Raw genomic sequence first — 56616 nt, 5'->3', positions numbered from 1 at the left:
TTCTCGCCCTCGGCGGAGAAGAACTTGATGCCGTTGTCGTAGTGCGGGTTGTGCGAGGCGCTGATGACGATGCCGGCGTCGGCACCCAGGGTGCGGGTCAGGAACGCCACCGCCGGGGTCGGCATCGGCCCCATCAACTGCACGTCGGCGCCGGCCGCGACCAGCCCGGCCTCCAGCGCGGCCTCGAACATGTAGCCGGAGATGCGCGTGTCCTTGCCGATCACCACGATCGGGCGGCGGCCGGTGCGTTCGCCCAGCACGCGGCCCAGGGCGTTGCCCAGGCGCAGCACGAAATCCGCCGAGATCGGACCCTCGCCGACGCGGCCACGGATGCCGTCGGTGCCGAAGTACTTGCGGCTCATGCGGCATCCACCAGTGCGCTGTCTTCCGGCTTGGGCTGGCGCATCATCAGCGCCAGCAGGTCGGCCAGGCGGTCGCGCAGTTCGCGGCGGTCGCAGATCTGGTCGATGGCGCCGTGGGCCAACAGGAATTCGGAGCGCTGGAAGCCTTCCGGCAGCGTTTCGCGCACGGTCTGCTCGATCACGCGCGGGCCGGCGAAGCCGATCAGCGCCTCCGGCTCGGCGATGTTGATGTCGCCCAGCATCGCGAACGAGGCCGACACGCCGCCGGTGGTGGGATGGGTCAGCACCGAGATGTAGGGCAGGCCGGCCTCGCGCAGCTTGCCCAGCGCCGCCGAGGTCTTGGCCATCTGCATCAGCGAGAACAGGCTTTCCTGCATGCGCGCGCCGCCGCTGGCGGAGAAGCACACGAACGGCGAACCGATCTCCAGCGCCTTCTCGGCGCCCAGCGAGAAGCGCTCGCCGACCACCGAGCCCATCGAGCCGCCCATGTAGGCGAAGTCGAAGGCGCTGGCGACCAGGTCGCGGCCCTTCAGCTTGCCCTGCAGGGTGACCAGCGCGTCGCGCTCGCCGGTACTCTTCTGCGCGGCCTTGATGCGGTCGGAATACTTCTTCTGGTCCTTGAACTTCAGCACGTCGGTCGGGCCGAGGGCGGCGCCGATTTCCTGGGTGGTGCCGGAGTCGAACAGGGCCGCCATCCGCGCGCGCGCGCGGATCGGCATGTGGAAACTGCACTTGGGGCAGACTTCCAGGTTTTCCTCCAGCTCGGGCCGGTACAGGACGGCGCCGCAACGGTCGCACTTCTCCCAGAGCCCTTCGGGGACGCTGCGCTTGTTCCTGCCGCCGCCGCCCTCGGTGCGGATGCCGGACGGCATTAGTTTGCTGAGCCAGCTCATGCTTGGTCTTGCTTCCTGCCCCGGGCGGGGCCGAATGGATTAGCGCGGCAGTTTAGCTCAGTCGCCCCAATGTGAGTTCCCGGGGCGCTCAGGCGCCCAAGGCCTGCCGCAACGGGGCCAGGAATGCTGCGGCGCGCAATTCCGGGGCCTGCCCGCCCGGTTCGGCCAGGGCCGCCACCAGCGCGCTGCCCACCACCACCCCGTCGGCGTCCGGCGCCATGGCGGCGGCGCTGGCGGCGTCCTTGATGCCGAAACCGGCCACCACCGGCACCCGCGAGGCCGCGCGCAGCTGCTTGAGGCGCTCGCCCGCCGCCACGGTGTCCAGCCGGTCCGAAGCGCCGGTCACCCCGGCGAAGCTGACGTAGTACAGGTAGCCCTGCGCGGTCTCGCACAGCATCCGCAGGCGTTCGGGCGAGGTGGTGGGCGAGGCAAGCGCGATCAGGGACAGTCCGTGCCGGTCGAACACGGCGCGGGTTTCCCCGGCCTCTTCCGGCGGCAGGTCCACCAGCAGCACGCCGTCCACGCCCGCAGCGACGGCTTCCCGGGCGAAACGTTCGGTGCCGTGGATCTCGACCGGGTTCAGGTAGCCCATCAGCACGATGGGGGTGCCGTCGTCCTGCTGGCGGAACACCTCCACCGCCTCCAGCACGTAGCGCAGCCCGGCCCCACGCGCCAGCGCGCGCTCGGAGCTGCGCTGGATCACCGGGCCGTCGGCCATCGGGTCGGAGAACGGCACGCCCAGTTCGATCACGTCGGCACCCGCCCGCACCAGCGCATGCATCACCGGCACTGTGGCTTCCAGCGACGGATCGCCGGCGGTGATGAAAGGCACCAGCGCCTTGCGGCCGGCGGCCTTGAGTTCGGCGAACTTGGTTTCGAAGCGGGTCATGGCGGTCCGGATGGCTCGGTTGATCGGCTGTTGTAGGAGGGGCTTCAGCCCCGACCGTGGGTTCGGAAAAGCGGTCGGGGCTGAAGCCCCTCCTACAGGGGTTACAGGGTGATGCCCTCGCGCGCGGCGATGGTGTGCACGTCCTTGTCGCCGCGACCGGACAGGTTGCACAGCACCAGCGCGTCCTTAGGCAGTTCGCGGGCCAGCTTCATCGCCTGCGCCACGGCGTGGCTGGATTCCAGCGCGGGCAGGATGCCTTCGGTGCGGGCCAGCGTGTGAAAAGCGTGCAGCGCTTCCTCGTCGGTGACGCCGACGTATTCGGCGCGGCCCGTGTCCTTCAGGAACGCGTGCTCCGGCCCCACGCCGGGATAGTCCAGGCCGGCGGAGATCGAATGCGTCTCGGTGATCTGCCCGTCGTCGTCGCAGATCACGTAGGTGCGGTTGCCGTGCAGCACGCCGGGGCGGCCCGCCGCCAGCGAAGAGGCATGGCGCCCCGTTTCGATGCCGTCGCCCGCCGCTTCCGCGCCGACGATGCGCACGCCGGCATCGTTGAGGAAGGCATGGAACAGGCCGATGGCGTTGCTGCCGCCGCCGACGCAGGCGGTGATGGCGTCCGGCAGGCGGCCGTACTGCGCCAGCATCTGCGCGCGCGCTTCGCGGCCGACGATGGCGTTGAAGTCGCGCACCATGCGCGGATACGGGTCCGGGCCGGCCACGGTGCCGATGATGTAGAAGGTGTCGTGCACGTTGGTCACCCAGTCGCGCATGGCCTCGTTCAGCGCGTCCTTCAGCGTCGCCGAACCACTGGTGACCGGCACCACCGTGGCGCCCAGCAGCTTCATCCGGTAGACGTTGATCTTCTGCCGCTCGATGTCGGTGGCGCCCATGTAGACCACGCATTCCAGCCCCAGCCGCGCGGCCACGGTGGCGCTGGCCACGCCGTGCTGGCCGGCGCCGGTCTCGGCGATGATCCGGGTCTTGCCCATGCGGCTGGCCAGCAGCGCCTGGCCGATGGTGTTGTTGATCTTGTGCGCGCCGGTGTGGTTCAGGTCCTCGCGCTTGAGCAGGATGCGCGCACCGCCCGCTTCGCGGCTCAGGCGCTCGGCCTCGTAGATCGGACTGGGCCGGCCCACGTAATGCGCGAGATCCTTGTCGAACTCGGCGATGAAGGCCGGATCGGCGCGCGCGGCATCGTAGGCCGCGGCCAGTTCCTGCAGCGGGCCGATCAGGGTCTCGGCCACGAAGCGGCCGCCGTAGCGGCCGAAATGGCCATTGGCGTCGGGGTAGGCGTGGTAGTCGGCGGGGGCTTGCATAGCGGGGGCTGCGGTCGTGGATGGCATGGCATCACTCTAACGCACAGGTACCTTCCCAAAAACCGATAATATGGGTCACATTCGTCAGGAAAACTCACGGATATGGCCCGCCCCCTGCCCCCGCTGAACGCCCTGCGCGCCTTCGAGGCCGCCGCCCGGCTGGGCAGCGTCAGCCGCGCCGCCGGGGAATTGCACGTCACCCACGGGGCGGTCAGCCGCCACATCCGGGCACTGGAGGACGAGCTGGGCCGGCCGCTGTTCGTCCGCGAAGGCCGCGGCCTGGCGCTGACGGCCGAGGGCGTGCGGTTGCGCGACGCCGCCGGCGAAGCGTTCGCCCCCTTGCGCGCCACCTGGGCCGCGCTGCGCCGGGATTCCCGGCCGGCCGCGCTGGTGCTGGGCTGCCCGGGCAGCCTGCTGGCGCGCTGGGTCATCCCGCGGCTGGAACGGCTGGCGCGGGAACTGCCCGAGGTGAAGCTGCACCTGTCCGCGCAGGAAGGCGGCTTCGACGCCGCGCTGACCGGGCTGGATGCGGCGCTGCTGCTGGGCGAAGCGCCATGGCCGGCGGACTGGCAGGCGCATTCGCTGGCGCCGGAGCGGATCGGTCCCGTCCTCAGCCCGCGCCATGTCCGCTTCGACGCGCTGCGCGTCGCGCCTGCCGGCACCCTGCGCGACGAACCGTTGCTGCACACGGCCTCCCGCCCGCAGGCCTGGCCGCGCTGGTTCGACGCGCAACAGCTGGACCCCGCGCCATTGCGGCTGGGCACCGGGTTCGACCACCTGACCTACCTGCTGGAAGCGGCCGCCGCCGGCCTGGGCGTGGCGATCGCGCCACAGGAACTGGTGCAGGCCGACCTGGACAGCGGACGGCTGGTCGCGCCGTGGGGGTTCGTCGAAACCGGCGGCGAATGGGCGCTGTGCGGCGTGCGCGGCAACCGCGACCCGCGCCTGCCGGCGCTGGCCGACTGGCTGCGCCGCGAACTGGCGTAGGGTGCGCCCGCGCCCCGATGGCCACTCCACCTGCGCAATGGCGAGCGCGCCGCAGCGCGCCCGGATGACGACGGGCAGGCTTTCACGGCGTGTGATCGCGCACCCTACAGCTTCGCGTCGGCATGCCGCACCGCTTCCACGAAGCGCCGCATCTTGTCGGCGTCCTTGATCCCGGGCGCGCTTTCGATGCCGCTGGACACGTCCACGCCCCAGGGCCGCGCGGTGCGCAGGGCCACGCCGATATTCTCCGGCGAGAGCCCGCCGGCCAGCAGGAACGGTTTGTCGGTCGTCGCGGGCATCTGCCGCCAGTCGAAGCGCTGGCCGCTGCCGCCCTGCTCGCCCGCCGCATGGCCATCGAACAGGAAACCGGCGGCAGACGGGTAGCGGGCAAGGCTGGAGAATGCACTCTCGGCCTGCCCGCCCATCGCCACGGCCTTCCAGAACGGCACACCGAACGCGGCACAGAACGCATCTTCCTCCGCGCCGTGGAACTGCAGCAGGTCCGGCTGCAGTGCTTCCACCAGCTTCTCCACCTCGCCGGGCGGATTGTCCATCAGCAACGCGACGACGGCGATCTCTTCCGGCACCAGGTCGCGCAGCATGCGCGCCTGGCCCAGCAGCAGGCGGCGCGGGCTCTGCGGCGCGAACACCAGGCCTATGTAGTCCACGCCCAGTTCCACCGCCAGGCGGACATCCTCGGCGCGGGTCAGGCCGCAGAACTTGATGCGGGTGTGGGGCATCGGTGGGAGGTGGGAGGGAGGAGGCGGAAGGGAGCGTAACCGCTTTCCGTCTTTCCCGTGGGAGCGACGTGAGTCGCGACCGGACACCTCTAAGGCCGCGACTCACGTCGCTCCCGCAGTTCGAACCTGGCGGCGCGCCGCCGAGCAAAGCATCGCGCCCATGGGGCGCTCCTACAGGCACGAGGACAGCAGCTCTCCCGTAGGAGCGGGCCATGCCCGCGATGCTTTTGCGTGATGTGGCCGAAGAGCATCGCGGGCATGGCCCGCTCCTACGGCGGGTTGTGGTGAGCGTTCCATTCCGGCGGCAGGGTCACCTCGTCCGGCAATCCCCACTCCGCCGGATACAGTGGGCTGACGAAGACCAGCCCGTCCGGTGGTGCCGTCGGTCCGGCCACGGTGCGGTCCCGGCCGGCCAGCAGTCCGGCGATCCAGTCCTCCGGTCGCTCGCCGCGGCCGACCACCAGCAGCGAGCCGACGATGTTGCGCACCATGTGGTGCAGGAACGCATTGGCCTGGACCTCGACGACGACGCGTTCGCCGTGCCGCGCCACCGAGATCGCATGCAGGTTGCGCATCGCGTGCGGCGACTGGCAGTGCACGGTGCGGAACGCGCTGAAGTCGTTCTCGCCCAGCAGCGCCTGGGCGGCGCGATGCATCGCGCCGGCATCCAGCGGCATGCGTTCCCAGCCCAGGTACTGGCGTTCCAGTGCCGGCCGCGCGAGCCGGTTGACCAGCGAGTAGCGATAGCGCCTTGCTCGCGCGGAAAAGCGCGCGTGGAAATCCTGCGGCATCGGCTGGCACCAGCGCACGCACACGCCCGGCGGCAGCCGCGAGGTGGCGCCCAGCACCCAGCTGCGCGGGTCGCGCGCCGCGTCGCTGTCGAAGTGCACCACCTGGCATTGCGCGTGCACGCCGGCATCGGTGCGGCCGGCGCAGACCGTGTCGACCTGCGCGTTGGCGACGGACGACAGCGCGTTCTCCAGCGCCGCCTGCACGGTGGTCCCGTCCGGGGTGCCGGACCGGGTCAAGCGCTGCCAGCCCAGGAATCCGCCGCCGTCGTATTCGACGCCCAGCGCGTAACGCGTCATCCGTTCAACCGATTTCGCGCAGCAGCTGCATGGCTTCGTCGCGTGCGCCGGCATCGTTGCCGGCCACGACTTCGTTCAACAGGTCGCGCGCGGTCGCCACATCGCCTAGGTCCAGGTAGGCCACCGCCAGTTCCAGCCGGTCGCGGCCGGCGGAAGCGGCATTGAGGGGGGGCACCGACGCGGCGGCGTCGCCGGAATGCCAGGTCGGACCCGACGGAGCCCCGGAAGCCACCGCCGGACGCGGGGCGGCCTGCGGCGGCGCCGGGATCGGGGCCTGTACCGGGAGAGGCACGATGACCGGTTCCAGCGGCGCGACGGGTTCGGCACCCTGCCCGGCCGGCGCGGCCGGTATCGGCACGACGGCCGCCAGTTCGGCGGCACGACTGCCGCCGGGGCCGCCGGACAACACGCTGCCGCGCGGCACGGGCGCCGGCGCCAGGCGCTTGCGGCGCTGGGCGAAACCCCACGCCAGCGAGCCGGCGAACAGCAGGCCGAAGCCCGCCCACGCCCACACCGGGACACCGCCATCGCTGCCCTGCGACTGCGCCAGGCGCTGCTGCGCGGCGGCCAGGTCGCTGTCCTTCATCGCCAGCAACTGCTCCTGCTGCTGCCTGAGCTTTTCCAGATCGGCCACCTGCGAGCGCAGTTCCTGCACTTCGGCTTCGCGCGCGGCCAGGTCTTCCTTGCTCTGCTGCAATTGTTCGTTCGCCAACATCTCACCCTCACCGCCGGCGCTGACGCCGGACTGCGTTCCAGAACCCGTCGCGCTCGTCGCCGCGGGTGCGATTTCCAGGCGCGCATCGGCCACGCGCGACGGCGGCGCCGCGGCGGATGCGGATGCCGGGGTGCCGGCCGGTTCGACCACCGCGGCCGGCTGCGGAATCGGCGCGCGCGCGCGGCGCCATTCGGCGATCTGGCTGCGCACCAGCGCCGCCGCCTCGCTTTCCAGGATGCCCTGCGCCTGCGCGGCGTCGGGCACGCGCAGCACCGCGCCCTGCTTGAGCAGGTTGATGTTGCCGTTGATGAAGGCTTCGGGGTTGGCGCGCAGCAGCGCCACCATGGCCTGGTCCAGCGTATATCCCTGCGACCGCGCCAGCGGTTGCGCGATCTGCGACAGCGTCTGGCCACGGCGGACCGGCGCCAGCGTGTCGCCCGGCACGATGTCGGCCGCCGGCTGCGGCACCGGCGCGGGCGATGGTGGCGCGGGCGTGGCGGCGACCGGTTGCGGTGCCGGCGCGGGCGCGGGCGCGGGAGCGGGTGGCTCCGGTTCCGGCTCGGCGACGGCGACCGCGGGTTCGGGCAGGCGTTCGATCACGTCGCTGGGCGCGGCCAGCGGCACGTCGATCACCGGCTGCTCGGCGACGGCCAGCGTGCCCGGCGCGCTGACCAGCGCGGAGTATTCGCGCACTAGCCGGCCCTGCCCCCAATCGACTTCGATCAGGAAGTTGACCGCTGGCACGTCCACCGGGGTGCGGCTGGTGACGCGTACCACCGGGCGGCCGGATTCGTCCAGCGCCACGGTGAAATCCAGTTCGTTGACCAGGCCCTGCGGGCGCGGCAGGCCGACACGCTCGAACGTCACCGGCGAAGCCAGCCGCGCACGCAGCTGTTCCAGTTCGCCCGGTTCGCTGGAAATGATCGGGATCTCGGCCAGCAATGGCTGTCCGGGTTGCGAACGCACCCGGATTTCGCCCAGCCCCAGCGCCAGGGCGGCGTTGCTCAGCAACGCTAGACCCAGCCCGATCATGCCGGCCAGCCGATGTCTTGCCGTCCGATGTCTTTGCGTCGGTTTCACGGCGCTTCCCCCAGTTTCCCGGCCACGAATATAGCGGTTCAGCCGTTTTTCGCCACCAGTTCCGCCAATTGGACGGCATTCAGGGCCGCGCCCTTGCGGATGTTGTCGGAGACGATCCACAGGTTCAGGCCGCGCGGATGGGAGAAGTCGTCGCGGATGCGGCCCACGTACACCGGGTCGGTGCCGGAGGCGTGCGTGACCGGCGTCGGGTAGCCGCCCGGCTTGCGGTCGTCCACCACTTCCACGCCCGGCGCGGCTTCCAGCAGGGCGCGCGCCTCTTCCGGAGTGATCTTGGTCTTGGTCTCGATGTTGACGGCTTCGGAATGGCCGTAGAACACCGGCACGCGCACCGCGGTGGGGTTCACCTGGATGCTGTCGTCGCCCAGGATCTTGCGGGTTTCCCAGACCAGCTTCATCTCTTCCTTGGTGAAGCCGTTGTCCAGGAAGTCGTCGATGTGCGGGATCAGGTTGAACGCGATCTGCACCGGGAAGCGCTGCGGGTCGATCTCCTGGAAGTTGAGCAACTGGCCGGTCTGCTTGCCCAGTTCCTCCAGCGCCGAGCGTCCGCCGCCGGACACCGACTGGTAGGTGGCCACGTTGATGCGCTCGATGCCGACCTTGCGGTGGATCGGCGCCAGCGCCACCAGCATCTGCATGGTGGAGCAATTCGGGTTGGCGATGATGCCGCGCGGACGGTTCTGCACCTGCTCGGGGTTCACCTCGCTGACCACCAGCGGCACGTCGTCGTCGTAGCGGAAGGCGGAGGAGTTGTCGATCACCACCGCGCCGGCGGCGGCGAACTTGGGCGCGTACTCCTTCGACACGCCGCCGCCGGCGGAGAACAGCGCGATATCGACGCCGGCCGGGTCGAAGGTGGCCAGGTCCTGCACGGCGATCTTCTCGCCGTTGTACTCGATGGTGCCGCCGGCGGAGCGCTCGGAGGCCAGCGCGACGAGTTTGCCGACCGGGAAGTCGCGTTCGGCCAGGATGGACAGCATGGTTTCGCCGACGGCGCCGGTGGCGCCCACGACGGCGACGGTGAAGGTACGGTTCTGGTTGCTCATGGAAGATGGATTCGTAGGGGGTAGAAAAATGAAGACAGCGGAATGGGGCTGTGTCCGGGGAACCTGCGGGCGTGCCTCAGGCTCCCTGTCGTTTGGTCGCGATGATGTTGCCGGCGTGGGCGGCGCCCAGCGCCTCGGGATTGACCGGCGTGGGCGGATGGCCGGCGGCGTCGCCCTCGCCCAGCGCGGCGATCAGGTTGTCCACGGCCAGCGACACCATCGCCCGGCGCGTGGCCAGGCTGCCGCTGGCGATGTGCGGGGTGAGCACCACGTTGCGCAGTGCCAGCAGTTCCGGCCGCACCACCGGTTCGCCTTCGTAGACATCCAGCCCGGCGGCGGCCAGCCGGCCGTTCGCCAGGGCGTCGACCAGCGCCAGTTCGTCGACGATGCCGCCGCGGGCGATGTTCACCAGCGTGGCGGTGGGCTTCATCTTCGCCAGCGCGGCGGCGTCGATCAGGTGGTGCGCCTGCGGGGAATACGGCAGCACCAGCACCAGGTGATCGGACTGCGACAGCAGGTCGTCGAAGCCGGCATAGGTGGCGCGGGTTTCGCGCTCGATGCCTTCGGGCAGGCGGCTGCGGTTGTGGTACAGCACACGCATGTCGAAACCGCTGGCGCGGCGCGCGATGCCCTGCCCGATCCGCCCCATGCCCAGGATGCCCAGCGTGCTGCCGTGCAGGTCGGCGCCCAGCAGGGTGCCGAACGACCACTGCCGCCACTGGCCTTCGCGCAGCCAGCGCTCGGCCTCGGTGATGCGGCGCGCGGTGGCCATCAGCAGCGCGAAACCGAAATCGGCGGTGGTCTCGGTCAATACGTCCGGCGTGTTGGTGGCGACGATGCCGGCCGCCGTCAGCGCACCGATATCGAGGTTGTTGTAGCCCACGCCGACATTGGCGATGGCGCGCAGCCGCGCGGCGCCGGCGATTTCGTCGGCGCCGATGCGCTCGTTGAGGGTAACCAGCGCGCCGTCGGCGTCCCGCAGCGCGTCCGCGACCTGCGCCGGCGTGTATTCGGTCACATCCTCCGTCGCGCGCACGTCGAAATGCGCTTTCAGCCGTCCGACGATGTCGTCGAACAGCGGCTGCGACACCCAGACGCGCGGTCGCGGCTCAGTCATCGGCGTTTCCGGAAGACGCGGCGCCCGGGATGCGCGGCAACACCTCGCCGACATCGCCGCACTGCGCCCGATGGCGCAACGCCTGGTCCATCAGCACCAGTGCCACCATCGCCTCGGCGATGGGCGTGGCGCGGATACCGACGCACGGATCATGGCGGCCGGTGGTGACGACTTCGACCGGTTCACCGGCCACGTCCACGGTCTGCCCCGGCAGGCGCAGGCTGGAGGTGGGCTTCAGCACGATGGACGCGGTGACCGGCTGGCCGGTGGCGATGCCGCCGAGGATGCCGCCCGCATGGTTGGACAAAAAGCCCTGCGGCGTCATCAGGTCGCGGTGCTCGGTGCCCTTCTGGGTAACGGCGGCGAAACCGTCGCCGATCTCCACGCCCTTCACCGCGTTGATGCTCATCAGCGCGGCGGCCAGTTCGCCGTCCAGCTTGCCGTAGATGGGTTCGCCCCAGCCCGGCGGCACGCCGTCGGCAATCACTTGCACGCGCGCGCCGATGGAATCGCCCGACTTGCGCAGCGCATCCATGTAGGTTTCCAGTTCCGGCACCTGTCCGGCGCATGGCCAGAAGAACGGGTTGTCCTCGACCGCGCTCCAATCGGGCGCGCCGTCGAACGGCGGCCGCGGCGTGATCCCGCCCAGTTGCGCCAGGTAGCCGCGCACGGTCACGCCATGGCGCTGCGCCAGCCACTTCTTGGCGATGACGCCCGCCGCCACGCGCATCGTCGTCTCGCGCGCGGACGAGCGCCCGCCGCCGCGCGGGTCGCGGATGCCGTACTTCTGCCAGTAGCTGTAGTCGGCATGGCCCGGGCGGAACTGCTGGGCGATGTTGGCGTAGTCCTTGCTGCGCTGGTCGGTGTTGCGGATCAGCAGGGCGATGGGCGTACCGGTGGTCTTCCCTTCGTACACACCACTGAGAATCTCGACCTCGTCCGCCTCGCGGCGCGCGGAGGTGTGCCGCGACCTGCCGGTGGCGCGGCGCTCCAGGTCGTGGCGGAACTCCTCCGGCGCGATCTGCAGCCCCGGCGGGCAGCCGTCGATCACGCAGCCGATGGCCGGCCCGTGCGATTCGCCGAACGTGGTGACGCGCAAGATGTGGCCAAAGGTGTTCAATCCGATACCCTGAATTCGCTCGTCATTCCCGCGCAGGCGGGAATCCATGCCCATATCCTATCCGACGATGTCGACCCACAAGTCCCGCCATCGTGGATTGACTTCCTGAATCAGCCGCAGCTTCCATGCGCGATTCCACTTTTTAATCTGTTTTCCCGTGCAATCGCGGTATCCATCGTGGCATGCAGTTCGTACCAGACGAGCAGGGTGACGTTGTATCGATGGGTAAAGCCGTCACCCATGTGCTCGCGATGCTGCCAGGTCCGTGCCAACAGGTTGCCGGTGACTCCAATGTAAAGCGTGCCATTCCTTCCACTCGCCAGGATATAGACGGCTGGCTGCTTCATGACGGGTCACTGGCATGGATTCCCGCCTGCGCGGGAATGACGAGCAAAAAACAACCTGCTCCGCCGCATCAGGCCCGCGCGTCGGCCAGTTCGCGGATGCGGGCGTTGTGGCGGATCAGCTCCGCGCATTCCACCGCGAAGACGCCCATCTGCCCCACCTTGAACTCGATCCAGGCGAACTCGACGTCCGGCAGCAGCCTGACCAGCGCGCGCTCGGATTCGCCCACCTCGCAGATCAGCAGGCCGTCCTGGCTCAGGTGCAGCGGCGCATCGCGCAGGATCTTCAGCACCAGGTCCAGGCCGTCGTCGCCGGCGCGCAGGCCGAGTTCCGGTTCGAAGGAATACTCCTGCGGCAGCGCGTCGGTCTCGTCGTCCGTCACGTACGGCGGATTGGTGACGATCAGGTCGTAATGCCTGCCGGCCAAGCCGCCGAACAGGTCCGACTTGATGAACCGCACGTTGTCGGCGTGCAGGCGGGCCTTGTTCTCGGCCGACAGCGCCAGCGCGTCGTCGCTGATGTCCACGCCGTCCACCTGCCAGTCCGGGCGGTAGTGGCCCATCGCGATGGCGATGCAGCCCGAACCCGTGCACAGGTCCAGCGCGTGGTTCACCTCGCGCCCGCCCAGCCACGGTTCGAAGCCGGATTCGATCAGTTCAGCGATCGGCGAACGCGGCACCAGCGCGCGCGCGTCGCTCTTGAAGCTGAGGCCGGCGAACCAGGCTTCGCCGGTCAGGTAGGCCACCGGGATGCGTTCGTCCACACGGCGCTGGAACAGCGCCAGGACCTGCGCCCTCTCCGGCGTGGTCACGCGCGCCTGTCCGTAGGCCGGGCCGAGGTCCGGCGGCAGGTGCAGCGTATGCAGGACCAGGTGCGTGGCCTCGTCCAGGGCGTTGTCGTAACTGTGGCCGAAGGCCAGCCCGGCGGCATTGAAACGGCTGGCGCCGTAACGGATCAGGTCGATGATCGTGTGCAGTTCTGCGGCTGCTTCGGCAGTCATGGCAAGGCTTGTGGGGAGCGCCCGTTCGGTTCGGCTCCCGATTATAGGGGCTGCGCCGGTATCATGGCGGGATTGTCGGCGCGCCCGGCGGACGCAGGTCCGGCCGGGCTTCCGTGGCCATCGCGCGCCGCGGGCGGGCCGCCCCCACTGACCTGCCGGACTCCCTGCCCCCATGTTCAACAAGAAAATCGGCTTCATATTGGTATTGGCGCTGGCCGCGGGCCTGGGCCTGCTGGCCGCGCAGAAATACTTCGGCCCAGCCGCGCCCGCCACGCCATGGCCGGCCACGCAGGCGGTGACGATGTTCCCGCAGGCGCGTCCGCTGCCGCCGTTCTCCCTGCGCCAGTCGGACGGCACGCAACTGGCCTCGGGCGAACTGAACGGCCATTGGACGCTGGTGTTCCTGGGCTTCACCTTCTGCCCGGACGTCTGCCCGACCACGCTGGCCGAACTGGCGCAGGCCCAGGCGCAGTGGAAGGACCTGCCGGATTCCATCCGCCCGCGCGTGCTGTTCGTGTCGGTGGACCCGGAGCGAGACACGCCCACCCGCATCGGCGAATACGCCCACGCCTTCCATGCCGACACGCTGGCCGCCACCGCCGATGTGCCCACGCTGGAGAATTTCGCCAAGTCGCTGGGCTTCGTCTTCATGAAGGTGCCGGGCAAGGGCTACGACGAGAATCCCAACGACTACAGCATGGACCACTCGTCCGCGATCGGCGTGCTGGACCCGCAGGGCCGGCTGGCCGGGCTGATCCGCCCGCCGTTCCAGTCGAGGGCCATCGCGGCCGACATGCGCGCGCTGACCGAGACATCGGCGAAATGAGCCTGCTGACCTCGCTGACCCATGTGCTGCCGCATCGTCTGTTGTCCTCGCTGGCGCGCCGGCTGGCGTATTCCACCTCGCCCCGCGTCAAGCAGTGGCTGATCGACACGGTGGTGCGCAGGTTCGACGTCGACCTGGCCGAAGCGGCCGAACCCGACCCACGCGCCTATCCCAGTTTCAATGCGTTCTTCACCCGCGCGCTGAAACCCGGCGCGCGCATCGCCGACCCGGATCCGCGCGCGCTGCTGATGCCGGCGGATGGCCGCATCAGCCAGTGCGGCGCCATCGAGGACGGCCGTATTTTCCAGGCCAAGGGCCAGTCGTTCACCGCGGCCGAGCTGCTGGGCGACGAGACGGCTGCGGCGCCGTTCCGCTATGGCCTGTTCGCCACCGTCTACCTGTCGCCGCGCGACTACCACCGCGTGCACATGCCGTGGACGGGCACGCTGCGCGAGACCGTGCACGTGCCGGGACGGCTCTTCAGCGTGGGCACCGACGCGGTGGCGAACGTGCCGCGCCTGTTCGCGCGCAACGAACGACTGGTCTGCCACTTCGATACCGACTTCGGCCCGATGGCCTCGGTGATGGTGGGTGCGCTGCTGGTGTCGGGCGTGGAAACCGTGTGGAGCGGCGTGGAGATCCCGCGCTACGGCGACACGGTAACGGTGAAGGACTACCGCGGTGCGGGCATCGCGCTGGAGCGGTTCGAGGAAATGGCGCGTTTCAACTACGGCTCGACCGTGATCATCCTGCTGCCGCCGGGCGCGGCGGAACTGACGCCGGAACTGAAGGCTGAATCGCCGGTGAGACTGGGGCAGCGGCTGGCGACCCGGATCGCCTGACGCAGGGTGCGCCCTGGCGCACCACCGCTCTCCGACGCACGCGATCCAGGCCCCTCTCCCCTCGGGAGAGGGGTTGGGGAGAGGGGCGAACGAAGCCCGCCTGCGTCTTGCTTCATGTACCGGCAGCATGCGGATTCACGTATTGAGTTCATTAACTCCGAACGCAATATGTTCATTACCACTCTTCGGAAGGGCCTGCTTTCATCAAGCATGGCGCGCTCGCCGCGGGGCCCTACTTTTCTTTGCTTGTGCAAAGAAAAGTAGGCAAAAGAAAGCACACCCCGGCGGTCCGCCCGCCACTGCGTGGCGGGTGCGCAGTCCCGGCAGGAATTTCCGGAAGACACATCCTGTGTCATCCGGAAACGGCGCACGTCCTGTGCGCCGCCCTGCGGGTTGTACCTGCCGGGACTGCCGGACCTCAGGGGGCCCGACAGGGGGCTCCCGGATCAATCAGACAACCTGCTTGTGCTCTTGCCTTTCAGGGGCCCCCATTTAGGCGCGGCAAGCGGGCCGGGTAAAACCCGAAGGGCGCCGCCCCGGATGGGCGGCGTTTTCGTATGGCACAGGGATGTGCCTTACGAAAATTCCCGGTCCGCTTGCGCACCCGGAGCGAAGCGCAGGGCGCGCCGCCTGGGGTGTGCTTTCTTTGGTTACTTTCTTTGCACAAGCAAAGAAGCGCTTCTCAACAGCCGAAGGCTGGTCAAGTGACGCCTCGCGGCGAGCGCACCATGCCCGATGTAAAGAAGGTCTTTCCGAAGGTGGTCCGCCTGGTCAAGCGAAGAGGGGTGGTGCGCCAGGGCGCACCCTACGCATCGGATGGCGGAGGCGAACGAACTTCGCTCACCCCTCTCCCCGACCCCTCTCCCGGTAGGAGAGGGGCTTGGAGCGTGCACAGCGGATGGCAGTGGTACGTCAGGGCGCACCCTGTACAGGGTGCGCTTTCACTGCTGCGTGGCGGCGCGCGCGCAATCGAATCGCCGGCGAAGCCGTCACCAGCTTACTTCCTGCAGCTTTCCAGCTTGAGCGTCTGCCCCGGCCGCACGCTGTAGCTTGGCGCCTTGATGCTGTTGGCGCCGGCCAGCTTCTTCAGGTCGCACTGGAAGCGCTGCGAGATGCGGCCCAGGGTGTCGCCCTTGGCCACGCGGTAATCGCGCGCCTGCTTCGCCCTGGGTTCGGCCGGCTTGGGTGCGCCGGTCGCCACCGTCGTCGGCACGCCGGCCACCGGGGTGACGTCGCCCACCGCCACGTTGCCGGTGCGCACGGCGCGGCGGATGGCGGCGTTGGGATCGGCGCTGACCAGCGTGCGGGCCAGTTCCGAGCGCGGGCCGTTCACACAGTAGCGGTTGTACAGACTGACGATGCGGTTGTTGGCCTTGAGCGTGGTGCCGGCGGGAATCCATGCCTCGGCCTGGTAGCGCGGGTTGAGGTTGCGCAGCGTGCGCATGTAGCCATCGCGGGTGCCGCCGTTGCCCAGGCAGATGGTCAGTTCGTAGATCGACGCGTCGCGCGCCAGCCTCAGCGTGGCCGGCTGCACGTTGATCCTGGGGAACTCCAGCCCGTACTGCGTGGGATGCAGGAACAGCCACGCCGCCGCGATCACCATCGGCACGTAGTCGCGCGTCTCGCCTGGGAACTGGCTGTACACCACGTCGTCCCAGAAGCCCAGCCCGTCGTACTGGCGATGGACGCGCGCGGCGCGGCCCTCGCCGCCGTTGTACGCGGCCAGCGCCATTTCGATGTTGTTGTTCAGTTCGCGCATGCGCTCGTTGATGTACGCCGCGCTGGCCTCGCCGGAGGCGTACGGGTCGTAGCGGGTATCGAACCCGCTGCCGTCCGGCCCCAGGCCGAAGCGGCGGCCGGTGGCGTACATGAACTGCATGGGCCCGGCGGCACCGGCGCGCGAAGTGGAATGCACGCGGCCGTTGGATTCCTTGGCCATGATGCCGAACAGCAGGGCCTCCGGCAGGCGGTGGCGTTCCCAGCTCGGATACATCTCCGTGCGCATGTTCTGGTAGTTCTCGTAGCTGTCGATCAGCGCCGGGCGCATGTCGGTCAGCCAGCGGCGGATGCCGGCCTGCACGGCCGGGTTGTATTCGACCATGCGGTCGAAGGCATGGCGTTGGTCGTTGAGCAGCGCCGCGGCGCGGGCCGTCTCGGGCAGGTTGTCGCCGGCCGGGAACGAATGGTCGGTGCCGTCGTCCAGGCTGTCCGCGGGGACCTCCTCGTCGGAAGCGGCGGCTTCGCCGTCCGCGTTGTCCTTCAGCAAGCGCTTGTAGGCCGCCAGCAAGGTATGCACCTGGCAGCCGCGCTGCTTGATGCAGGCATCCAGCACGTCCTCCATGTCCTCCAGCGCGGCGTCGCTCTCGGCCGGGCCCTTGGGATCGTTGTTGGCGATCAGCACCAGTCCGTCGCGGTAGCGCTTCTCGGCCGCGGCCATGCGTTCGTCGAGTTGGTCGATCGCGGCCTTGTCGCGGGCCGAAACACGCTGGGCAAGGGCCGGGGAAGCCGCCATCGCCAGCGCCATGACCGCCAGGAGCGGCCAGGCGCGCGTGGAAAACGAAGCAAAGGACATCAGGAGCATCCGCATGTGTGAGCCGGGAGGTTAGCCCTGCCCTCCACGGGGGGCAAGGTCGGAAGGCAAGGGTCGTTGTCCCTGCGGTCAAGTTCAGCCGCTAGAATCCGGGCATCACCACGAGAGGCAGACCATGGAACCTATCCTGCTGGGCAAGGGCATCACGGACGACATCGCCGTCACCCTGCTGCCGAAATTCGGCAACCGCCATGGCCTGGTGGCCGGCGCCACCGGTACCGGCAAGACCGTCACCCTGATGACCCTGGCCGAAGGCTTCTCGCGCATGGGCGTGCCGGTGTTCATGGCCGACGTGAAGGGCGACGTGGCCGGCCTGGCCGTGGCGGGCGATGGCAACGAAAAGGTACTGCAGCGCGCTGCGGACATCGGCATCGCCGACTACGCGCCGGGCGCCAGCCCGGTGGTGTTCTGGGACCTGTACGGCAAGCTGGGCCATCCGGTCCGCACCACGGTCAGCGAGATGGGCCCCACCCTGCTCTCGCGCATCCTGGAGCTGAACGACACCCAGGGCGGCGTGCTGGACATCGTGTTCAAGCTGGCCGACGACCGCGGCCTGTTGCTGCTCGACCTGGAGGACCTGCGCGCCCTGCTGGGCCTGGTGGCCGCCGAACGCAAGGACATCTCCACCAGCTATGGACTGGTCAGCACGCAGTCGGTCGGCGCCATCCAGCGCGCGCTGCTGCGGCTGGAACAGGAGGGCGGCGGGATGTTCTTCGGCGAACCGGCGCTGGAACTGGCCGACCTGATGCGCACCCACACGGACGGCCGCGGCGTGATCGGCATCCTCGCCGCCGACCAACTGATCCTCAAGCCGCGCCTGTATTCCAGCTTCCTGCTGTGGCTGCTGTCGGAACTGTTCGAGACCCTGCCGGAAGTGGGCGACCTGGACAAGCCCAAGCTGGTGTTCGTGTTCGACGAGGCGCACCTGCTGTTCGACGACGCGCCGGCGGCGCTGCAGCAGCGCATCGAGCAGGTGGTCCGCCTGATCCGCTCCAAGGGCGTGGGCGTCTACTTCTGTTCGCAGTTCCCCGACGACGTGCCGGCCAATATCCTCGGCCAGCTGGGCAACCGCGTGCAGCATGCGCTGCGCGCCTTCACCCCGCGCGACCAGAAGGCGGTGAGGACCGCCGCCGAGACCTTCGTGCCCAACCCGAAGCTGGACGTGGCGCAGACCATCTCCAAACTGGGTACCGGCGAGGCGTTGGTGTCCACGCTGCAGGACAAGGGCGTGCCCTCGCCCGTGCAGCAGACACTGGTATCGCCGCCGCGCTGCCGGATGGGCGCCATCAACGAAGCCGAGCGCCAGCAGGTACGCGCGGGCAGCCCGGTCGGCGGCAAGTACGACACGTCCATCAACCGCGAGTCCGCGGCGGAGATGCTGGCCAGGCGCGCCGAGTCGGCCGTCCAGACCGCCAACGCGCCGGCCGCGAAGACGGAGCGGGACGACCCGGACGCCGGCGGTTTCGGCCAGGCGGTGAAGGATGCCGTGTTCGGCACCAAGCGCCGCCAGGGCATGATCGAGACCATGGCCAAGCAGACCACCCGCACCATCGGCACCAAGCTGGGCAACCAGATCGTGCGCGGCATCCTGGGCGGCATCTTCGGCGGCAAGCGCTGAACCGGCACGTGTCGCCCACGGCGAGGTGCCCGGAAGGCTTCCAAGACAAGACCATTCAATGAAACATGTCCCTGCAATCCTGGCGCTCTGCCTGATGCTCGCGTCGATGACCGCATGCCGGGGCGAGGCCCCCGAATCCTCGCCGGAGACGCCGACCGACGGGGCGATGGCCATCGACGTGGCCGCCAGCGAGGAAATCCCGGATGCCGTGTCGCTGCGAACCGATGGCCCCGTTCCACCGGAAAGCGTCGAGCCTGGGCACCTGGCTGGTCGTTTTGGCTTCAGCAACGATGTGCTTGACCTGAAAGCCGCCGACAGCGACGAAGCCAAGGTGTTCGACCTGAAGGCGGACGGACACTATGTCTTTACCGGCGGCGTGATCGTTTCCCGCGAGAAAGGAAAGTGGGTGCTGGAAGAGAACGGTACTCGCCTGCGCCTGACCCCGGACAACATCCTGCCCGAAAGCGGGGAATTGCTGTTTGCCGTAACCTCCCGCGACAAACTGCTTCTGCTCAACCCCGACGGCAGCCCGACCAACTGGTCCGCCGGCTTCGTGCGTATCGAACGTTGAGCCGCTGGCGTCCCCCGGGCGAGAAAAGCACCGCCCTGATCACCCGCGAAGGCCATGATCGCCTGAAGGCCGAGTTGGACGACCTCTGGCGCGTGCGGCGCCCGGAGGTGGTGAAGGCGCTGGCCGCGGCCGCCGCAGAAGGCGACCGCTCCGAGAACGCCGAATACACCTATCGTAAGAAGCAGTTGGGCGAGATCGACCGGCGCGTGCGCTACCTGAGCAAGCGGCTGGAAGCGCTGCGCGTGGTGGAGACCGCGCCCAGCGATCCACAGGCGGTGTTCTTCGGCGCGACGGTGGAACTGGAGAACCTGGCCAGTGGCGAAACCTCGCGCTACCGCATCGTCGGCCCCGACGAGACCGACGCCGCGCGCGGCTGGATCAGCATCGACTCGCCGCTGGCGCGCGCCTTGCTGAAGAAGCGGATCGACGACGAATTCGAGGTGATGCTGCCGGGCGGCATGACCGGCTTCGTGATCCTGGACGTCGAATACCCCGGGGTGTAGGAGCGGGCATCGTGCCCTTCAGGGCGCATGCTTGCGATGCTCTTGCTTTCCCTCTTTTGAAGCATCGCGCCCATGGGGCGCTCCTACAGGAATTGGTCGTCTATGCGTCCGTAGGAGCAGGCCATGCCCGCGATGCTTTCCCGTACACCCACAAAGAGCATCGCGGGCATGGCCCGCTCCTACGGATGCACGTCAGAGCACCGGCAATGCGTTGGCCTTGACGATCGCATCGCCGAACAGGTCGTGCTCATCGCTTTCGGTGATTTCCACATCGACGAACTGGCCCACGCGCAATCGCGCTTCATCGCCGTTCTGGATGTGCACCAGGCCATCGATCTCCGGCGCATCGGCCTTCGAGCGCGCCACCGCGATGCCGTCCTCCAGCAGATCGACGAGACATTGCTGCACCGTGCCGACCTTGGCCTCCAGCCGCGCGGCGGATATCCGCGCCTGTCTTTCCATGAAGCGCGCCAGCCGCTGCTGCTTCACCTCTTCCGGCACCGGACCGGGCAGCGCATTGGCGGCGGCGCCTTCGACCGGCGAATAGGCGAACGCGCCCACGCGGTCCAGTTGCGCTTCGTCCAGGAACTGCAGCAAATTTTCGAATTCCTGCTCGGTCTCGCCGGGGAAACCGACGATGAAAGTGGAGCGCAGGGTGATGTCGGGGCAGATCGAACGCCAGCGCTTCACCCGTTCCAGCGTCCTGTCCACCGCGCCCGGGCGCTTCATCATCCTGAGGATGCGTGGGCTGGCGTGCTGGAACGGGATGTCCAGATAAGGCAGCACCTTGCCCTCGGCCATCAGCGGGATCACGTCGTCCACGTGCGGGTACGGGTAGACGTAGTGCAGGCGCACCCAGGCGTCGAGTTCGCCCAGGCCTTCGCACAGCGCCTTCATGCGGGTCTGCCAGGCCTTGCCGCGCCATTCGCGTTCGGCGTACCTGACGTCCACGCCGTAGGCGGACGTGCCCTGCGAGACCACCAGCAGTTCCTTCACTCCCCGCTTCACCAGCCACTCGGCCTCGCGCAGCACCTCGTCCACCGGGCGCGAGACCAGGTCGCCACGCATCGACGGAATGATGCAAAAGCTGCAGCGGTGATTGCAGCCTTCCGAGATCTTCAGATAGGCGTAGTGCCGTGGCGTCAGCTTCAGATATTCACCACCACCACGTCGGCAGCATCGTAGGTGGGCACGATGTCGTAGCCTTCGACCCGAAGCTGGGTGAGGATGCGTTCGGAATCGACCAGGGCCTTCGGCCAGCCAAGTGAAACTATCCCCACTCGAGACACTCGCCTATCATATTGATTCAATATGAGGTTTTCAAAGAAAGGCTCCGAGTGCCATATCCACGGATCCATAGAGAACTTCATAGACTATTGATTTTAAATAAATTTTTATAAAGCATCCGCCCAAGACCCTGGTCGATTCACACACGTCGGATACCTGTTAGATATCCAAACGAGTCGGCACTTCACCCGGTCGATTCGGATGGTCTGCGTGCCGATGACCGCAAGTGCTCTGAGCCTGTTCGGTTAAGCTTGCTGTATGTTCGAGACCAAAACCTACGATGACCCTGTCGTCCTTGCGCCTGCGATTCGAGAGCGTTGGGAATTCCTTGAGACCAGCTCTGCAGCAGCAGTGCTCAGGTCCGTCTGCCCCGACGAGTGGGCTGACATAACCGAGGTGTTAGAGCAGTTTGCGCTTGACCCACGTCAATGGCTCAAGGCCGGTGGCAACCGCGGGGACATTGCCAAGGAAATTGACGATATGTTCGCCCACCGAGGCTGGCGCGAAATACGAGTCGACATTCATACGGAAGGTATTCTGTATGCAAAAAACAACGAGGAAGTGGGTCGACTTCCGGTTGTCAAACAAGAGGGCTACCTCGTCGACAACTTCAAAGGTCGGGTCGCGCTGGATGTTGAGTGGAACGCAAAAGACGGCAATCTGGATCGCGATCTTTCAGCGTATCGCGCTTGGCACGAAGCAGGCGTGATATCGGCGGCGGTGCTCATTACCCAAGACCGCCTTCCCCTGAAAGAACTGGCCCAAGAGTTGTGGAAGGATTACCAGAACACACTTCTTGAGAGTTACCGGAACCCAAAGCTTCCGATTGATCTCAGCACGTCTACGACGACAAATCTCGACAAAGCAGCACTGCGCGTCAGGCGAGGCGTCATGGGTACTTGCCCGCTATTGGTCGTCGCTGCCACTCGATCTACTTGGAACGGTCAGCCTTTCGTGCCCTAGTGCTTGGCTGACTGCGGCCTGTGTGCCGCCCAGAGGGTGGGTTGAACTGGCTATGAGCCATGTGACGCCCGCGTGGTCGCATCTGGGTTCCGGCCGCCGCAAGCAAGGCACGGATACGCTGGATGGAATAGCCCGTATCCATCCCCAACTCCCTAACACTCTCGCCTTTCAGGTATCGCTCGCGGAGCCGCTTGCCCACTGCTTCCGCGCGCTCCTGCCCGAGATGCTCATTGGGCTTCAATGCCGGCAGAATCGGACCACCGGCATAACCCTTGTGCACTGCTCCGCGAGGTGTCACGTCCTCACCGGCTTCATTGCCCCATACCGTCCAGCCTTGACGGGGGTGGCGAGCAAATAGCTCCAAGCGTGGGCCGGGTGAACATGCTTCAATCAGTTCGTATTGTTCATCCGGCTTACGCGAGTGCTCTCGCTTCCGCGTCTCAATCATGTTCACTTGGGAACGCCCGGGCGAAAGCGTACGCATTGAGCCACGCACTCCGAAAAGCAGGAGTTCCGTGACGTTCCGGAAGTAGAACCCAACTCCACGGCCATCCGGTCCGCCGTCCTTGCGGCGCTTGGCCCACACAATGTTGCTTACATACCGGAAACCCCATGCTTCCATCACTGCTAGGCCGTCAACCAACAAGGCGTTCGGCACCCAAAGATAAAGATGGGCGTCACGCGCAGCGACTTCCTTCACCTCCATTGCTTTGATCGCATCAAGCGACATCGTGGAGTAGCGATCCAAGCGCCGATGTTCCGGAGCGACCTTGCCGGTGCGGTTGGAGAACCGCCAAGGAGGGTCGGCAAGGATAGTAGGGAAACCGCCAACGACTCGCGGGAGAGGAGCGGGCGCATCTTCGGGACGGAGTGGTTTGCTAGACATGCGCTCATCTTACACAAAAATAGATCTTTGGAAAGATCTTTTTGCAGGGAAAATCGATGTGGGTAAAGTCCATGCTGCCCGCTCATCAGACGTGCATTGAAGTTGGTACAAGTCGCACGCGCTGAGATCGACCGATCGGTTGGGATGCTTGAGCGGTTGGGCCAGTGGTTCGATCGACCGATCTGCGTCGGTTCGCGAATCTACCTGCGATATGTCTGGGACAGCCGAGGCTGACGAAGCCCACTTTCGGATTCTGCAGGGACATGGGATGGGTGGCGGACGAAAAAAAGGGCGCGGGACTGTACCGTTCCCACCCTGCCCGCCTCCGGGTTGCCGACAGGGCGGACCGGGCCTTGCCGGAATACACTGTAGGCCCCGATTTCCGGCACCCCGACCCATGGGCCACTGGACCACGTTCGACTCCCCGCAAGGCCGCATTTCCGCGTGGAAGGCCGAGCCGGCGGACACTCCGCGCGGCGCGCTGGTCGTGGTGCAGGAGATCTTCGGCGTCAACCCGCATGTCCGCGCCGTGACGGAAAGCTTCGCCACGGAAGGCTACGTGGCGCTGGCGCCGGCCTACTTCGATCCGATCGAAACCGGCGTCGAACTGGGCTACGACGCCGAAGGCGTGGCGCACGGGCGCGAACTGATCGCCGCCCTGGGACTGGAGCGGGCCGTCGACATCACCCGTGCGGCCGCCGATGCGCTGGCCGCCCATGGCAAGGTGGGCACGGTGGGTTACTGCTGGGGCGGCACGGTCGCATTGCTGGCGGCGCTGCGCCTGGGGCTGCCTTCGGTGAGCTACTACGGCGCGCGCAACGTGCCGTTCCTGGGAGAAACCCCGAAGGCGCCCGTGATGTTCCATTTCGGCGAGCGCGACGCCTCGATCCCGCCGGAGATGGTGCGGCAGCATCGCGAGCGGTTGCCGCAGATGGACACCCACACCTATCCCGCCGGGCATGGCTTCAACTGCGACCTGCGCGCCGACTACGAACCCGCCAGCGCCCTGCTCGCGCGCGAACGCACGCTGGCCTTCTTCGAACGGCATCTCGCATGACGGAATTCCTGCTCGACCCTCGCCTCGCCGCCGACAGCATCTTCATCGCCGACGGTCCGCTGTCGCAGATGCGGTTGATGGACGACACCCGCTTCCCGTGGCTGGTACTGGTGCCGCGCGTGCCCGGCGCCACCGAATGGCTGGAACTGGACGGCGGCCAGCAGCGCCTGCTGCTGGCGGAGATCAACCAGGCCGGCAACCTGGTCCGTGCCCACGCCGACGTGCAGAAACTCAATATCGGGGCCTTGGGCAACATCGTGCGCCAGTTGCACATCCACCTGGTCGGTCGCCACGAAGGCGATGCCGCCTGGCCCGGACCGGCATGGGGAAGCGGCGCCGCCGTCCGGCATGCACCCGAGGCCTTGGCCGAGCACGTGGCGCTCTGGCAGACGCGCCTGCGATGAGCCACACGAGCATCGAGCCGTTGGGCGACGATGCCCTGCTGGTGCGTTTCGGCGACACCATCGACGCGGCCACCAACCAGCGCGTGCACGCGCTGGCCGACCATCTGCGACGACACGCGCCCGCATGGCTGTGCGATCTGGTGCCTGCCTATGCCAGTCTCGGCGTGTTCTTCGATGCCGAGCGCGTGCCCGGCGGCGACGCACGCCAGGCGTTGGCGCGGATGCTGGCCGGGATGACGGAGCAGGAGGAATCGCCTGCCCTGGCGGCGCCGGCGTTGCACGAGATCCCGGTGTGCTACGGGGGCGACTTCGGCCAGGATCTGGCCGCGGCCGCGCGCGAACTGGGACTGGCGGAGGCCGAATTGATCGCCCGTCATTGCGCGCCGGTGTACAGCGTCGCGATGATCGGTTTCGCGCCGGGCTTTCCCTATCTGCTGGGATTGGACCCGGCGCTCGCGCTGCCGCGCCTGGCGACACCGCGTGCAAAGGTTCCCGCGGGCTCCGTCGCCATCGGCGGCGCGCAGACCGGCATCTACCCGCGCGCCAGTCCCGGCGGCTGGCGACTGCTGGGGCGCACGCCGTTGCGACTCTTCGACGCGCGGCGCGCAGCGCCTTCACTGGTGCAGCCGGGCGACCGGGTGCGCTTCGTGCCGATCGACGCGCAGGCCTTCAGCGCACTCGGGGGCGCGGCATGAGCGGCTGGGAAGTGCTCTCGCCGGGCCTGCAGACGACGGTGCAGGACCAGGGCCGCACCGGCTGGCGCCACCTGGGCGTGGCGCGGGCGGGCGCGCTCGATCCGCATGCCCTCGCGTTGGCCAACCGCATGGTCGGCAACCCGGAATCCTGTGCCGGACTGGAGATCACGCTGCAGGGCCCACGGCTGCGGCTGCGCCGTCCCTGCCGCATCGCACTGACCGGCGCGGCGGTGCAGGCATGGTGGGACGACCTGCCCTTGCCGATGGGGCGGCCGATCCGCCTGCCGGCGGGCGAGCTGAAGCTGGGCGCGATACGCGACGGCGCGCGCAGCTGGCTGGCCGTCGCCGGCGGCATCGGCACAGCGCCGGTGCTGGGCAGCCGCAGCACCGATCTGCGCGGCGGGTTCGGCGGGCACGACGGGCGCGCCATCCGCGCCGGCGACACGCTGCCCGTCGACGCGGGCGAAGGCCCCGTCCGGCGTCCGCACTTCCCTGCCTGGTGGATCGACCTGGACGATCCGTGGACGGCCGACCGGCACGTGCTGCGTTACGTTCCCTCGGCGCATCCGGCAGCCGCCGCGCTGGGCCTGCAGCGATGGCGCATCCATCCGGACAGCAATCGCCAAGGCCTTCGCCTGGACGGTGCGGCCCTGCCCGCCATCGGCGGGGGCGGCGTGTCCGAACCGGTGGCGGTAGGCACGCTGCAGCTTCCGCCCGATGGGCGACCGATCCTGCTGTTGGCCGATGCGCAGACCGTCGGCGGCTATCCGCGCCTGGGCCACGTGATCGCCAGCGACCTCGGCCGTGCGGCGCAGCTGCGGCCCGGCGAAGCGGCGCACTTCGAGCCCATCGAACCGGCGCAGGCGCGCGCGCTGGCCCTCCGGCACACCCATCGGCTGGCGCGGCTGCGCCTGGCCATCGCGCAACGCCAGTAAGGCTGGGGTAGGCTCGCCGCATGTCCGCGAAACGACGCATCGACTTCAATTGCGACCTGGGCGAGGACTGTGGCGACGATGCCGCCCTCCTGCCCTTCATCAGTTCGGCCAGCATCGCCTGCGGCTTCCACGCCGGCTCGCCGGAAACCATGCGGCGCACGGTGGCGCTCTGCCTGGCGCACGGCGTGGCCGTCGGCGCGCATCCCTCGCACGCGGATCGCGACAACTTCGGCCGCACCCCGCATGCGATCGAACCCGAGGCCGCCTATGCGCTGACGCTGTACCAGGTGGCCGCACTGGATGGCTTCGTGCGCGCGGCTGGTGGACGCCTCCACCACGTCAAGCCGCATGGCGCGCTGTACAACCAGGCCGCGCGCGACGCGCCGCTCGCCGACGCCATCGCCCGGGCCGTGCACGACCACGATCCGGGCCTGGTGCTGTACGGCCTGTCCGGCAGCGAACTTACCGCCGCGGGCGAACGCGCGGGCCTGCGCGTTGCGCACGAGGCCTTTGCCGAACGCCGTTACGAACCCGATGGCCGCCTGACCCCGCGCACGCACGCGGAGGCCAGCCTGGCGTCCGTCGACGAGGCCGCCACGCAGGTCGGGCAGATGCTGCGGGAAGGCGCGGTGACCGCGCGCACCGGCCAGCACGTGCCGCTGCGCGCGGACAGCATCTGCCTGCACGGCGACCGCGCCGATGCCGCCGCGTTCGCACGCGCGCTGCGCGAAGCGATCGAGGCAGCGGGATTCGAGATCGGCACGATGGAGCGCGGCGCATGAACTACTGGCCCTTGCTGGGCATCGCGGTGGTGGTGGCCGGCTTCGTGCTGCGCTTCAACCCCGTGATCGTGGTGGTCAGCGCCGGCCTGGTCAGTGGACTGGCGGCGGGCAAATCGGTTCCCGACTTGCTGGCGCTGCTGGGCGAAAGCTTCGTCTCAAACCGCGCGCTGCTGATGTTCGCGCTGACCCTGCCCACCATCGGCCTGCTGGAACGCGCCGGCCTGCGCGAGCACGCGCTGCGCTGGATCGCGCGGCTGCGCGGGTTGACGCTGTCGCGGTTGCTGGCCGGTTACCTGGCGGTGCGCCAGGGACTGAGCATGGTGGGACTGATCGACATCGCCGGCCACGCGCAGACGGTGCGGCCGCTGCTGGCGCCGATGGCCGAATCGGCGGCGGAAAAGACCCGCCCGCCGTTGCGGCGCGAGGAAGCGCAGCGCGTGCACGCCATGGCCGCCGCCACCGACAACATCGGGCGCTTCTTCGGCGAGGACGTATTCCTGGCCTTCGGCGCGGTGCTGTTGATCCAGGGCTTCTATGCCCAGCACGGCATCGCGCTGGAGCCGTTGCAGATCGCGCTGTGGGCATTGCCGACGGCGATCGCGGCGTTCGTCATCCATGCCGTGCGCATCGTGCTGTTCCAGCGCCGGCTGGACCGCGGCGGAGCGCCGGGCACGGAGCGGGCCGATGCTGTCGATTGAACACTTCTACCTGTTGCTGGCGGCATTCCTGGGGTATGCGGGCTGGCGCAACCTGCGCCAGCGGCGCTTCGCGCATGCGGCGTTCTGGGGACTGATCGCGCTGCTGTTCGCGGCCGGAGGGCCGGTGCTGCGCGCAAGCAAGGCCGGCGACGCGCTGCCCGCGCAGTTCGCCGGCGCCGCGGTGATCGCATTGGCCGTCCTCGCCACGCGCATGCGCCGCGAACCCCTCTACGAGGCGCCCGAATCCGAACGCCGGGCATCGGCGCTGCGGCTGGGACATCGGCTGTTCCTGCCGGCGCTGCTGATACCGGCGCTGACCATCGCGGTGGTGCTGGCGGGTCCGCACCTCGTGCTCGGTGGCACGCCCGTGTTCGCTTCGGCCGGCCTGACCCTCACCGGCCTGGCGCTGGCCTGCCTGGTGTCCGCCATCGCCGCGGTGGCGGTGACGCGGCAGCGCCCGCTCCAGGCCGCCGACGAAGGCCGCCGGCTGCTCGACACGATGGGCTGGGCGGCACTGCTGCCGCTGGTGCTGGCGACGCTGGGCGGCGTCTTCGCCGCCAGCGGCGTGGGCGAAGCGGTGGCCTCGCTGGTCTCGGCAGTGATCCCGGCCGACAGCCGCATGGCCTGCCTGCTGGCGTTCGCGCTGGGCATGGTGGTCTTCACCGTCATCATGGGCAATGCCTTCGCGGCTTTCCCGGTGATGATGGCCGGCATCGGCCTGCCCCTGCTGGTGCAGCGGCATGGCGCCGACGCTGCCAGCCTGGGCGCCATCGGCATGCTGACCGGCTACTGCGGCACGTTGCTGACGCCGATGGCGGCCAACTTCAACATCGTCCCGGCCGTGCTGCTGGAACTGGACGACCAGTACGGCGTGATCCGCGCGCAGGCGGTCACCGCGTTCTGGCTGATGGGCACCAACGTGCTGCTGATGGCCTGGCTGTGTTTCCGCTGATGCATCCGATTTGCCGAGGGCCCGCATGTCCACTCCCCGAACGATCCTGCTGACCGGCTTCCAGCCCTTCGGCGGCGAGCGCGAGAATCCCAGCTGGCAGGCGGTCCGGGCGCTGCACGGTGCGCGCATCGGCGGGCATCGGGTGGTGGCGCGCGAATTGCCGGTGGTCTTCGGCGATGCGCTGAAGGCATTGCGGGCCGCCCTGCGCGAGACGCGGCCCGCGCTCGCGATCTGCGTGGGCCAGGCCGGCGGGCGCGCGCAGATCTCGCTGGAACGCGTGGCGATCAATGTTGACGACGCGCGCATTCCGGACAACGCGGGGCGGCAGCCGGTGGACGTGCCGGTGGTGGCCGGCGGACCCGCGGCCTATTTCGCCACGCTGCCGATCAAGGCGATGCGGCAGGCGCTGTGCGAAGCCGGGTTTCCGGCCGAGGTGTCGCAGACTGCGGGCACCTTCGTCTGCAACCACGTCTTCTACGGCCTGATGCACGCGCTGCGCGCGCAACGGCATGCGCGCGCCGGCTTCGTCCACATCCCCTACTCGCCGGCGCAGGCGGCTGCGCACCCGGGAGCGCCCAGCCTGCCGGTGGAGACCGTGACCGCCGCGCTGCGGCTGGCGTTGCGGGTAGCCCTGCGCACGCCAACAGACATGCGCGCAGCAGCCGGCGCGGAGCACTGACGTAGGGTGCGCCCCGGCGCACCACGCCCGGTATCTGCTCGACATGCACGACGAGAAACACGCCGCTGCGTTCGGGTGGCGAACGAACGGTTTTCCTCCGGAAGGCAGAAGCGCGGTGCGCCGGGGCGCACCCTACGTCAGGTCCGCGGCAGCGTTACGCCGGTCTGGCCCTGGTACTTGCCGCCGCGATCCCGGTAGCTGGTCTCGCACACGTCGTCCGCATCCGACTGGAAGAACAGCATCTGCGCCACGCCCTCGTTGGCGTAGATGCGCGCCGGCAACGGCGTGGTGTTACTGAACTCCAGCGTCACGTGGCCTTCCCATTCCGGTTCCAGCGGGGTGACGTTGACGATGATGCCGCAGCGCGCGTAGGTGCTCTTGCCCAGGCAGACCACCAGCGTGTCGCGCGGGATGCGGAAGTACTCCACCGTGCGCGCCAGGGCGAAGGAGTTGGGCGGGATGATGCACTCGTCGGCCACCACGTCCACGAAGCTCTTGGGGTCGAAGCGCTTGGGATCGACGATGGTGGAATTGATATTGGTGAACACCTTGAACTCGCGCGAGCAACGCACGTCGTAACCGTAGCTGGAGGTGCCGTAGCTGACGATGCGCTCGCCGTTGACTTGCTTCACCTGCCCCGGCTCGAACGGCTCGATCATGCCCTGCTGTTCGGCCATGCGGCGGATCCAACGGTCGCTCTTGATGCTCATGCAATTCCTGGTCTGGGGATGGGACGGGCGCTGCCGGCACGACCGGCAACCTGGACGGCCATATTGTAGGCGGGGCCCGGCCCGTCGTCCCGTGGCGTCACGCGAAGCGCTACACCAACGAAGAGGCGATCGGCATCGCAGCCCGCGGGCGCAGGGACAGCGTGGCCGCCATCACCCGCGCGGTCTGGCGGTAGGCCTGCGCCACCGCCGAATCCGGTGCGGCGACCACGATCGGCTGGCCCGCATCGCCCTGCTCGCGGATGGCGATGTCCAGCGGCAGCGAACCCAGCAACGGCACGCCATACTGTTCGGCCATCCTCTGGCCGCCCCCCTCGCCGAACAGGTGTTCGACGTGTCCGCAGTTCGAACACGTGTGCACCGCCATGTTCTCGACGATGCCCAGCACCGGCACCTCGACCTTCTCGAACATCTTCAGCGCCTTCCTGGCATCCAGCGTGGCGATGTCCTGCGGGGTGGTCACGATGACCGCCCCGGCCACCGGGATCTTCTGCGCCAGGGTCAGCTGGATGTCGCCGGTCCCCGGCGGCAGGTCGATCAGCAGGTAGTCCAGGTCGCCCCACAGGGTATCGGCGAACAACTGGGTCAGGGCGGAGGTCGCCATCGGGCCGCGCCAGATCATCGGCGTGTCCTGGTCCACCAGCAGGCCGATGGACATGGCTTCCACCCCGAACGCCCGCATCGGCTCGATCGACTTGTTGTCCGGGCTGTCCGGCCGCCCGCCCAGGCCCAGCATGGCCGGGATGCTCGGCCCGTAGACGTCCGCGTCCAGCACCCCCACCCGCGCACCCTCGGCGGCCAGGGCCAGGGCCAGGTTGACCGCCGTGGTCGACTTCCCCACCCCGCCCTTGCCGGAGCCCACCGCGATGACGTTGCGGACGCGGGGATGGGGGCGGAGATTGGCCTGAACGGCATGGGAAATGATGGTCGCCATCACACTTTCGTATCAGTCGAACTGCGGCATGCAACTGTCATGTGAAAGTCACGCATCCAGAACGCCTGCTGCCTTCAGCTTCTTGATAAGTGGGACCAGTCTGTCGGCATGTTTGCGTGAGCTGTTGACGGATCGGGTATGCACGGGCTCGCGTACTTGAGCAGCACTGGCTGTCGCAAACACCGCCTTTGTATCTGGAACACGCAGCGCGTCCGGCGTCCACGCTAGACCACACCAGTCGTAGATGCGTTTGGCCTGTACTTCGGTATCTGTCACCAGATCTTCGTATCGCACGTCCAGAATGGCGCCCGGTAGAACGTCGTGCCAATGTCGCATCATGTGACGATAGGCAATGTAATACTCCGCCAACTCGTCCAGATCGTAGGAAAAATCGTAAGCGTTAAAGAACAGCGTCTTGAAGATCGCATAGCAGCTGTCCAGGGGATCTCGCACCAGATGGATGATTTTTGCTTTGGGCAAAGCTTTGCGAATCATCCCGCAATACATGTAGTTGGCAGGCAGCTTATCTATGAACAAGGCACTGCCTCCGGCCATCTGCCGCGCCCCGCGCATGTACTCTCTTCCGAGCGCCGCAAAATCCAGCTTCATCGTTGCCTCGGCAGGTGAGAGTTCGGGCGCCACAGCCCGCACTCTCTGCATCGCGGCAGTCAGATGGAAACCAAAATCCATCAGCTCTCCAGCATCCTTCACCTCTCCGGACTGCAGCAGCATGCGTTCTGCCAGCGTGGTACCGGTACGGGGCAGGCCAAGAATGAAGATCGCACCCTCCTCATCATGGCCGGCTACCGGTATTGCCATGGACTCGGCATTCTGAGCGGCGCGGATTTCATCTGTCATCGCACGAAATGCAGCCGCGTCGTACTGGATGGCGCTGCGCTTCTTTTTCGCACCCGCCAGTAACATGGAGAAGGATCTCTCGTACTCGCCCAAATCCTCGAGCTCCTTCGCCAAAGCGTAGAGCGCGCCAGCCTCGTCTTCCGCCGAGCGGAATACCGTCTTCAACCGGGCCTCAATGTCCGCCACGTGGTTCTGGTCTTGCCGCTGCCTGCGCAGCGTGGAGCGCAGGTAGATGACCGCCCCCGCTTGAGGAGACACTGCCAGCACTCTGTTCAGGTCGCCTTCTGCTTTGTCGGAATCACCGCCGTAGAAGCGGGCGATGGCCAAATCATAACGCCAACTGGGATTGTCTTCTCCGACGGCAAGCGCTCGCTCGTACTGCTTGATCGCTTCCGGCAGAAAGTTGTGGTGGTAGTAGAGCTTGCCCAGTTGCCAGCGCAGCATTCTGTCATCCCCTGCCTGCGCGTCGATCTGCTCCGCCAACGACGGGATTTCATCGCGTCGAAGCAAGCGCGACAGTAACCATGCCTTCTTAATCTTGTGCTGCGGGTCAGGGCTGCACTGGATGGCCTTGTCTATCCATCCGATTGCAGCCTGGAGATCGCCGCCAACCCGGCTGGCTTCGGCCAAGAATGCGAAGGCACGCGCTTGGTCAGGGTACATATCGACGAGAGTCACCCCCAAGGCGATCGCCTCATCCGTCCGTCCCTGCCGGAGCAGGGCATTTCCCTGTGCGATTTGCTGCATGAAAGCCGGAGCGGCCTCCGTGGCCGCCGGACTGTTGGATCGAATACTCATATGAACGAGTCTATACGTGCCGGCGCTCCCCCTCCAGCTCTAGAGTACTCGCGCCCTACGGGACAGCCGTCACATTCATAGACATTCACATATCGGGAAATTCTTGTTAATCATTCATGGCGTTCAGCGTGAATTTAGTGTTAGGATCGGCAGGCAGGGCACGCTCTGAGAGCCGAAAAGCCTGCCAACTCGCTGATTTCAATGGAGATTCCGATGTCCAAGAGCAGCCGCCTCACGAACCGGCCCCATAAGAACCCTCTATCTTTGGCACTTGCGACTGCGTTGCTACTCCCGGTAGGCGCCGTGTATGCCCAGAGCACCGGAGATAACACGGAGCAAAGTGAAGAAAAGGAGCAGGAAGAGACCACTTCTTCTCAGACTACGACGCTGCAAAGCGTTACGGTCACTGGCTCCCGCATTGCGAGGGACACGTTCAACTCTGTGTCGCCCGTGCAGTTCATCCATCGTGAGGAGACCACGCTCGCAGGCTTCAACTCAACCGCCGCGGTGCTGCAGAGCAACGTGGTGACCGGTGGTTCGGAGCAGATCAACAACGCGTTCGGTGGTTACGTCACCGACGGTGGCCCCGGCGCCAACACGTTATCGCTGCGCGGCTTGGGGGCGACGCGCACTCTGCTGCTGCTGAACGGCCGCCGCGTGGCGCCGGCAGGCTCGCGCGGCTCGGTCGGCTCGGCCGACTTGAACGTGCTGCCGAACATCATGATCGACCGCATCGAAATCCTGAAGGATGGCGCTTCGTCCATCTACGGCTCCGACGCCGTGGCCGGCGTGGTAAACGTCATCACCAAGACGAAGGTCGACGGCGTAAGCGTCGAGTTCCAGCACAATGCCACCCAGAGGGGCGGCGGCGACGAAACCCGCTGGTCGGCCATGATGGGCAAGACCGGTGACCGCTGGCGCGTGTCCGGTTCTTTCGAAATCTACGACCGTCAGGAGCTGACCATCGGTGACCGCGACTGGGCCGGCAACTGTCCCCTTCCGCTTTACGGCCGCGGCGCGGATGGCCGCTACGGCGCGGATGACTATATCGACCCGGTAACCGGCGAGCCGAAGTGCTGGGGCCTGGATGCCGGCGGCGTTACCATCAATACGCTTGGCACCGCGTACTTCCTCGGCCGCCCCGGCCTGGGCAATCTGGGCTACTACGGTACCTACGCGCCCGAAGTGCTCGAGTTCCTGCCGCCGGGCTTCGACTACTTCAACCGCTGGCGTCCGAATGCGTCGATCACCGACGGTGACATTCCTGGCTATGAAGGCGTCGACTACTTCGGCCGCGACACCTACGATCCTCGCATGAAGAAGGAGTCGCTGATCTCGCCGACCACCAACTACACCGGCTTCCTGCAGGGTGGCGTGGATCTCAATGCGATGGGCGATGCCGAGCTGTACTTCGAACTGCTGGCCCACCGTCGCGAATCGCGCCAGACTGGCTATCTGCAGCACACCATCGACTATTCGCCCGGCAGCCCGCTATTGGGCGACCTCTCCTGGTTACCGGCCTTTGCTGCGGCACCTGCGGATGGTTCGACCAACGGCCGCCCCCTCGCCGCCCGTGCCTTCATTGGCTGGGGCCTCTACCAGAACTGGCAGGAGGTCGATTTCTATCGCGCCACGGCGGGACTGCGCGGTAATCTGGGAGCGACATGGAAATACGACGGCTATGCCAGCCATGCCCGATCCGACGCTGATTACTACACCCACAATCGCCTGACCGATCGCTACGCCAAGACCTTGGACGTGGTTTCCGACGGCAATGGCGGCTTCGTCTGCCGCGACGCCTCCGATGGTTGCGTCGCCGCGCCGATGCTGAATGCCGATACCCTCGCTGGCAACCTGCCGCAGGCCTACCGGGATTACGTCATGCAGACGACCCATGGCAACACGGTCTATACCGAGTCGACGGTAAACTTCGGCGTCAATGGCCCGCTGTTCGACCTGCCCTACGGCGCGGTGAACGCCGCATTCGGCCTGGAATATCGCCGCGCGGAAATCGACGACTCACCGGATCCGAACTCGGTGGCTAACAACCTGTACGGGTTCACCGCCTCGCAGCCCACCCGTGGCAAGGACTCCGTGTCGGAAGCCTACGCCGAAATCGAAGTCCCACTGCTGTCCGGTCTGCCGGGCGCCCAGGAATTGACCGTCAACCTCTCCGGTCGCTATACGGATTACGATTCCTATGGCGACGACACCACCTGGAAGATCGGCATGCTGTACACGCCGGTGAGCTGGTTGTCGTTCCGCGCCTCGCGCGGCACGTCGTTCCGTGCACCTGCCCTGTTCGAACAGTACCTGGGCGCCACCAGCGGCTTCACCGCCAGCTCGGGCGACCCCTGCAACAACTGGGCCAGCAAAACGGGGAACGTCCGCGACAACTGCGCATCATTGGGCCTGCCGAACAACTTCCAGCAGAACAGCAGCATCACCGTGCTGACCCGTGGCGGCGCGGAAACCGGCCTAGCCGCGGAAACGTCGAAGGCACTGACGGCCGGCGTGATAATCCAGCCGGAATTTCCGGAATGGTTCGGTGACCTGTCGTTCGCAGCCGACTACTACGATATCGAAGTGAACAATGGCGTTGCGAGGCCGTCCGGCGCACAGGTGCTGAACCTCTGCTACGGCAGTTCGCCCGCCGATTTCGCCGCCGGCACCGGTTTCTGCAACCTGGTGACACGTAACGCCAACAACACCCTGAACGTCACGACGGGCTACATCAACGTCTCCACTGACAAGGTGCGCGGCTGGGACTTCACCGCACGCTACGTGCGCGACATCGGCCAAGGTGAATTCCGCGCCACGGCCCAGATCTCGCACTACCTGGAGCAGTCCGGTGCGACCTTCCCGACCGACCCGGTGCGTGACTATTCCGGTTCTCTCAATGCCCCGGAGTACACCGGTCAGCTCGACCTGTCTTACAAGCTGCGCAACTGGCGCGTGCGTTACGGCCTGGAGTGGGTGGATGGCATCAACGGCTACGAGTACTACGAGAAGTACTTCGATACCGACTATCGCGATACCTACCAGATGAAAACGGACGACTACTTCCTCCACAGCGCATCGCTGCAGTACACCGGCGACGATTGGGCCATCACAGGTGGCGTCCGCAACATTGCCGACAAGGCTCCGCCGAGGATATCCACCAGTGGTGCTGTTGCCATGATCGGCAATGCTCCTCTGTACAGCGGCGTTGACTACCTAGGCCGTACGTTCTTCGTGAACTTCACCAAGGACTTCTGATCCAGCGTCACCTCAGCAACCGCCGCTCCCCCCGGAGCGGCGGTTTTTTTGCCTCTTCCATCCGTGCTAACCGCGCGCAGGCGGCGTCGCCCAGGCGCAAGACCGTGTTGAAGTGGAAGCCTGTTTTCTCCCATACAAAACAGCTTCCAGAGTGTAGCGCGCGCCACTCAGTTTCCGTTTATTCTAGGCGTCACTACCCATGGGGATCCATTCGCTATGAGAGCAGTCTTTATTGCCCTTGCAGCAGGCGCAGCCATCCTGCTCGCGAGTCCGGTGCGGGCGGCGTCGCCCGCCGTACCCACAATCGAACAGTTGGCTGCCTTTCCGGCTCTCACCAGCTTGACAGTCTCTCCCGACGGTTCGCGCATCGCCGGCCTGGAGGCCGATGGCGAGAGCCGAGTCATTGTCGTCTATCGCACCGACGCACTCGACAAGCCGCCAACTCGGATCGGCAGCGACAGGATGAAGTTCTCCTCGGTCTCCTTCATCAAGGACGGCTTGCTGGCCGTGTCTCTATGGCAGCCGTACGATTTGCGCGTAGACCGCGTCACCAAGACCTTCGTCAACAAGTTCTTCATCACCGATATTGAAGGCAAGCAATGGAAGGAGCCCCTGCCACAGGCGCGTGCCACCAGTCGCGCGCAGGAACTGGAGCAGGCACTGTCCAATGCCAGCGTCCTCGACACGCTGCCAAACGATCCAGACCACATCCTGGTGATCAGCGGCTCGGGCAACAATTCAGGCGACGTGTACAAGGTCAATGTGCGCAACTTCACCTCGCGCCGCATCCAGAACACCGAAGCGCGCGTGGCTGGCTATATCACCGACCTCAGCGGCGAGTTGCGCGCGCGCCTGCACAATGACATCGACGGTACTGGCGCCTATATCTCTACCGAATTCCGCAATGTCACGACCGGCAGTTGGGAGGAGCACTTCCGCTCGCACGTGAAGGATCGCGACATCAACCAGGTCATCGGCTTCGCCGAAGACGCCAATATCGCCTTCGTGCTGAGCAACACGGGCCGCGACAAGGCGGTGATCTACGAATACGACATTGCTGCGCGGAAGCAGAAGGAGATCCTGTTCGAGAACCGGATGTTCGATGCCACCAACGTGTTGATCAATCGCCAACGCGGCATCGAAGGCCTGGGCTACGGCGAGATCATGGGCGTCAGCTACGCAGGCCCGCGGGGCGATGACATCGTCTGGACGGCGGGCTACATGCAGGCGCTGGACAAGGGACTGCGCCAAGCGCTCAAGATCACGCCGGAGCCGCTGCGCGTGGTCGATCCGGCAACAGGCGAGTCCGCCAACATTGTCTATGACAGCGATGCCAATTACCGTCTGGTCAGCCGCAGCCGCGACATGAAGACGCTGCTGATCGCGGTGACGGGCCCTGCCCGTCCGCCCGAATACTACCTGGCGCACAATGGTCAACTCACGCTGTTGGCCAAGTCCTACCCGCAGTTGGACCCCCGCGCCTTGGGTACGGGCAAAATGGTCTATTACAAGGCTCGCGACGGCCTGGACATTCCCGCCATCCTGACCACGCCCAACACCGAACTGTGCGGCGCAGGACCATGGAAGGCCGTCGTCCACCCCCATGGCGGTCCGTGGGGGCGCGACAATCTGGATTTCGACGGCTCCATGTGGGTACCGCTGATGGTGTCGCGCTGCATGGCGGTGCTGCAACCGCAGTTCCGCGGATCCGCCGACTGGGGTCGCAAGCTGTGGATGGCCGGCGACGCCGAGTGGGGTCAGAAGATGCAGGACGACAAGGATGACGGCGCCAAGTGGTTGATCGAGCAGAAGATCGCCCAGCCCGGCCACATCGCCATGTTCGGCTTCTCCTATGGCGGCTATTCCAGCTTTGCTGCGGCCGTGCGCCCGAACGGCCTCTACAAGTGCTCGATTGCTGGTGCGGGCGTGTCGGATATCAAGCGCATCTGGGCGCGCTACTACACCAACCCATTCTTTCGGCAGGCTCAGGCACCGACCGTGGAAGGCCTCAGCCCACTCGACAAGGCCGACCAGATCCAGATCCCCCTGATGATTTATCACGGAGACCGCGACCAGGTCGTGCCAATCGAGCAGTCTGAATGGTTCGTAAGAAAAGCGAAGGCTGCCGGAAAGCCGGTGGTCTACCACGAGATCAAGGACTACGCGCATGGCCCAGCGTGGACACGCAAGATCATGGGCGACCAGTTGCGTATCATCGAAGACTATCTCACCAAGGACTGCGGGGGCGGCGGGCTTTGATCCACCTCCCTTTCATTCTCTGAACGAAACCCGGGTACACGCCGGGTTTCTTTCTGCCGATCATCCATACGCCAGCGAATGCGGTATAAAGAGCCATCCCGCTGGCGGTTAGCCGGGCGGGTTGCGAACTACAATCCCTGGGAGGGGAACATGCGCAAGACACTGATGGCCGCCTGCCTGGCCGCTCCGCTGGTGCTCCTGTCGATGTCGGCCGCTGCCGCCGACGCGGTGGGGCGCTGGAAGACCATCGACAGCGACACCGGCAAGGCCAAGTCCATTGTGGAGATCACGCAGGCATCCGATGGCACGCTGACCGGCCGCATCGTCGAACTGCTGAATCCCAGCAAACCCAACCCGCTTTGCGACAAGTGCAAGGACGACCGCAGGAACAAGCCCATCACCGGCATGGAAATCATCCGCGGCATGAAGGCCGACGGGGCCAATGCCTGGAGCGGCGGCACCATCCTGAAGCCCGACGAGGGCAAGGTGTACAAGTCGAAGATGCAGCTGATCGAGGGCGGCGGCAAGCTGGAGGTCTCCGGCTGCATCGCCTTCATCTGCAAGTCGCAGACCTGGATCCGCCAGTAGTCCACGCACTCGTTTCGCCCAGGCGGGCCCGGCATGCCGGGCCCGCCGCGTTTCCGGTCGCCGGGCGGCCCGGACCGGCCGTGCGATAATCGCTGTCCCCCCGCAAGAAGTCCGCCATGAGCCGCACCGCCCTCGTCACCAATGCCCTGCCCTACGCCAACGGACCGCTCCACCTCGGTCACCTGGTCGGCTACATCCAGGGCGACATCTGGGTGCGGGCGCGGCGCATGCGCGGCGACACGGTGTTCTTCGTCTGCGCCGACGACACCCACGGCACGCCGATCATGCTGGCGGCCGAGAAGGCCGGCGTCACGCCGGAAGACTTCATCGCCAACATCCAGGCTAGCCACGAGCGCGATTTCGCCGCCTTCGGCGTGGCCTTCGACCACTACGACTCGACCAACTCGGTCGCCAACCGCGAGCTGACCGAGCAGTTCTACGCGCGGCTGGAAGCCGGCGGCCACATCGCCCGCCGCAGCGTGGCGCAGTTCTACGACCCGGCCAAGGGCATGTTCCTGCCCGACCGCTACATCAAGGGCATCTGCCCCAACTGCGGCACGCCCGACCAGTACGGCGACAACTGCGAGGTCTGCGGCGCCACCTACGCGCCGACCGAGCTGAAGGAACCCAGGTCGGTGCTGTCCGGCGCCACGCCGGAGATCCGCGATTCGGAGCATTACTTCTTCGAGGTGGGCCGCTTCGAGACCTTCCTGCGCGAATGGCTGGCCGGCGACGTGGCCCTGCCCGGCGTGAAGGCCAAGCTGATGGAATGGCTGGACGCCGAGGGCGGCCTGCGCGCGTGGGACATCTCGCGCGACGCGCCCTACTTCGGCTTCGAGATTCCCGGCGCGCCGGGCAAATACTTCTATGTGTGGCTGGATGCGCCGATCGGCTACCTGAGCAGCTTCCGCACGCTGTGCGCGCGGCTGGGCGTGGATTTCGAGCCCTACCTGAAGGCCGGCACCGACACCGAACTGCACCACTTCATCGGCAAGGACATCGTCAATTTCCACGGCCTGTTCTGGCCGGCCGTGCTGCATGGCGCCGGTCTGCGCGCGCCGACGCGCCTGCACGTCAACGGCTACCTGACCGTGGACGGCGCCAAGATGTCGAAGTCGCGCGGCACCTTCATCATGGCCCGCACCTACCTGGACGTGGGGCTGGAGCCGGAAGCGCTGCGCTACTACTACGCGGCCAAGTCCTCCGGCGGCGTGGACGACCTGGACCTGAACCTGGGCGACTTCATCGCGCGGGTGAACGCCGACCTGGTGGGCAAGTTCGTCAACCTGGCCAGCCGCTGCGCCGGCTTCATCGACAAGCGCTTCGGCGGAAGGCTCGCCGACGCGCTGCCCGACCCGGCCATGTACCGACGCTTCGTCGATGCGCTGGCGCCCATCCAGGATGCCTACGAGCGCAACGATGCCGCCGCCGCGCTGCGCCTGACGATGGCGCTGGCCGACGAGGCCAACAAGTACATCGACGAGAAGAAGCCGTGGGTGATCGCCAAGCAGCAAGGCGCCGATGCCGAACTGCAGGCGGTCTGCACGCAGGGCCTGAACCTGTTCCGCATCCTCGCCGCCGCGCTGAAGCCGGTCCTGCCGCGTACCAGTGCCGAGGCCGAAGCCTTCCTGAGCGCGCCGGTGGTGATGTGGCAGGACGTGGCGACGCCGCTGCAGGCCCACGCCATCCAGCCGTATTCGCCGCTGTTCACCCGTATCGACCCGAAGCTGATCGACGCCATGACCGAAGCCTCCAAGGACACCCTGCAATCCCCCGCGCCCCCCGTAGGAGCGGCTTCAGCCGCGACCGGGAAATCGACGGGTGCGGCCATCGCGGCTAAAGCCGCTCCTACAGAGGAAACCGCCTCTGCGAAGAATGAATACATCGCCATCGACGACTTCGCCAGGCTCGACCTGCGCATCGGCAAGGTGTTGGCGTGCGAATTCGTGGATGGCTCGGACAAGCTGCTGCGCTTCGAACTGGACGCCGGCGAGTTGGGCAAGCGGCAGATCTTCTCCGGCATCCGCGCCAGCTATGGCGAGCCGGACAAGCTGGTCGGCCGCAGCGTGGTGTTCATCGCCAACCTGGCCCCGCGCAAGATGCGCTTCGGCGTCAGCGAAGGGATGATCCTGTCGGCCGGCTTCGACGGTGGCGCGCTGGCGCTGCTGGACGCCGATGCCGGTGCGCAGCCCGGCATGCCGGTGCGTTGACGGCGGGGATTCCCCATTCGGGATTGGGGATTCATCTGGAACCGCGGCCCGACATGACCGACACATTCCATGACCTGGTCGAACGCCTGGACCGCCTGCTGCCGCAAACGCAGTGCGGCCAGTGCGGCTTCGATGGCTGCCTGCCGTATGCGCAGGCGATGGCGCACGGCGATGCCGGCGTGGACCGCTGTCCACCGGGCGGCGATGCCGGCGCGCGTGCGCTGGCTAAGGCGCTGGGCGTGCCCGCCCTCCCATACGACCGCAGCCGCGGCGCGCACAAGCCGCCCACGGTCGCGGTGATCGTGGAAGCCGACTGCATCGGCTGCACGAAATGCATCCTGGCCTGTCCGGTGGACGCCATCATCGGCGGGGCCAAGCACATGCACGTGGTGATCGACCCGCTGTGCACCGGGTGCGAGTTGTGCGTCCCCGCCTGCCCGGTGGACTGCATCGTCATGCAGTCTGCATAGGAGCCCCCCCAGGAAAACGATGCCGCCTTCGCTGCGTCGAAGCGAAGAGCATCGCGGGCATGGCCCGCTCCTACGGGGGAATCACTCGGCTTTGCAGGCCGAACACACGCGCTCGACGGTGTAGCCGCGCGCGCGCAGCTTCTCGACCACGCCATCCTCGCCCAGCAGGTGCAGCGCGCCCACCACGACCAGGGTGTCGTCGGAAGTGGATTCCGTCAGCCGCTGTTCGATCTTCGGCACCCAGGCGTCGTTGCGGTCCACGTTGATGCGCTGGTAGAGACGGGGATATTCGCGCTTCATGTCGGCGGCCATGCCGGTCCACAGCCCTTCCGCATCGCCGCGGCGCCAGGCCTGGTGGAGACGCTCGGTTTCCAGCGAGCCCTTCTCCGCCTGCTCCAGCGATTCGGCGACGAACTGGCGCTGTTCGGTGGCGTCCATGCCGTCGAGCACCGCGATCTGCTCCTGTCCGCGCTCCAGCCCGGCGGTCGGCTTGCCGCTCAACCTGGCCCGTTCCATGAAATGGTTGTCCAGCCCCAGCTTGGGGTCCAGGCCCTGCTTGGTCATCTCCACGATGCTGATGGTCAGGCCGACGAACCACGATTCGAAACTGCCGAAGTTCGCCAGCGGCAGACCGTTCTTTTCCGCCCAGGCTTGCAGCCGGGTCCAGGTGTCGGGATCGAGATCCTGCTCGAGCGTGCTGCCATCGGTGCGCGTGGCGGCCTGCAGCATCTGCATGGACAGGGTGCCGGCGTCCATTTCCTCCGGCGACAGCTCGAACATCACCTGCTCGGCATCGTCGAACGCGGCGTCCACGTCGTCGGACAGCGGATAGTCGCCGGGACGCAGCAGGTGGAACGAGCCCAGCAGGTAGACGGCGTTGTCGTGGTCGGACACCTTCCACAGCAACGGCACCGGCGCTTCCACCGACTTGGCGGTATCCGCGGTGGCGGTGGCGGTGGCGGCCAGCAGGCAGGCCAGCAACAGGCTCTTGATGGGATTGCGCGGAATCATCGTCCCTTCCTTGGTCAAAGTATCTTGATGGGCTTGGCGTACGCTTTTTCGCCCGCGTCCACCAACAGGTCCAGCCGGTTTTCGGCGGGCGGCAACGGACAGGTGGCGTACGGCGTGAACGCGCACGGCGGGTTGTAGGCGCGATTGAAATCCAGCGCCACCTTGCCATCGACCGGCGCCGCGGCATCGAGGAAACGACCCGCCGGATAACTGCCATGCCCGCTGGTGCGATCGGCGAGCACGAAGAACAGAGGGCCTTCGGGCTGCCCCAGAGCTTCCAGCCGGAACGGCTTGCCATCGCGCTCGAACTCCACCGCGCCCGGGTTGGGGGACTCGGTCGCTACCCCGATCACGTCGACGATGGTGATCGTCTTGCCGGGGGGATGCGGGATGAAGCGGCCCTCGATGCGCCAGTCCTCGTCCACCGGCCAGTAGTCCAGGCCGACGAACTGCGTGCGCGATTCGGCATCGGCGTGCTTCACGCGCAAGGCCCGGCGGCCCCCGCGTTCGATCACCGACAGCGCGCCCTTGCCTTCGTCGAAGCCGAGCACGCCGGGACTGGCGTCGCGGTCGCTCTGCAGTTCCACGCGCCCGGTGACGGGTTCGCCATTCAGGGTCACGGCCACGCCCTTCTCGGGCGTGAAGAAGATGCGGCCGTCCTGTTGCGCGATCATGCCCAGCTTGGGCGGGCCCACGACCAGCTTGATGCCGCTGGCCGGGCCGCTGCCGATGAAGTGCGACTTCAGCTCGATCCAGTGCAGGCCGACCAGGCTGGTCCAGCCGTCGGGCGCCAGCAGTTCGGTCCTGCGCTGCTCACGCCATGCCGTGTTGTCGGCGAGGAAGCGTGCATCCGCCACCTTGCCGGCGCGGCCAGCCTCGCCGCCTTCGCCCTGGCAACCCGCCAGTGCGGCCATCAGCATGGCCGTCCCCAGCCATGCAGTCGTCTTCCCCATGTCAACGTCCTCGCAGGAACCAGCGGTCGATCTCGTTCAATGAAAAGCGCGCCCAGGTCGGGCGGCCGTGGTTGCACTGGCCCGAGCGCTCGGTGATCTCCATCTCGCGCAGCAGTGCGTTCATCTCGGGAATCGTCAGGCGGCGATTGGCGCGCACCGCGCCGTGGCAGGCCATGGTCGACAACAGCTCGTCGCGCGCGGTGGCGACGCGGCGGGTCTGGCCGTGCTCGCGCAGGTCGGCCAGCACGTCGCGCAACAGCGCTTCCGGCTCGGCGCCGGACAGCAACGCCGGCACGCTGCGCACGCTCAGCGACTGCGGACCGCTGCGGGTAACGTCGAAGCCCAACGCCGCCAACGTGTCGGTTTCGCGCTCGGCCACTTCCGCCTCGCGCTCGGCCACCGCCAGCACCAGCGGCACCAGCAACGGTTGCGAACGCAGGCCCAGGCCATCGTGCGCGGCCTTGAGCTTTTCGTAGCCGATGCGCTCGTGCGCAGCATGCATGTCCACCACGATCAGTCCGTCGGCGTTCTCGGCCAGGATGTAGATGCCGTGCAGCTGCGCGATGGCGAAACCCAGCGGCGGGATGCCGTCCGGATCGTTCGCCGGCATGGCAGGCGCGCTCGCGGGCATCGCATAGCCGCCCGGGGACAGTGCCTGTGGCGCGGCCGGCTCCGCGGTTGCGCCGTACAGGGCGGCATACGCGGCCGGCGCTTCGGCCACGCCCAGGCCCAGCGCGGTCTGCGTACTGCGCCAGGGATATGTAGGAGGGGCTTCAGCCCCGACCATGCCCTGAATTCCGGTCGGGGCTGAAGCCCCTCCCACGATTCCCGGCTCGGCGGCACGGCCTGCACGCGTCTCGGCCAGCGCTTCGTGCAGCGTGCGGTATACGAAATCGTGCACCAGCCGTGTGTCGCGGAAGCGCACCTCGTGCTTGGCCGGGTGCACGTTGACGTCCACGCGGGTGGGGTCCAGTTCCAGGAACAGCACGTAAGCCGGCTGGCGTCCGTGGAACAGCACATCCTGGTACGCCATCTTCACGCCATGGGCGATGTTGCGGTCGCGTACGGAACGGCCGTTGACGTAGACGTACTGCTGGTCGGCGCTGGCGCGCGAGTAGCTGGGCTGGGCGATCCAGCCGTGCAGGCGCAGGCCGGCGGCGGCGTGGTCCACGCGCAGTGCATTGCGGGCGAATTCCTCGCCCAGGGTTTCGTTGAGGCGGGCCAGCGATTCCAGTTCGTCCGCCTTGTAGCGGCGCGAAGGACGGCCGTTGTGCGACACGCGCAGTTCGATGTCCGGGCGCGCCAGCGCCAGCGACCGCAGCCATTCCTCGATATGGCCCATCTCGGTGCGTTCGGCGCGCAGGAACTTGCGCCGCGCCGGCACGTTGTAGAACAGTTCGCGCACTTCCACGGTGGTGCCGACCGCGTGCGGCTTGGGCGCGACCGCGCCGACCTTGCCGCCTTCCACCTGCAGCGAGGCGCCATGCTCGTCGTCGGCGCGGCGCGAGGTCAGCGAGAAGCGGCTGACCGAGGCGATGGAAGGCAACGCCTCGCCGCGGAAACCCAGCGTGGCCACCGCCTCCAGGTCGTCCAGCGAGGCGATCTTGCTGGTGGCGTGGCGCGACACCGCCAATGGAAGTTCGTCCGGGGCGATGCCGCCGCCGTCGTCGCGGATGCGGATCAGGCGGACGCCGCCCTCTTCCAGGTCGATGTCGATGCGGCGCGCGCCCGCGTCCAGCGCGTTTTCCACCAGTTCCTTGACCACGGACGCGGGCCGTTCGACGACCTCGCCGGCAGCGATCTGGTTGATGAGCGTGTCGGGAAGCTGGCGGATCGGCACGGGTGGGCGGCGCGTGGGCGCCGTCGTGGGGAATCAGCCGTGATGATAGCCGAGGGTGGCGGTCAGGGCGCGCCGGCCGCCCCGCCGGAGGCGACGGGGCGCTTCTCGGCTTCGGCCTGCGCGCGGGCGGCGAACAACGTGCCCGGCGGTGGCTGGCGGGTGAAGTACGACTGGATGCCGGCCAGCACGGCGCCGGCCACCTTGCGCTGGTGAGCCGGGTCGAACAGGCGCTTTTCCTCGTCCGGATTGGAGATGAAGCCGGTCTCCACCAGCATGGCCGGCATGTCGGAGTTGCGCAGCACCTCGAAGTTGGCGAACTCGATCTGCGGCTTGTGGGTCTTGCCCAGTTGCTTCAGGCCGTCCAGCACGTGGCCGGCCGCATCCTGCGAGGCCTTCATGTGGCCGCTCTGGGCCAGGTCCAGCAGCACGTTGGACAGCGTGTCCTTGGTCAGCCGCACGCCGCCGACCAGGTCGGAGGCGTTTTCCTTGTCCGCCAGCCAGCGCGCATGCTGCGACGACGCGCCGCGCAGCGACAGCACATAGACCGACGAACCCCATGCACTGCGGTTTTCGGCGGCATCGGCGTGGATGGAGACGAACATGTCGGCCTTGGCCGCGCGCGCCTTGCGGGCGCGCTGCGGGCGTTCCACGTAGACGTCGTTGTCGCGGACCAGATAGGCGCGCATGCCGGGCGTGGCGTTGATCTGCCGCGCCAGCTCCTTCGAGATCGCCAGCACGGCGTGTTTTTCATAGCGCCCGGAGGGACCGATGGCGCCGGGATCCTGGCCGCCGTGGCCGGGATCGATCGCGATCACCAGCGGGCGCATGCCGGCCTGCATGGCGAGACCGGAAGACGGCGCGGTCGCGGGCGCCGTTTCGGTCGCGGCCACGGCGGGAGCGGTGTCACCGCCCGCAGTGGCGCTGCCCGGCATCGGCGTGGGTTTGCCGGTGGCGATGGTGTAGACCGGACGATCTCCCGCCGCCGGCGGGGCCGCGACGGCGGCGGTCGCCTGTCCGTTGAGGATGGCCTGTGGCGAAGGCGCGGGCGGCGTGGCTTCGGCCTGTGCCTGCGGTGCGGGCGGCGGCGCGCTTCCCGCCTGCACCACCTGCGCGGTCAGCAACGCGGTGGCGCGGGCGGCTTCGGCCTGCGGATTGGCCGGGGGTGGCGTGGCGGGCGAAGGCGTCGTTGGAACAGCGGAAGCAGGCGTGGAGGCAAGTGCGTTCGATGGCGCAGCCGCATCCGTCTGGGCGGTGGTCGGAACCGCCGCCGCCGCCGTGGCCGCGGCATCCACCGGACCATCGCCCGGCCATTCGATGACCAGCCGCGAAACATCGCCCACCTGTTCCATCCGCGGCTTCAGCGCGGCGACCGGCGCGGCCAGGTCGAAGACGATGCGCAGCGTGTCGGGATCGGGCTTGCCGGTGCGGACCGAACGGACGACGCCGGCTCCACCGGGCAGCCGCAGGCCGGCCTTGGCACGCGACGCCGGCAGATCGATCACCAGGCGGTCAGGACCGGCCAGGCTCAGCGTCTTGTACTGGCCGCTGCCCGCCAACTGGATCTCGGCGCGGGTACCGGTGGCGCCCTGGTCGAGGCTGACCGCGGTGACCTCGCCCGCCAATGCGATACCGGACGCCAGCCCCAGCACACCGGCAAGGGCGAGTCGCAACGCGGTGGTGGTGGGCTTCCCCGGGCTCATGCCGCGGATTCAAGCACCATCGCCCCATGATTGCAAGGACTTTTCCCTTAATAATCCGTAACCTGCCGAATGTTCCTAAGCGGATTGCACAGATGGTGCCGGCAACTGGGGATATGCGGCCAGCCGCGACAGCCATTCCCGGCCCGCCGCGGACCTGCCCTGCAGCCGGACCAGGCGGCCGGTACCCTCGACCGACAGCGAGATTTCCAGGTCCGCCGCCGGCAGGCCGGTACCGCCACGCTCGGGCCATTCGACCAGCCAGAGCACCGCCGCGCCCTCGTCCAGGCCGAGGAACTCCAGCTCACCGGCATCGCCGATGCGATAGAGATCCAGATGCCAGGCCTCCCCGTCCTCGACCGGATAGCGTTCCACCAGCGTGTAGGTCGGGCTGCGGATCGCTCCCTGCACACCCAGTGCGCGCAGCAGCGCACGCGCCAGCGTGGACTTGCCGGCGCCCAGGTCGCCCTGCAGGTGCACGACCGCGGGCGTTGCGCGCGTCAGCGCCAGCGCACGTCCCAGCGCATCGGTGGCTTCGCTGTCGGGAAGGAGAATCCGCATGCGGCGATTCTAGAGCGTGTCATGTGCTTTGGAGTGCTTTTCCGCACGCCTGGGCCACTGCGAGACGATGTGCGCAACACTGCATCGCAGTGGCCAAGCGGGCGGGAATGTGCTTCAAGGTGCACAACATGCTCCCGGTGCTCGCATGCGTGCGCAGACGTCAGGGATTCGCCAGCCGGCGCAGGTGGGGCATCAGGTCCGAAGGCAACAGGCCGCGTTGTCCATCCCACGCCGCCGCATCGCCCGCGGCGCCATGCAGCAGCGCACCCGCTGCCGCCGCATCGAATGCGGACAGGCCTTGCGCGCGCAAGGCGGCAATCACGCCTGTCAGCACATCGCCCATGCCACCGACCGCCATGCCGGGATTGCCGGCGTCGATCACGCGCGGCGTTTCGCCAGGCGCGGCGATGACGGTGCCCGCGCCCTTCAATGCCACGACGCAGGCGTAACGTTCGGCCATGGCCAGCGCGGCGGAAATGCGGTCGTTCTGTATCTCGGCGGTCGTGCAATCCAGCAGCCGCGCCGCTTCGCCTGGATGCGGGGTGAGGATGGCGTCGCGCAACGGACGCGGAGAACGCGCGAGCAGGTTCAACGCATCCGCGTCCAGCACCACGGCCTTGTCCGCCTGCAAGGCCAACTGGAACAGTGCGCGGCCCCACTCGCCCTGCCCCAGCCCGGGACCCAGCGCCAGCACGCGCGCACGTTCGAGCAGCGGTTGCAGGACATCGCCGGACTCCACCGCATGCGCCATGATCTCGGGCCTGCGCGCGAGGATCGCCGGCACGTGCACGGCCTGCGTGGCCACGCTGACCAATCCCGCACCGCTGCGCAGCGCGGCTTCCGCGCACAGCACGATCGCGCCGCCACTGCCGTGGTCGCCGCCCAGGCACAGCACGTGGCCCGATTCGCCCTTGTGGGTGTTGCGGCGACGCGGCAGCAGCCACAACGCCAGCGCCTCGTGGTTCAACAGCGTGGCCTGCGCGTGTAGGCCATCGAAGGTTTCCGCGGGCACCTCGAGTTCGTCGAGCTCCAGCGCACCGGTGTATTCGAGCGCATCGCCGGTATGCAGGCCGACATGGCGCACGATGAACTGCAGGGTGCGCGTCGCGACGATCGCGGCGCCCGGCGCACTGCCGCGGTCCGCGTCCACGCCGCTGGGAACGTCCAGCGCGAGCACCGGCGCAGGCTGTGCATTGACGGCCGCGACCAGGCGGGAAGCATCCGCTTCCGGTGCCCGCGACAGGCCGATGCCGAACACCGCATCCACCACGACATCGGCGACGGGCAACGCATCGCGGAACAATTCCACGCGCCCGCCCGACGCCACGTACTCGGTGCAGGCGCGCTGGGCCAGTTCGCTCTTCGGCACGTGCGCGGGAAGATGCACCACCTGCACCGCGCGGCCGGAACGGTGCGCCAGCCGCGCGAGCACGTAGCCATCGCCGCCGTTGTTGCCGGGGCCGCAGACCACCGCGATGCGCTGCGCCTGCGGCCAGTGCAGCAGCAGGTACTGCCACGCCGCCTGCCCGGCGCGCTGCATCAGCGTGTAGGCATCGCCGCCCGATTGCTTCGTGGCGCGGCGGTCCAGCTCGCGCGCGGCCGGGGTGGCGTACAGGGGCAAGGTGCCGGACATGGCCGGATTCTAGGCCGCCCGCGGGTTGCGGGAAAGTGAACATGCGGTGCCACGCGACCGGATGCAGGCAGGTGCCCTGACGCGTGGAAACCTATAATCCGCGAATGCTTCCCGTCGCAGCCGCCACCGTCGACCACGTCGCGCTCGCGCAGCGCGTGCGCCTGCTCGCGCGCGAGATGGGATTCCAGCGCTGCGGCATCGCCGGGATAGAACTGGGACAGGACGAAGACCACCTGCGCGACTGGCTTTCGCAGGGACTGTACGGCTCGATGGAATGGATGGCGCAGCACGGCGACAAGCGTTCGCGCCCGCAGGAACTGATCCCCGGCACGCTGCGGGTCATTTCCGTCGGGCTGGACTACGGGCGCAACGACGGCGACGACGCCTGGGACACGCTGCGCGACGGCGAACGCGCCTACGTGGCGCGCTACGCCCTCGGCCGCGACTACCACAAGCTGATGCGCAACCGCCTGCAGAAACTCGCCGAGCGGTTGCAGGCCGAAGTCGGCCCGTTCGGCCATCGCGTCTTCGTCGATTCGGCTCCGGTGCTGGAACGCGCGCTGGCGCGCAATGCCGGGCTGGGCTGGATCGGCAAGCACACCTGCCTGATCGACAAGGACGGCGGTTCGTGGTTCTTCCTCGGCGAGATCTACGTGGACCTGCCGCTGCCGGTGGACGCGCCGGCCAGCGCGCATTGCGGCACCTGCACGCGCTGCATCGATATCTGCCCCACCCAGGCCATCGTGGCCCCGTACCGGCTGGACGCGCGCCGCTGCATCGCCTACCTGACCATCGAGCACGAGGGCGCGATCCCGGAGGAACTGCGCCCGGCCATCGGCAACCGCATCTTCGGCTGCGACGACTGCCAGCTGGTGTGCCCCTGGAACAAGTTCGCCCAACGCACCGACGAACCGGATTTCCGCGCGCGCAACGACCTGGATGTCGCCACGCTGCCGCAACTGTTCGCATGGGACGAAGAAGAATTCCTGCGCCGCACCGAAGGCTCGGCGATCCGCCGCAGCGGCCACGAGCGCTGGCTGCGCAACATCGCGGTGGCGCTGGGCAATGCGCCGGACACGCCGGAGGTGCTCAGCGCGCTGGCGTCGCGTCGCGATCACGAATCGCCGATCGTGCGCGAGCATGTGGCATGGGCATTGGCGCGGCACGGCAACCCTTCTGTAGGAGCGACGTAAGTCGCGACCGGACGAACGAAGCGTCATCAGCCAGGGATCACGCGGATGAGCGCGGATAGGCTTTGAACAAGCTGTATCCGTGTTGATCTGCGTGATCCATGGCCTGCATTCGTTTTGTTCTTCCGGTCGCGACTTACGTCGCTCCTACAGGGGGCACCCTCAATTGCGCGCGGCGATCTCGGCGAGCAACGCGCGCGTGACCGGGTCTTTCGCCTCGGTCTCGCCCCGCAACGCCGGCAGCAGGCCGTTGGCCAACTGCTTGCCCAGTTCGACGCCGAACTGGTCGAAGGCATTGATGCCCCACAGCACCGACTGCGCGTAGACGCTGTGTTCGTACATCGCGATCAATCCGCCCAGCGACTGCGGCGTCAGTGCGTCCAGCAGGATCAGCGTGCTGGGGCGGCCGCCGGCGTAGCTGCGGTGCGGATCGTCGCTGGCCTGGCCGTTGGCCAGGGCCTCGCTCTGCGCCAGCAGGTTGGACAACAGCGCCAGGTGGTTCTCCGCGTACGGGTCGTCGTTGCGCACCGTGCCGACGAAATCCAGCGGCACGATCTGCGTGCCCTGGTGCAGCGCCTGGAAGAAGCTGTGCTGCACGTCGGTGCCCGCCCCGCCCCACCACACCGGCACGGTGTCCACGTCCACCGGACTGCCGTCCAGCTTCACCGACTTGCCCAGGCTTTCCATCACCAGCTGCTGCAGGTAGGCCGGCAGCAACGCGAGGCGCTGGTCGTAGGTCATCACGCCCTGCGCCGCATGGCCCAGCGCGTTGCGGTTCCACACCGCGGTCAGCGCATGGCGCACGGCGATGTTGTCGGCCAGCGGCGTGTCGAGCACATGCGCATCGAACTGCGACGCGCCCGCCAGCAAGCCCTCGAAACGGTCGAAGCCGATCGCCAGCGCGATCGGGAAGCCGACCGCCGACCACAGCGAATAACGGCCGCCCACCCAGTCCCACATCGGCAGCACGCGCTCGGCGGCGATGTCGAAGGCCGCGGCGGCGCGTTCGGGATTGGCGCTGACCGCGTACAGGCGTTCGCTGCCGCCCAGCCAGTCGCGCAGGATGCCGCCGTTGAGCAGCGTTTCCTGCGTGCCGAAGGTCTTGGAGATCAGGATGGCCGCGGTGCGCGCCGGGTCCAGCAGCGCCAGCGTGCGCTGCGCGGCGGCGCCGTCCACGTTGGACAGGAAGTGCACGCGGAAGCGGCCCGGCAACGGATCGCGCAATGCGTCCGCCACCAATCGCGGCCCCAGGTCCGAGCCACCGATGCCGACGCTGACGATGTCGGTGACGCCGGTGCCTTCCAGCTGCGCGATGAGCGCCGCCATGCGCTGGCGCACCTCCGTGGCGCTGGCGAAGGCCGCGCGCGCGATGGCGGCATCCGAATGCTGGCCGCGCAGTGCGGTATGCAGCGCCGCCCGGCCTTCGGTGACGTTGACTGTCGCTCCATCGAACAGGCGGCGGAACGCGCCCGCCAGGTCCGCGGAGCGGGCCTGCGCCAGCAGCGCATCCCATGCGACGGCATCGTACGACTGGCGCGCGAAATTGAAGTACAGCGGGCCGCTGCGCAGCGCGTGCCGGCGCACCCGTTCCGGATCCTGCGCCAGCAGTGCGTTCAACGGCGTGCCGCGTAGGCGCGCGGCGTGGGATCGCAAGGCGTCGGGACCCGTCGTCATGCTCATGCGGCCTGCGTGGGGATGGAACGGTTGGTATGGGTGATGCGGTTCCGGCCGTCCACGTAGACGAGCGTCGGCTGGAACTTCGCCGCTTCCTCCTCGCTCATGCCGGCGAACGCGGCGATGATCACCAGGTCGCCCACCTGCACGTGGCGCGCCGCGCCGCCGTTGAGCGAGATGACGCCGCTGCCCTTCTCCGCGCGCAGCGCATAGGTGGTGAAGCGGCTGCCGTTGGTGACGTCCCACACGTGCACCTGCTCGAACTCGCGGATGCCGGTGGCTTCCAGCAGCAGCGCATCGATGGCGATCGAGCCTTCGTAGTTCAGCTCGGAGTGGGTGACAGTGGCGCGGTGGATCTTGGTCTTGAGCAGGCTGAGTTGCATGGGAGCGGCCGGATGTGCGTCGAAGGGAATAGTCTAGCAATGTGCGGCGGCGGCGACCCTGGCCTGCTCACCACTCCAGGTTGTCGATCAACCGCGTCCGGCCCAGCTTGGCGGCGACCAACGCCACCCGGGGGCCGACTTCGCCGTCCAGCGGTTCGGACAGGTCGGGCCGGCGGACCACGGTGTAGTCCACGACGAAACCCACCCCGGAAAGCCGCTGCGTGGCGGCGGCTTCAACCTCCGCGCGCGGCGTGCCGGCCACCAGCCCCTCGCGCATGGCGAGCAGCGTCTTGCGGATCTCGGCGGCCCTGGGGCGCTCTTCGGCCGACAGATACTGGTTGCGCGAACTCATCGCCAGGCCGTCCGGCTCGCGCACGATGCTGCCGGGCAGCAACTGCACCGGGAACGCCAGGTCGGTCACCATCTGCCGGATCACCGCCAGTTGCTGGAAATCCTTCTTGCCGAACGCGGCCACGTCGGGCTGCACCTGGTTGAACAGGCGGCTGACCACCGTGCACACGCCGTCGAAATGGCCGGGGCGGTAGGCGCCTTCCAGCACGCTGCTGACGCCCGGCACGTGCACCTTGGCCGCCAGTTCCACGCCGAAGGGATACATCGATTCCACCGTGGGCAGCCACAGCACATCGCAGCCGGCGCCTTCCAGGCCGCCCATGTCCGCTTCCGGCGTGCGCGGGTAACGGGTGAAGTCCTCGCTCGGACCGAACTGGGTCGGATTGACGAACACGCTGGACACCACGCGGTCGGCGTACTGGCGCGCCAGCATCACCAGCGAGTAATGACCGGCATGCAGGTTGCCCATCGTGGGCACGAAACCGACCCGCAGGCCCTGCTGTTTCCACTCGCTGACGCGTGCGCGCAGGACATCCAGCTCGGTGATGGTCTCGATCATCTTGGCCCCTGTGGCGATGGCGTGGCGGCGCGGTCAGTAGGAATGGGCCGCATCGGGGAAGGCCCCGCTGCGCACCGCGTCGGCATAGGCGCGCACCGCGCCCGCGACGGAACCGCCTTCGGCCAGGAAATCCTTGACGAACTTGGGACGGCGATGGCCGGTGTCCAGGCCGAGGAAATCGTGCAGCACCAGCACCTGCCCGTCGCAGCCCGGGCCGGCGCCGATGCCGATGGTGGGGATGGCGATGGCCGCCGTGATCGCGGCCGCCAGCGACGACGGCACGCATTCCAGCACCAGCAACTGCGCGCCCGCATCGGCGACCGCCTTCGCATCGGCCTGCAGGCGCGCGGCCGCGGCCTCGTCGCGGCCCTGCACCTTGTAGCCGCCGAACTTGAGCACCGACTGCGGGGTCAGGCCCAGGTGCGCGCAGACCGGGATGTCGCGCTCGGCCAGGAAACGGATGACCTCCAGCTTGTGGCCGGCGCCTTCCAGCTTGACCATCTCGGCGCCGGCCTGCAGCAGCGTGACGGACGCCTGCAGCGCGCGTTCGGGGGTGGCGTCGGACTGGAACGGCAGGTCGGCCACCAGCAGCGCGCGGTTCAGGCCGCGTGCGACGACGGCGGTGTGGTAGGCGATCTGTTCGACGGTGACCGGCAGCGTGGAATCGTGCCCCTGCACCACCATGCCCAGCGAATCCCCGATCAGCACCAGGTCCACGCCGTTGGCGTCCAGCACCCGCGCGAAACTGTTGTCGTAAGCGGTCAACATGACCAGCTTGCGGCCCTCGCGCTTGGCGTCGGCCAGTGCGGGGACGGTCCAGGGCTTGCTGTCGGCGTGTGTGCTCATAGCCCTGCATTATCCACTCATAACGGATGGATGTTGGACATTTCCAGAGCGGACACAGCGTCCCGCGCGTTGCCATGGCCGGGGATGCGGGCCCCGGGGTCGATTTCCAGCAGCGGCACCAGCGCGAACGCGCGCTCGTGCAGGTGCGGGTGCGGCACGCGCAGGCCGGGCTCGTCGATCACCGCATCGCCGTACAGCAGCAGGTCCAGGTCCAAGGTGCGCGGGCCCCAGCGCTCGCCTTCCCGCCGGTGGCGGCCGAAGTCGGCCTCGATGGCCAGCAGTGCGCCAAGGAGCCCGCGCGGGTCCAGCCGGGTTTCCACCCGCGCCACGGCGTTGATGAAGTCGGGCTGGTCTTCCCTGCCCCATGCCGGCGTGCGGTACAGGCGCGAAGCGGCCTGCAGCGCGATGCCGGGAGACCGGTCCAGCGCCCGCAACGCTTGCCGCACGGTGTCCATCGCATCGCCCAGGTTGGCGCCCAGGCCGACATGCGCAATGACGGGGGATGTCATTCCGCGGAGGTGGTGGCGCGGCGACGACGGCGACGGCGGCGCTTGGACGGCGCGGCGTCCTCTTCCACGTACGAATCGCCCGGCACCGCCACGCCCAGCGAGGCGGCCAGCTCCTCGCTGGACTGGGTCTGCGCATCGCGCCAGAACGCGACGTCGTCAGCGTGTTCCGGCGAGGCGGCCAGCCGCAGGGCCAGGAAGTCGAAGGCCGCGCGGAAGCGCGGATGGGACAGCAGGCGCATCACGCGCTTGCGCTGGCGGTTGCCGAAGCGGGTTTGCAGCAACCAGATCTCCTGCATCGGCAGCGAGAAACGGCGCGGCAGCGCGATGGTATTGAGCTGGTGCAGCGTCACCCGGTCGGCCGCGCGGCGCTGCGCCTCTTCGGCATGCACGCCCTGCGCCTGCAGCCCCATCAGCGCGCGGCAATAGGCGGGCCACAGCAGCAGCGCGAACAGGAAGGCCGGCGACACCGGCTCGTCATCGGCCACGCGCTGGTCTGTGCCGGCCAGGCCTTCCAGCAGCATGCGGCGCAACGCACCGCTGCGGTTGGACGCCAGCGCGGCCGCGGTTTCCGGCAGCAGTACCTTGAGCAGGCCGAAGCGCTCCAGTCCCTCGAAGCTCGCCACGGCATGGCCGGACAGGAACAGCTTCAGGATTTCCTCGAACAGCCGCGCCGGCGCGGCTTCGGAGAGCAGCGGCGCCAGGCGGGCGATGGGTTCGGCGGTGGCGGCTTCGATCTCGAAGCCGAGCTTGGCCGCCAGGCGCACCGCGCGCAGCATGCGCACCGGGTCCTCCTGGTAGCGCAGCTCCGGGTCGCCGATCAGCTTCAGCTTGCGCGCCATCACGTCCTCGAACCCGCCGACGTAGTCGCGCACCGAGAAATCGTCGATGGCGTAGTACAGGGCGTTGGCAGTGAAGTCGCGGCGCACCGCATCGTCCTCGACGGTGCCGTAGACGTTGTCGCGGACCAGCCGGCCGTTGTCCATCTCGCGGTCGCCGCTGCCGTCGTCGCTGTTGGCGCGGAAGGTGGCGACCTCGATGATCTCGCGGCCGAACACCACGTGCGCCAGGCGGAAGCGGCGGCCGATCAGCCGGCAGTTGCGGAACTGCTGGCGGACCTGCTCCGGGGTGGCGTCGGTGGCCACGTCGAAATCCTTGGGATGCCCCCCCACCAGCAGGTCGCGCACCGCGCCGCCGACCAGGTAGGCCTGGAAGCCCGCGTCCCGCAGGCGGTAGAGCACGCGCAGCGCATTCGGGCTGATGTCCTTGCGCGAGATGGTGTGCTGGTCGCGCGGGATGATTCTCAGAGCGGTGTGCGGCGTAATGGCGGCGGTTCCATGCGGAGGGGTCTGGCGGCCGGACGGAGGCGATTGCCCAAGGCCGGGGCCGCCGCATATACTAATGCGCTACGCCGGCTTCACCCAAACGCTCCCTTCGTCTAGAGGTTAGGACGTGGCCCTCTCAAGGCTAAAACAGGGGTTCGAGTCCCCTAGGGAGCGCCATCCGGCCTGGGCCGCGGGTTGAGAACCGTGGCGGGTGAATCGACTCGAGACCCCGCCACGGCGGGGTTTCGCGTTTCCGGATGCCGCATGCGGGCGCCATTAAAGACTGTTTAATCGCTTGGCCCTAGCATGGCGGCTCTGCCATCTCCAAGGGTCGCCCGTGTCGCGCCTGCTCCTGGTTGAAGACGATCGCATGCTGGGCGATGCCCTGGCCGCCGCGCTGGCGCAGGACGGCTGGCAGATCGACCGTGCCGAGGACGCCGCCGCCGCGCGCCTGGCGCTGGTCGACCACGGCTATACCGCCGTGCTGCTGGACCTGGGCCTGCCGCGCGGCTCCGGCCTGGACGTGCTGCTCGCGCTGCGCCAGCGCTACGACACCACCCCCGTGCTGATCGTCACCGCGCGCGACCAGCTCAGCGACCGCGTGCGCGGGCTGGATGCCGGCGCCGACGACTACATCGTGAAGCCTTTCCAGCCCGACGAGCTGAGCGCACGCCTGCGCGCGGTGGTCCGGCGCAGCCAGGGGCGCGTGTCGCCGGTGCTGCACCATGGCGACATCGTGCTGGACCCGGCCGACCGCTCCATCACCCGCGCCGGCCAGCCCGTCAAGCTCGGCGTGCACGAATACCGCACGCTGCTGGCGCTGATGGAGCGCCCCGGGCGCGTGGTCGCGCGCGACACGCTGGAATCGCTGGTCTACGGCGGCGACGGCACCATCGAGAGCAATACCATCGCAGTCTACATCCACCTGTTGCGCAAGAAGCTGGGAGACGACGTCATCACCACGGTGCACGGCTACGGTTACA

Annotated in this window: 51 protein-coding genes, 1 tRNA gene and 1 pseudogene (2 of these 53 running past the window's edge); 23 read left to right on the top strand and 30 right to left on the bottom strand. The window is 67.7% G+C overall.

The features are described from left to right. The 4 genes from glmM to trpB form a co-directional block, all read right to left on the bottom strand. Positions 1-362 carry the beginning of a phosphoglucosamine mutase gene (gene glmM, locus AAD027_RS06840; RefSeq protein WP_341725260.1) on the bottom strand. Its footprint begins 985 nt before the window's first position, so 362 of the gene's 1347 nt are visible here — the first part of the coding sequence; it begins with the start codon at positions 360-362; its stop codon lies off the left edge, out of view. Then, positions 359-1255, bottom strand: a complete 897-nt coding sequence (gene accD, locus AAD027_RS06835) for an acetyl-CoA carboxylase, carboxyltransferase subunit beta (RefSeq protein WP_341725259.1) — start codon at positions 1253-1255, stop codon at positions 359-361. Before accD ends, glmM begins: the two co-directional genes overlap by 4 nt. Before the next feature lie 88 nt (positions 1256-1343). Further along, positions 1344-2144 carry a tryptophan synthase subunit alpha gene (gene trpA / locus AAD027_RS06830; RefSeq protein WP_341725258.1) on the bottom strand — a complete coding sequence of 267 codons (801 nt, stop codon included), beginning with the start codon at positions 2142-2144 and terminating at the stop codon, positions 1344-1346. 101 nt (positions 2145-2245) lie between these two features. Continuing rightward, positions 2246-3457: a tryptophan synthase subunit beta gene (trpB, locus tag AAD027_RS06825; RefSeq protein WP_341725257.1), complete on the bottom strand. Its 1212-nt coding sequence runs from the start codon at positions 3455-3457 to the stop codon at positions 2246-2248. A 102-nt stretch (positions 3458-3559) separates the two neighbouring features. On the opposite strand from trpB, the gene AAD027_RS06820 reads away from it, so the two are divergent. After that, the gene (locus AAD027_RS06820; RefSeq protein WP_341725256.1) at positions 3560-4444 is read left to right on the top strand and encodes a LysR family transcriptional regulator; all 885 of its coding nucleotides are present in this window, start codon (positions 3560-3562) and stop codon (positions 4442-4444) included. A 104-nt stretch (positions 4445-4548) separates the two neighbouring features. Here AAD027_RS06820 and AAD027_RS06815 read toward each other — a convergent pair whose 3' ends face one another. From AAD027_RS06815 to prmB, 8 genes are all read right to left on the bottom strand, one after another. Beyond that, positions 4549-5184: a phosphoribosylanthranilate isomerase gene (locus AAD027_RS06815; protein ID WP_341725255.1), complete on the bottom strand. Its 636-nt coding sequence runs from the start codon at positions 5182-5184 to the stop codon at positions 4549-4551. Positions 5185-5453: 269 nt separating this feature from the next. Continuing rightward, positions 5454-6272 (bottom strand): tRNA pseudouridine(38-40) synthase TruA, encoded by an 819-nt coding sequence (truA, locus tag AAD027_RS06810; protein ID WP_341725254.1) that lies wholly within the window; start codon positions 6270-6272, stop codon positions 5454-5456. 4 nt (positions 6273-6276) lie between these two features. Next, positions 6277-8019 (bottom strand): FimV/HubP family polar landmark protein, encoded by a 1743-nt coding sequence (locus tag AAD027_RS06805; protein ID WP_341725253.1) that lies wholly within the window; start codon positions 8017-8019, stop codon positions 6277-6279. Positions 8020-8105: 86 nt separating this feature from the next. Beyond that, positions 8106-9131 carry an aspartate-semialdehyde dehydrogenase gene (locus AAD027_RS06800; RefSeq protein ID WP_341725252.1) on the bottom strand — a complete coding sequence of 342 codons (1026 nt, stop codon included), beginning with the start codon at positions 9129-9131 and terminating at the stop codon, positions 8106-8108. Positions 9132-9207: 76 nt separating this feature from the next. Beyond that, complete coding sequence (locus AAD027_RS06795; protein ID WP_341725251.1) at positions 9208-10248, bottom strand: 2-hydroxyacid dehydrogenase; 1041 nt, start codon at positions 10246-10248, stop codon at positions 9208-9210. Then, entirely contained in the window at positions 10241-11374 is a 1134-nt protein-coding gene (aroC, locus tag AAD027_RS06790) for a chorismate synthase (protein WP_341725407.1), read from the bottom strand. The genes AAD027_RS06795 and aroC overlap by 8 nt, the downstream gene beginning before the upstream one ends. A 104-nt stretch (positions 11375-11478) precedes the next feature. After that, positions 11479-11715 (bottom strand): GIY-YIG nuclease family protein, encoded by a 237-nt coding sequence (locus tag AAD027_RS06785; protein WP_345786436.1) that lies wholly within the window; start codon positions 11713-11715, stop codon positions 11479-11481. Positions 11716-11783: 68 nt separating this feature from the next. Then, the gene (gene prmB, locus AAD027_RS06780) at positions 11784-12713 is read right to left on the bottom strand and encodes a 50S ribosomal protein L3 N(5)-glutamine methyltransferase (protein ID WP_341725250.1); all 930 of its coding nucleotides are present in this window, start codon (positions 12711-12713) and stop codon (positions 11784-11786) included. A gap of 172 nt (positions 12714-12885) precedes the next feature. Between prmB and AAD027_RS06775 the strand changes: the two genes are divergently transcribed. Together AAD027_RS06775 and asd are read left to right on the top strand one after the other, a co-directional pair. Beyond that, positions 12886-13539, top strand: coding sequence for an SCO family protein (locus tag AAD027_RS06775; protein WP_341725249.1), 654 nt, complete (start codon positions 12886-12888; stop codon positions 13537-13539). After that, complete coding sequence (asd, locus tag AAD027_RS06770) at positions 13536-14381, top strand: archaetidylserine decarboxylase (RefSeq protein WP_341725248.1); 846 nt, start codon at positions 13536-13538, stop codon at positions 14379-14381. Before AAD027_RS06775 ends, asd begins: the two co-directional genes overlap by 4 nt. 997 nt (positions 14382-15378) lie before the next feature. Here asd and AAD027_RS06765 read toward each other — a convergent pair. Next, complete coding sequence (locus AAD027_RS06765) at positions 15379-16953, bottom strand: transglycosylase SLT domain-containing protein (protein WP_341725247.1); 1575 nt, start codon at positions 16951-16953, stop codon at positions 15379-15381. A gap of 133 nt (positions 16954-17086) precedes the next feature. Here AAD027_RS06765 and AAD027_RS06760 point away from each other — a divergent pair, with 133 nt between their 5' ends. From AAD027_RS06760 to greB, 3 genes are read left to right on the top strand one after another with little or no spacing between them, the layout of a single operon-like run. Beyond that, positions 17087-18589, top strand: a complete 1503-nt coding sequence (locus AAD027_RS06760; RefSeq protein WP_425605406.1) for a helicase HerA-like domain-containing protein — start codon at positions 17087-17089, stop codon at positions 18587-18589. Positions 18590-18647: 58 nt separating this feature from the next. Beyond that, positions 18648-19160, top strand: coding sequence for a hypothetical protein (locus AAD027_RS06755; protein ID WP_341725246.1), 513 nt, complete (start codon positions 18648-18650; stop codon positions 19158-19160). Beyond that, a complete protein-coding gene (gene greB / locus AAD027_RS06750; RefSeq protein ID WP_341725245.1) occupies positions 19157-19663 on the top strand; it encodes a transcription elongation factor GreB in 507 nt (168 codons plus the stop codon). The genes AAD027_RS06755 and greB overlap by 4 nt, the downstream gene beginning before the upstream one ends. A 192-nt stretch (positions 19664-19855) precedes the next feature. Here greB and rimO read toward each other — a convergent pair. Next, positions 19856-21021 (bottom strand): annotated as a pseudogene (gene rimO, locus AAD027_RS06745) (30S ribosomal protein S12 methylthiotransferase RimO). 187 nt (positions 21022-21208) lie between these two features. Between rimO and AAD027_RS06740 the strand changes: the two are divergent. Further along, complete coding sequence (locus AAD027_RS06740) at positions 21209-21913, top strand: BglII/BstYI family type II restriction endonuclease (protein ID WP_341725244.1); 705 nt, start codon at positions 21209-21211, stop codon at positions 21911-21913. Here AAD027_RS06740 and AAD027_RS06735 read toward each other — a convergent pair. Continuing rightward, positions 21882-22799, bottom strand: coding sequence for an MT-A70 family methyltransferase (locus AAD027_RS06735; RefSeq protein WP_341725243.1), 918 nt, complete (start codon positions 22797-22799; stop codon positions 21882-21884). The genes AAD027_RS06740 and AAD027_RS06735 overlap by 32 nt on opposite strands. Before the next feature lie 397 nt (positions 22800-23196). Between AAD027_RS06735 and AAD027_RS06730 the strand changes: the two genes are divergently transcribed. The 8 genes from AAD027_RS06730 to pcp are packed head-to-tail and all read left to right on the top strand — an operon-like array spanning position 23197 to position 29001. Further along, on the top strand, positions 23197-23856 hold the full coding sequence (locus tag AAD027_RS06730; protein WP_341725242.1) for a dienelactone hydrolase family protein: 660 nt from the start codon (positions 23197-23199) through the stop codon (positions 23854-23856). Further along, positions 23853-24260 (top strand): HIT domain-containing protein, encoded by a 408-nt coding sequence (locus AAD027_RS06725; RefSeq protein WP_341725241.1) that lies wholly within the window; start codon positions 23853-23855, stop codon positions 24258-24260. Before AAD027_RS06730 ends, AAD027_RS06725 begins: the two co-directional genes overlap by 4 nt. Beyond that, positions 24257-24955, top strand: coding sequence for a 5-oxoprolinase subunit PxpB (pxpB, locus tag AAD027_RS06720; protein ID WP_341725240.1), 699 nt, complete (start codon positions 24257-24259; stop codon positions 24953-24955). The genes AAD027_RS06725 and pxpB overlap by 4 nt, the downstream gene beginning before the upstream one ends. Further along, positions 24952-25890, top strand: coding sequence for a 5-oxoprolinase subunit C family protein (locus AAD027_RS06715; protein ID WP_341725239.1), 939 nt, complete (start codon positions 24952-24954; stop codon positions 25888-25890). Before pxpB ends, AAD027_RS06715 begins: the two co-directional genes overlap by 4 nt. Positions 25891-25910: 20 nt before the next feature. Continuing rightward, positions 25911-26672, top strand: a complete 762-nt coding sequence (locus AAD027_RS06710; RefSeq protein ID WP_341725238.1) for a 5-oxoprolinase subunit PxpA — start codon at positions 25911-25913, stop codon at positions 26670-26672. After that, entirely contained in the window at positions 26669-27370 is a 702-nt protein-coding gene (locus AAD027_RS06705) for a DUF969 domain-containing protein (RefSeq protein ID WP_341725237.1), read from the top strand. The genes AAD027_RS06710 and AAD027_RS06705 overlap by 4 nt, the downstream gene beginning before the upstream one ends. Then, a complete protein-coding gene (locus AAD027_RS06700; RefSeq protein ID WP_341725236.1) occupies positions 27357-28322 on the top strand; it encodes a DUF979 domain-containing protein in 966 nt (321 codons plus the stop codon). Before AAD027_RS06705 ends, AAD027_RS06700 begins: the two co-directional genes overlap by 14 nt. A 25-nt stretch (positions 28323-28347) precedes the next feature. Further along, the gene (pcp, locus tag AAD027_RS06695; protein WP_341725235.1) at positions 28348-29001 is read left to right on the top strand and encodes a pyroglutamyl-peptidase I; all 654 of its coding nucleotides are present in this window, start codon (positions 28348-28350) and stop codon (positions 28999-29001) included. A gap of 137 nt (positions 29002-29138) precedes the next feature. Here the strand turns inward: pcp and dcd are convergent, their stop codons facing one another. From dcd to AAD027_RS06680, 3 genes are all read right to left on the bottom strand, one after another. Continuing rightward, complete coding sequence (gene dcd, locus AAD027_RS06690) at positions 29139-29711, bottom strand: dCTP deaminase (protein WP_341725234.1); 573 nt, start codon at positions 29709-29711, stop codon at positions 29139-29141. 109 nt (positions 29712-29820) lie between these two features. Beyond that, a complete protein-coding gene (gene apbC / locus AAD027_RS06685; protein ID WP_341725233.1) occupies positions 29821-30663 on the bottom strand; it encodes an iron-sulfur cluster carrier protein ApbC in 843 nt (280 codons plus the stop codon). Between the two features lie 48 nt (positions 30664-30711). Further along, the gene (locus AAD027_RS06680; protein ID WP_341725232.1) at positions 30712-32319 is read right to left on the bottom strand and encodes a tetratricopeptide repeat-containing sulfotransferase family protein; all 1608 of its coding nucleotides are present in this window, start codon (positions 32317-32319) and stop codon (positions 30712-30714) included. A gap of 213 nt (positions 32320-32532) precedes the next feature. On the opposite strand from AAD027_RS06680, the gene AAD027_RS06675 reads away from it, so the two are divergent. The 5 genes from AAD027_RS06675 (at position 32533) to rnfB (ending at position 41104) form a co-directional block, all read left to right on the top strand. Beyond that, complete coding sequence (locus tag AAD027_RS06675) at positions 32533-35577, top strand: TonB-dependent receptor domain-containing protein (protein ID WP_341725231.1); 3045 nt, start codon at positions 32533-32535, stop codon at positions 35575-35577. A 216-nt stretch (positions 35578-35793) separates the two neighbouring features. After that, positions 35794-37836 (top strand): alpha/beta hydrolase family protein, encoded by a 2043-nt coding sequence (locus AAD027_RS06670; RefSeq protein WP_341725230.1) that lies wholly within the window; start codon positions 35794-35796, stop codon positions 37834-37836. Positions 37837-37986: 150 nt separating this feature from the next. Beyond that, positions 37987-38424: a DUF2147 domain-containing protein gene (locus AAD027_RS06665; RefSeq protein ID WP_341725229.1), complete on the top strand. Its 438-nt coding sequence runs from the start codon at positions 37987-37989 to the stop codon at positions 38422-38424. A gap of 116 nt (positions 38425-38540) precedes the next feature. Then, positions 38541-40634 carry a methionine--tRNA ligase gene (gene metG, locus AAD027_RS06660; protein WP_341725228.1) on the top strand — a complete coding sequence of 698 codons (2094 nt, stop codon included), beginning with the start codon at positions 38541-38543 and terminating at the stop codon, positions 40632-40634. 53 nt (positions 40635-40687) lie between these two features. Continuing rightward, positions 40688-41104 carry an Rnf electron transport complex subunit RnfB gene (rnfB, locus tag AAD027_RS06655; RefSeq protein WP_341725227.1) on the top strand — a complete coding sequence of 139 codons (417 nt, stop codon included), beginning with the start codon at positions 40688-40690 and terminating at the stop codon, positions 41102-41104. A gap of 81 nt (positions 41105-41185) precedes the next feature. Here the strand turns inward: rnfB and AAD027_RS06650 are convergent, their stop codons facing one another. The 6 genes from AAD027_RS06650 to AAD027_RS06625 all read right to left on the bottom strand — a co-directional run bounded on the left by AAD027_RS06650 (position 41186) and on the right by AAD027_RS06625 (position 48799). After that, on the bottom strand, positions 41186-42133 hold the full coding sequence (locus AAD027_RS06650; RefSeq protein ID WP_425605405.1) for a TraB/GumN family protein: 948 nt from the start codon (positions 42131-42133) through the stop codon (positions 41186-41188). After that, positions 42130-43068 carry a DUF1684 domain-containing protein gene (locus AAD027_RS06645; RefSeq protein ID WP_341725225.1) on the bottom strand — a complete coding sequence of 313 codons (939 nt, stop codon included), beginning with the start codon at positions 43066-43068 and terminating at the stop codon, positions 42130-42132. Before AAD027_RS06645 ends, AAD027_RS06650 begins: the two co-directional genes overlap by 4 nt. Position 43069: 1 nt before the next feature. Further along, a complete protein-coding gene (mutL, locus tag AAD027_RS06640) occupies positions 43070-44908 on the bottom strand; it encodes a DNA mismatch repair endonuclease MutL (protein WP_341725224.1) in 1839 nt (612 codons plus the stop codon). Positions 44909-44970: 62 nt separating this feature from the next. After that, positions 44971-46608 carry an N-acetylmuramoyl-L-alanine amidase gene (locus AAD027_RS06635; protein WP_341725223.1) on the bottom strand — a complete coding sequence of 546 codons (1638 nt, stop codon included), beginning with the start codon at positions 46606-46608 and terminating at the stop codon, positions 44971-44973. Positions 46609-46683: 75 nt separating this feature from the next. Continuing rightward, entirely contained in the window at positions 46684-47166 is a 483-nt protein-coding gene (gene tsaE / locus AAD027_RS06630) for a tRNA (adenosine(37)-N6)-threonylcarbamoyltransferase complex ATPase subunit type 1 TsaE (RefSeq protein ID WP_341725222.1), read from the bottom strand. Between the two features lie 160 nt (positions 47167-47326). Further along, entirely contained in the window at positions 47327-48799 is a 1473-nt protein-coding gene (locus AAD027_RS06625) for an NAD(P)H-hydrate dehydratase (protein WP_341725221.1), read from the bottom strand. Between the two features lie 104 nt (positions 48800-48903). Here AAD027_RS06625 and queG point away from each other — a divergent pair, with 104 nt between their 5' ends. After that, positions 48904-49992, top strand: a complete 1089-nt coding sequence (gene queG, locus AAD027_RS06620; RefSeq protein ID WP_341725220.1) for a tRNA epoxyqueuosine(34) reductase QueG — start codon at positions 48904-48906, stop codon at positions 49990-49992. A 159-nt stretch (positions 49993-50151) separates the two neighbouring features. Here queG and pgi read toward each other — a convergent pair whose 3' ends face one another. From pgi to pcnB, 6 genes are all read right to left on the bottom strand, one after another. Then, on the bottom strand, positions 50152-51669 hold the full coding sequence (gene pgi / locus AAD027_RS06615) for a glucose-6-phosphate isomerase (protein ID WP_341725219.1): 1518 nt from the start codon (positions 51667-51669) through the stop codon (positions 50152-50154). Then, positions 51666-52046, bottom strand: coding sequence for an aspartate 1-decarboxylase (gene panD / locus AAD027_RS06610; protein ID WP_341725218.1), 381 nt, complete (start codon positions 52044-52046; stop codon positions 51666-51668). Before panD ends, pgi begins: the two co-directional genes overlap by 4 nt. A 67-nt stretch (positions 52047-52113) precedes the next feature. After that, the gene (gene panC / locus AAD027_RS06605; protein ID WP_341725217.1) at positions 52114-52956 is read right to left on the bottom strand and encodes a pantoate--beta-alanine ligase; all 843 of its coding nucleotides are present in this window, start codon (positions 52954-52956) and stop codon (positions 52114-52116) included. 33 nt (positions 52957-52989) lie between these two features. Next, positions 52990-53802 (bottom strand): 3-methyl-2-oxobutanoate hydroxymethyltransferase, encoded by an 813-nt coding sequence (gene panB, locus AAD027_RS06600; RefSeq protein WP_341725216.1) that lies wholly within the window; start codon positions 53800-53802, stop codon positions 52990-52992. A 17-nt stretch (positions 53803-53819) separates the two neighbouring features. Beyond that, complete coding sequence (folK, locus tag AAD027_RS06595) at positions 53820-54311, bottom strand: 2-amino-4-hydroxy-6-hydroxymethyldihydropteridine diphosphokinase (RefSeq protein WP_341725215.1); 492 nt, start codon at positions 54309-54311, stop codon at positions 53820-53822. Further along, positions 54308-55633 (bottom strand): polynucleotide adenylyltransferase PcnB, encoded by a 1326-nt coding sequence (gene pcnB / locus AAD027_RS06590; protein WP_425605411.1) that lies wholly within the window; start codon positions 55631-55633, stop codon positions 54308-54310. The genes folK and pcnB overlap by 4 nt, the downstream gene beginning before the upstream one ends. A gap of 102 nt (positions 55634-55735) precedes the next feature. On the opposite strand from pcnB, the gene AAD027_RS06585 reads away from it, so the two are divergent. Together AAD027_RS06585 and AAD027_RS06580 are read left to right on the top strand one after the other, a co-directional pair. Next, positions 55736-55810: transfer RNA gene (locus AAD027_RS06585), tRNA-Glu, on the top strand. Between the two features lie 160 nt (positions 55811-55970). Further along, positions 55971-56616 carry the 5' portion of a response regulator transcription factor gene (locus AAD027_RS06580; protein WP_341725214.1) on the top strand. Its footprint extends 20 nt past the window's final position, so 646 of the gene's 666 nt are visible here — the first part of the coding sequence; it begins with the start codon at positions 55971-55973; its stop codon lies off the right edge, out of view.

Origin of the sequence: Pseudoxanthomonas putridarboris (assembly GCF_038321125.1) — a bacterium.
In the GTDB taxonomy this organism is placed as follows: Bacteria; Pseudomonadota; Gammaproteobacteria; order Xanthomonadales; family Xanthomonadaceae; genus Pseudoxanthomonas_A; species Pseudoxanthomonas_A putridarboris.
This window is presented reverse-complemented; position numbering and strand designations above follow the sequence as displayed.

Coding starts and splice junctions, on each gene's coding strand:
- AAD027_RS06805 (WP_341725253.1), bottom strand. CDS start 8,019: ATGATCGGGCTGGGTCTAGCGTTGCTGAGCAACGCCGCCCTGGCGCTG.
- trpB (WP_341725257.1), bottom strand. CDS start 3,457: ATGCAAGCCCCCGCCGACTACCACGCCTACCCCGACGCCAATGGCCAT.
- pcp (WP_341725235.1), top strand. CDS start 28,348: ATGTCCACTCCCCGAACGATCCTGCTGACCGGCTTCCAGCCCTTCGGC.
- AAD027_RS06765 (WP_341725247.1), bottom strand. CDS start 16,953: ATGTCCTTTGCTTCGTTTTCCACGCGCGCCTGGCCGCTCCTGGCGGTC.
- AAD027_RS06735 (WP_341725243.1), bottom strand. CDS start 22,799: ATGTCTAGCAAACCACTCCGTCCCGAAGATGCGCCCGCTCCTCTCCCG.
- AAD027_RS06755 (WP_341725246.1), top strand. CDS start 18,648: ATGAAACATGTCCCTGCAATCCTGGCGCTCTGCCTGATGCTCGCGTCG.
- AAD027_RS06710 (WP_341725238.1), top strand. CDS start 25,911: ATGTCCGCGAAACGACGCATCGACTTCAATTGCGACCTGGGCGAGGAC.
- AAD027_RS06635 (WP_341725223.1), bottom strand. CDS start 46,608: ATGAGCCCGGGGAAGCCCACCACCACCGCGTTGCGACTCGCCCTTGCC.
- AAD027_RS06730 (WP_341725242.1), top strand. CDS start 23,197: ATGGGCCACTGGACCACGTTCGACTCCCCGCAAGGCCGCATTTCCGCG.
- metG (WP_341725228.1), top strand. CDS start 38,541: ATGAGCCGCACCGCCCTCGTCACCAATGCCCTGCCCTACGCCAACGGA.
- AAD027_RS06775 (WP_341725249.1), top strand. CDS start 12,886: ATGTTCAACAAGAAAATCGGCTTCATATTGGTATTGGCGCTGGCCGCG.
- queG (WP_341725220.1), top strand. CDS start 48,904: ATGCTTCCCGTCGCAGCCGCCACCGTCGACCACGTCGCGCTCGCGCAG.
- panB (WP_341725216.1), bottom strand. CDS start 53,802: ATGAGCACACACGCCGACAGCAAGCCCTGGACCGTCCCCGCACTGGCC.
- AAD027_RS06625 (WP_341725221.1), bottom strand. CDS start 48,799: ATGTCCGGCACCTTGCCCCTGTACGCCACCCCGGCCGCGCGCGAGCTG.
- dcd (WP_341725234.1), bottom strand. CDS start 29,711: ATGAGCATCAAGAGCGACCGTTGGATCCGCCGCATGGCCGAACAGCAG.
- AAD027_RS06700 (WP_341725236.1), top strand. CDS start 27,357: ATGCTGTCGATTGAACACTTCTACCTGTTGCTGGCGGCATTCCTGGGG.
- AAD027_RS06785 (WP_345786436.1), bottom strand. CDS start 11,715: ATGAAGCAGCCAGCCGTCTATATCCTGGCGAGTGGAAGGAATGGCACG.
- prmB (WP_341725250.1), bottom strand. CDS start 12,713: ATGACTGCCGAAGCAGCCGCAGAACTGCACACGATCATCGACCTGATC.
- trpA (WP_341725258.1), bottom strand. CDS start 2,144: ATGACCCGCTTCGAAACCAAGTTCGCCGAACTCAAGGCCGCCGGCCGC.
- AAD027_RS06820 (WP_341725256.1), top strand. CDS start 3,560: ATGGCCCGCCCCCTGCCCCCGCTGAACGCCCTGCGCGCCTTCGAGGCC.
- AAD027_RS06795 (WP_341725251.1), bottom strand. CDS start 10,248: ATGACTGAGCCGCGACCGCGCGTCTGGGTGTCGCAGCCGCTGTTCGAC.
- AAD027_RS06645 (WP_341725225.1), bottom strand. CDS start 43,068: ATGGGGAAGACGACTGCATGGCTGGGGACGGCCATGCTGATGGCCGCA.
- pgi (WP_341725219.1), bottom strand. CDS start 51,669: ATGAGCATGACGACGGGTCCCGACGCCTTGCGATCCCACGCCGCGCGC.
- tsaE (WP_341725222.1), bottom strand. CDS start 47,166: ATGCGGATTCTCCTTCCCGACAGCGAAGCCACCGATGCGCTGGGACGT.
- AAD027_RS06705 (WP_341725237.1), top strand. CDS start 26,669: ATGAACTACTGGCCCTTGCTGGGCATCGCGGTGGTGGTGGCCGGCTTC.
- apbC (WP_341725233.1), bottom strand. CDS start 30,663: ATGGCGACCATCATTTCCCATGCCGTTCAGGCCAATCTCCGCCCCCAT.
- panD (WP_341725218.1), bottom strand. CDS start 52,046: ATGCAACTCAGCCTGCTCAAGACCAAGATCCACCGCGCCACTGTCACC.
- AAD027_RS06665 (WP_341725229.1), top strand. CDS start 37,987: ATGCGCAAGACACTGATGGCCGCCTGCCTGGCCGCTCCGCTGGTGCTC.
- AAD027_RS06800 (WP_341725252.1), bottom strand. CDS start 9,131: ATGAGCAACCAGAACCGTACCTTCACCGTCGCCGTCGTGGGCGCCACC.
- folK (WP_341725215.1), bottom strand. CDS start 54,311: ATGACATCCCCCGTCATTGCGCATGTCGGCCTGGGCGCCAACCTGGGC.
- AAD027_RS06815 (WP_341725255.1), bottom strand. CDS start 5,184: ATGCCCCACACCCGCATCAAGTTCTGCGGCCTGACCCGCGCCGAGGAT.
- asd (WP_341725248.1), top strand. CDS start 13,536: ATGAGCCTGCTGACCTCGCTGACCCATGTGCTGCCGCATCGTCTGTTG.
- truA (WP_341725254.1), bottom strand. CDS start 6,272: ATGACGCGTTACGCGCTGGGCGTCGAATACGACGGCGGCGGATTCCTG.
- AAD027_RS06670 (WP_341725230.1), top strand. CDS start 35,794: ATGAGAGCAGTCTTTATTGCCCTTGCAGCAGGCGCAGCCATCCTGCTC.
- AAD027_RS06725 (WP_341725241.1), top strand. CDS start 23,853: ATGACGGAATTCCTGCTCGACCCTCGCCTCGCCGCCGACAGCATCTTC.
- AAD027_RS06675 (WP_341725231.1), top strand. CDS start 32,533: ATGTCCAAGAGCAGCCGCCTCACGAACCGGCCCCATAAGAACCCTCTA.
- AAD027_RS06740 (WP_341725244.1), top strand. CDS start 21,209: ATGTTCGAGACCAAAACCTACGATGACCCTGTCGTCCTTGCGCCTGCG.
- AAD027_RS06760 (WP_425605406.1), top strand. CDS start 17,087: ATGGAACCTATCCTGCTGGGCAAGGGCATCACGGACGACATCGCCGTC.
- panC (WP_341725217.1), bottom strand. CDS start 52,956: ATGATCGAGACCATCACCGAGCTGGATGTCCTGCGCGCACGCGTCAGC.
- AAD027_RS06715 (WP_341725239.1), top strand. CDS start 24,952: ATGAGCGGCTGGGAAGTGCTCTCGCCGGGCCTGCAGACGACGGTGCAG.
- pxpB (WP_341725240.1), top strand. CDS start 24,257: ATGAGCCACACGAGCATCGAGCCGTTGGGCGACGATGCCCTGCTGGTG.
- AAD027_RS06680 (WP_341725232.1), bottom strand. CDS start 32,319: ATGAGTATTCGATCCAACAGTCCGGCGGCCACGGAGGCCGCTCCGGCT.
- rnfB (WP_341725227.1), top strand. CDS start 40,688: ATGACCGACACATTCCATGACCTGGTCGAACGCCTGGACCGCCTGCTG.
- accD (WP_341725259.1), bottom strand. CDS start 1,255: ATGAGCTGGCTCAGCAAACTAATGCCGTCCGGCATCCGCACCGAGGGC.